Here is a 53,037-nt window from a genome sequence, read left to right as displayed (position 1 = left end):
TCGGTGGATGGGACAATTCCTTTTTAGAAAATTTGCTCAGTTTGATTGAAAATTGAAGTGCGTAGGCCGTGATAATGAGCCACGAAAGGTAGTAGCACTTAATATTTTCTTAACTCTTATAATGTACACTCTGCCTACTACTTATTATTCGATATGATAACGATCTATGTTTACTGTATCCCCTGATGAATGGCGCATTGCGGAATATTATTTATTGGAAAAACCCAATGGCACCGTCTTACCCTACTCAGCCTTGCTTTCCCCCGATACAGGCAAAGCTATCCCACGACCCAGCCGCCCGAAATTGTTCGATAATTATCAAGCTGGCGAAAAGAGTAAGCCCGCCAATACCTTCCATTCCTTCATCAAAATTGATGGTGAAATTTTTGCCATCGCTCAAGGAAAAGCATCAGATGCCCTGATTGGTAAGGGACAGTATGGGAAAGTCAAGTTGATACAAAATAAAAAAGGTGAGCTTGCAGTTGTTAAAATAGAAACAACGAATACCCCGTTGCAGCAGGAAGAAAGCAGAATTTTAAAAGACCGAGCCTTACCAGACGGCTCCCCGCTTTCCCGTGGGAAAGTGGAACGTTGCGACAAAAGCAAATATTACACTCACTTGGCTTATCTTGGGGTTGGAATCGACAAATTATTAATGAATTATCAATTGCAGGTGGCTCTCACCGAACCCTCCACTTTCACTATGCAAGCCCAAACTCTTTACGTTTATGCCAAGAATAAGCAGTTGTATTGTAAATTCATAGACGATGAGATATCGATCAAGGAACGCCCTCTCCCCCATACAGAAGATCATGTCAGGATTCAGGAAAAGCTCCATGGGTTAAGCAGTGATTATGAGCTATTTATAAAAACTGAAATAACCACAGCTGCCGCGTCCTACACGCCCCGTTTTTACACTAAGATGCCCTCGGAAATGGACATAAATAACAACACTCTCTATCTATATCCGATCAACGACGGTTTAGGATATGCGTTTAGAGACAATGATGGTCAATTAACACGGGGCCTTTCTACCCAAAAATACCCTTACCTCAGTCAGACTTTGAGTCATACGCTGCTGGATGGCTCATTAACTAAATCGATTTATGCTTCCTTGGGATTTTATCCGCGAGGCGGCCTGTTCCCGTTGGAGCTGGATGAGAGCAGCCGCTTACAGATGGCCATTGATATCGCCCTTCAGGTGGATGCTTTGCACAGGGGCCTGCCTTCAAGTTCACGTTCAGGCACGCCGGCTGCCCATCAGGATATCAAAATTGAAAATATTGTCATCAATGCCAAGGAGCAATGCCACCTCATAGATTTTGGATTTGCGACCACAACGCCTGACAAACTCAAAACCCAAGCCACCGGCACCCCCATGTATCTGCCACCCCTGAGCGCGTGCTTTTTTTTAACTCAGGCAGAGTTTGATGTCGTGGCTTTAAAGCGCATTCTGACGATGCCTGCTGATTTAAACTGCGCTTTGGGAAAACATACCATTTCGCAAGAAGAAAGAAAAAGAAGGAGTGTTTTAACCGATGACATGGTCAAAAAATTCAATTTAACCGAGCTCCTTCAAACGTCTTCGTTTAAATCGAAAGACATGACTGCCATGGCTCTCGCAGCCATTCTGATTACAGTACAACTGGACTTGGGTATTGATTATGACATCCTGAAAAAAGATCCAACCCAAGCCGCGATGATTGTCGCGTATTACAGGCATAGAAAAAATAGCCCAACGCTAAAGCAGGATATCCTCAAATCATTGCAAGAAACCGACCTGGCCACAAGGGTTCCCTTGGCTGAAGCCGGTGTTTTTGAAGAGGTAACGCAAGAGCAACCGCTTGCCTACTTGGCCCAGTATTTAAAGAAAAATAACATACCGGGAAAAATAACCAGTATTGAAAAATCCCGTGTCTTGATTGAAGCAATCAATATGGGCTTCCTGCCTGGCGAAATAGAAACCCTGCTTAATAAAGAAACCCTTCAGATTAGAGGGATAATCCGCGCCAAGCAATTTGAATTAACCACAGAATTAGCCGCGCATCTTCAAGGGGACAAATCATCGCAGGTCAGTATTTTATTAACTTTTGCAGAGAATAAATCCCAGGCTCAACACTATCTCAAACTGTATAACATTTACTCGCAACTGGAATTGCAACTACCGACACTGGATCTTAAATACCAAAGGGCGACGGAGAATCTCGTTGCCTGTCTGAATAAAGCCATCCTGGAACTGGATAATCAAGACCACCCCGTTGAGCGATTTAAGCGCTTTCACGACAGCATTGACACCGCCGTCAAGAATAATCGCGCGGTTTTAGAAACGAATACCGGTCTTACCAAATTTCTGGATGATTTATGCACCGTGCTGGCATCTCTTGTTGTGTTCTACCCCCTTGTTTACGTCTACCAGAAAAAGAATGATATTCATTATTCCTTTTTTAAACCGCAGACAGCCATCATCCTGGATGAGATACAGGAGGCGCAACAGACGCTGCTGGCTAAACATGCGCCCATTCAGGATGAGAAAAACTCGCCTTTATCTGACAATCCAGCCGATGAAGGGATTATTGCCTGCATGCAAGCAAGTGGAGGCTTCTCATTTTTTTGATTGCAAGCCTTTGTCTACCTCCATGAGTACATCATTGGCCTGCCTGGCAATTCCTCTGGCAACCATTGCGTCACGCTTCCTCAGCCCCTGATTAGGAGCAAATTTACCAACCACTGGCGTGCGTGGATCTTAAAAACTCATGGTCATTATTAATAATTTCCACGCACACAATCTAAAAAATGCTCATCATGGTGAGCGCAGCACTTCATCTGCAGCTCTTTGCTTGGTCTTCTCATAATAACCATCAGATTACTCATTTATTGTACTAGGCCACACTTCCATGGCACGTGATTGGAGAGCATCCAATTAATTTTACTCTAATATTTTTTATATCCTGGCCAGATAAATTGCTCAAATTAATCGGTTTATCTTTCCAAGAAGAACCAAAGTCATGGCACAAAATGAACACATTGAAAACAAAAACAACTAAGATTAATTTATATACAATTAGACTTAAATATATATGTTATAATTAAAATTAATCCAACTGGTTTAATTTTATACCCATGAAATCAAAAACCGATAATAGTGTAGGATTTGTAACCAGCGGCGGAGACACTTATACTTGTGTCACCTTAAGCCATTACGAGGAAAACAGAAAAAACATAGAGTTTTGTCAACAATTTGTTCCAACCCGAGGAGCGGAATTTGATTCAATTTATCAATATACTTTAGATTCGAAAGAGATGAGCAAAACTGTTGCTGAATTTATGAGTAACCCACCAGTTAAAAAAGCAACTGAGCCTTTAAAGAACGCCGAAGATCTAAAAAAAACGTCCTTTATCATTGGAGAAGCACATCAACATACAAGCTCTAAACGATTTTTAATTCAAAATATGAAGATGCTAAAACAAGAAGGCTTTGAAATATTATTCATGGAACATTTTTTTTATGATACAGATCAAAATGATTTAGATAAATTTTTTCAAACACTAGATGCTCCTTTATCAACCACACTCCAAGCAAGATTAAAGGAGATGGAAAGACATCAGTTTATGAGCACAAATGAAGAATTGAAGAAATATAGTTTCACCGATATTTTATATGCAGCACGTGAGGCAGGTATAAGAGTTGTTGGAATTGATGTAAGCACGACTTATAAAGCACAAAAAATTGGCCTTGAGAATGAGCAACTAGATGATAAAAGACAGAAATACATGAACTATACTGCTCATGAAATTATAAAAAGAGAAGCGGGCTCAGACAAAAAATGGTGTGCATTGATGGGAAACACACATGTTCACTCTTTTAACAATGTCCCTGGTGTCGCAGAATTGACAGGTGCTAGAAGCATACAAATATTTGACACAGGAAAGCTTTGTAAAACAAGTGGAATGAATTTAAATTCAAGTTATTTAGTAGGCGATGTTGAATTAAAGGGTGATTTAGTGATTACACAAAACCCCAAAGAGAGCACACATAAAATTTTATTTCAAAAAGAACATGAAGAATCTATTAAAATTCAAACCTATTTAAGTGGTTTGAAAAATAGCTTCAAAAAACAACATTGGAAAGATTTTTTTAATGAAAATCCAGAAGACCTCAAACATAAAAGAATGGATAGCCCTAAATATAAAGCAATCAGAGATTTAAAAGAAAAGATAGAAGTGGCCAAGGATATGAAAACACTAGATGAGGTTCAAGAATACCTAAGAGAACCGATTGCTAATGTGATAAAAGCATCCAAGGAGCAACAAGTTCATGATTTTATTTTATTTAAGAAGGCCTTTAGAAGTAGTCAAGTAGCTGACAATTTGGAGGAATTTTTAAAAAAAACGCCGAAGCCCTAGTTTCTTATAAATCAAGTCCTATCTAAATCATAGAATTGCAGATGATAGGACACATGAACTATACATTTTATTTTCCAATTGCTTCATTTTTATGTGTAAAGGTCAGATAGGTCAACGACATGTCAAGCGATGATGAGGTCATAAAATCATTTGTTAAACAGGACGCCAGTCAACTCACAGAAGCAACCAGGGCTAAGCATTCGATTGCACTGGAGTTCGGACCCCTGATAAAGAATGAGGCCACTGTTCAATTCGAACAATTGGTTAAAGCCTTTCTGGCCACGCAGGTGAACCCCAATGCGCCACCTGTCAGCTTTAAAGTCGAAAATGATAAATTACTGGCCACGTTTCAAGGCCAGGAAGTCAATGTCAGCGACTTGATAAAACACGCGAATATGAATCATTTGCTTTTTGATGAGGAGGATGCAGCCAATTACATGGTTCTTCTGCAATCACCGCAGTGCCATTACACACCCTCGCTGAAACATTCAACCAATCCTATTCCGAGCATGACTGATTATGAAACCCAGGAAAAACAAGGCAAGCACCCCGATGCACTCAAGGAATTAAATTGGGCAGAAAAATCAGCCATTAATATTTACAGCGGCGGATTTTATGTGGTTTGCAACAAGGTTCTCCGCGGTGATTTATCACGCATTGAAGACAATGACTCGCAACAGATCGGTGAAATCTTAGCCACAGCAGCAATGGGCTGTGCCGGTTTAAATAAAATTTCGGAAACCTCACCAAGCCATACTTTTCGTGTAGAGGAAAATTTCAGCGAAGAATTCACTAAAAAAAGAATAGAGGCGGTGGAACGGGGCGGGGATGTCACCCTGGAAATGGGTTTTTTCAGCACAGCATTCGACCCGTCTGAAGACGAGATGTTCAATGCCATGAATACGGAACTATTTAATGCCGGCGGTGGAACCGGTATTGTGCTTTCCGATTTGCGGGGCAAATACATTGCCGGTATCGCCTCTAAACCTGAGGAATTTGAGTATTTGATTCCCCCAACCCAAATGCAATAGGTGGGGCATTACCATACTGAAAATGGCAGCCATTTTTTCCACGCCAAACCCGTTCAAACCCTGACCGGCCTCACCGAAGAACAACAAAAGCGGACGGCGCCGCCAAGCGATTCAAACACTGCCGTGAGCACAGATTTTAAAGCCCGACTTAAGGATGTAAAAAGCGCGGAAGGGGAAGAGGTCAAACAACCTTACAAACCCTCCTAATAGAATAAACAAGGCTCTAAGCGTTTATTTTTTATCATCAAGGGCCACCCATTGAAAAACGGCCACAGCACCTGTGACTGCAAACAACAGGGGCATTAACAGATCAAATCGGGCCTGCGTCAGTTCAAACAACAGAACAACAGCCGTGATTGGCATTTTTTGTCCCGCCGCTAAAAAAGCAGCCGCACCGACCATGGCATAAGCATTTAAACTGTTGTCCTGCCCCATTAAATTAAATACCCCGCCCAAAACCACACCCAATAAAGCGCCATTGGCAAGGCATGGGGTTAACAAACCACCCTTCGCCCCCGCACGCAGGGACGACGCGACAATGACAACCCGCAACAGGAGCAGCAACAGACTTAAACCAACCCCGATCTCATTCGTAAATTCAAGCCGTGCGGGACTTTTGCCATTACCCAGCAAAGCCGGGAAATAAACAGCCAATAAACCAATCAGTAGAAAATTAATAAAACAGGTCAACCATAAGGACCGATCGCGTGGGGCCTGTTGTTTGGCCATTACCGTCAGACGAATAAACCAATGAGCCGCCAGGCCAAAAATCGGACCGCATAGCACGGCCCAGAGCATGAACGGTGCCTTGAATTCATAGGCTGCGATCAGGTATTGCGGCTCATTGCCAAGCCCTATCCAGGATACCGCGGTTGCAATAATCGCAGTCGCTAAAGCCGGCAATAACACAGACCAGCTCCAGGTGCAAAGCAATACCTCAAGGGTGAATAAGGCACCGCTTAACGGTACATTGTACACCGCTGCAAAGCCGGCACCCGCTCCACAAGCCAGTAGAATACCCAATTGTTCCGGATTTAACCCCGCCTTGACTGAAAGCTGTTGCGCAAACACCGCGCTGATTTCGCGCGGCGCCGTTTCTCGTCCCAGCGGCGAACCCAAACCGATGGTCACCAGTTGCAACAGGGCATGAACAAGGGTTGAGAAAACCGGCATCGGTTTTTTATTTTTTAACGCATCGGCAATGCTGACCAACCGCTGCCCATAAGCCGATAAAGCCCACCAGCCAAAACCGGCAATGAATCCGCAAAGGCATAAAACCAACACGCGCCGCAGAGGGGAGGACGCACGAACTCCCTGCAGAAATGTTTCATTGCTCACCAGTTGCAGCGGGCTGTAGCCATAAGCCAGGTGCTGTGCCGACTTGAGCAAAAGCGCTGCAAACAAGCCGGCTACCCCTGACAGCACCCCGACGCCCAACACCAGTAACAGCCATTGAAACCGACGGGTATCGGTTTTTTTTGCAGCGATACGTCCCTTAGTCGTTGCCATGCCAAACCAGAATAAAATAATAAATAGATTCCTCATGTTACTTCATGTTGTCGCCAACAAAAATAGCTGATATAAGTAGCAGAGCTTGTGGCGACTCAGACCTTAAGCGCTCAAAGGACATGACAAGGATCGTTGCGCGTATGATTTCAACACCCATACTTAGCCATGTTTTGCCGGCCCATCTTAAACAGCTTGAAGCCGAAAGCATTTATATCATCCGTGAAGCCATTGCGGAATCAGACAACCCGGTCATGCTTTATTCAATCGGCAAAGACAGTGCCGTGATGCTGCATCTCGCCCGTAAGGCCTTCTACCCCTCTCCCCCTCCATTTCCCCTGCTGCATATCGATACGCGGTGGAAATTTAAAGACATGTATGCGTTTCGCGACGAACTCGCTAAAGATAAGCAAATCAACCTGCTGGTTTATACCAACCCCTTAGCTATCGCCAGAGACATTAACCCGTTTGACCATGGATCTGCGCTGCATACCCAACTAACCAAAACCGATGGGCTTAAGCAAGCCCTGGATCATTATCAATTCGATATGATTTTGTGCGGCGCACGGCGCGATGAAGAAAAATCCCGTGCCAAGGAACGCGTTTTTTCCTTTCGCAGCAAGACCCATCATTGGGATCCAAAAAATCAGCGCCCGGAACTCTGGAATCTTTACAATACTAAAAAAAACAAGGGGGAGACGTTTCGGGTTTTTCTGCTGTCTAACTGGACAGAAAGGGATATCTGGCACTATATCCATCAGGAAGGCATTGCCGTTGTCCCCTTGTATTTCGCCAAAGACAGACCTGTCGTTTCCCGCGACGGCCAGCTTATCATGGTGGATGACGAACGCTTTCGTCTGCTGCCCGACGAAACCCCAGCCATTAAAAAAATACGTTTCCGCACCCTGGGGTGTTACCCATTAACGGGCGCCATTGAGTCAAAAGCAACCACGGTTTTAGACATTCTGGATGAATTAGCCACAAGCCGCTACTCCGAACGCCAGAATCGCATCATCGACAAGGATGCCCTGGGCAGTATGGAGCTTAAAAAACAGGACGGTTACTTTTGATGGACTGCGAACTGACGGTTGTTCCTGAACAAACGGTATACGTAGACTCCGCTCAAAAGGACGATGGCCTTCTGCGCCTAATGACCTGCGGCAGTGTCGATGACGGCAAAAGCACGCTGATTGGCCGTCTGCTTTGGGAGTCGCAACAGCTCTCAGACGATCAACGTCATATGCTGGCTTTCGACTCAAAAAAATTCGGTACACAGGGAGATAATCTCGATTTCGCCCTGCTGGTTGATGGCTTGATGGCTGAACGCGAACAAGGCATCACCATCGACGTGGCCTATCGTTACTTTTCCACCGGTAAACGAAGGATTGTTCTCGCTGACACCCCGGGGCACGAACAGTATACCCGTAACATGATCACCGGCGCGTCGACAGCGGATGCCGCTATCCTCATGATTGACGCCCGCCATGGCCTCCTGCCCCAGACTCGCCGCCATGCCTACTTAGCTCACTTACTGGGAGTACAGCACCTCCTCTTGGCCATTAATAAAATGGATTTGATGGATTTCAACGCGACGCGCTACCACCAGATTCAACATGAATTTCGTCAATTTGCCGCCCCTCTTCTGTTTCACTCGCTAACCGCCATTCCTCTCTCGGCATTAAAGGGAGATAATGTGACCCAACTGTCGGCTAATACCCCCTGGTATAATGGGCCACCACTCATGACCTGGCTTAAACGCCTTAATCTAAAGCCGCAAAATGGCGGCACATTTGCCTTTCCTGTCCAATTCGTCAATCACCCTCATGCTGGTTTCAGGGGGTATAGCGGTACGATCACAGGCGGTTCTCTGGCGGTAGGCGATGAAATCCGGGTAACCAAATCAGGTCAGCGGGCTCTCGTGACCGATATCATCGGCATGAATCAAGACGTCCGTTGTGCTAACCCGGGAGATGCCGTCACCCTGGTACTCGATAAAGCCCTGGATATTTCCCGCGGGGATGTGTTGTCCTTAAGCCAGGAGCCGCTTCAAACCACGGAGCAGTTCGCCGCAACCCTCATCTGGCTCAATGAAGAGGAAGGATTAATAGGCCGAAGCTATGAATTGAAGCTGGCCACGCAATGGGCGGGGGCATCAATCAGTGTCATTAAACACTTAATCGATATGACCACCCTGACGCCAAAACCCGGCAAGTCGCTCAACATGAATGACATTGCGTTCTGCCACATCACTGTCAGCAAGCCCCTGGTTTTTAACCCGTATAACCAATGCAAAACCTTGGGCAGCTTTATTTTAGTCGATCGGTTTTCGCATGCCACGGTGGCTGCCGGAATGATAGCCTACAGCCTGTATCGCGATAAAAGCATTCACAGACAGCCATTGACAATCAGCAGGGCACATCGGGAGCACCTCAATGGCCACAAGGCGAAAGTCATCTGGTTAACCGGCCTGTCCGGCGCCGGCAAATCCACCCTGGCCAATGCCCTCGAAGTGGCGCTTCATCAGCAGGGAAAACGGACCTATCTTCTCGATGGCGATAATATTCGTCATGGGTTGAACAGGGACCTGGGCTTTAGCAAAGCCTGCCGCGTGGAAAATATCCGCCGTGTCGCGGAAGTGGCTCGATTGATGATGGATGCCGGATTAATCGTCATCGCCGCGTTTGTTTCTCCCTTTCGGCATGAACGGCAAATGGCCCGGGAATTAATTGGCAAAGACCACTTTTTCGAGGTCCATGTCAGTACGCCGCTTGCGGTTTGCGAACAACGGGATCCCAAAGGCCTTTATCGGCAGGCAAGGCAAGGAGGGCTGCCCAACATGACGGGCATCCATAGTCCCTACGAAGCACCATCCCACCCGGATTATACTGCGGATTGCCATGGGAAATGCACAACGGAACTGGTGACTGAATTAATGGCTCTATTGGATAAGCATGACTAAAGCACCTCATTACCGACAATTGCTCATTTCCTTAGGCATTAAGCCCCACTTTATTCCCAAATACCTTTCTGAAGAACAATGCCAGTTCGTGTACTTTATACTCAAACCATTCACAGCCGGCTTTATTAAAGAACAGTGGCAGTTAGGCGCCCTGCTCTGGGATAAATTTTATCACCCCAAATTGGATAGCCTCGATCAATTTGACAATCATCTGGGGCATTATGCTGCTTTAACCGGAAACACGACAGCGCTTGAATTAATCAAAAAAACGCGGCCCGACAAGCATAAAAAAGCAAACCGGGCTGGTAACACCATCGCGCATTACGCGGCGCTGGGCGGTCATCTTGACGTGCTTGAATGGATAAGAAAGAATTATCCCGTCCTGATGACACAGACCAGTCATCAAGGGTATACCCTGGCCCATTTTGCCGCTAAAGCCGGCCATGTCCATGTTCTGCAATGGATTAAAACCCATTATTCTCATTTATTAGACTGGAAAAACAAGACAGGCAGTCTCTTTGTGCATTCTGCAGCACTGTCCGGGGATATACCCACCCTGGAATGGATTAAGCTCAATAGACCACGGCATTTAAAAACCAGGAATAATCAAGACGAGACGCTGGCGCATGGTGTCGCCGCCTCCCCTAACCCAGAGGCCCTGGTGTGGATAAAAAAAAATTGCCCCGAACTCATCCCTGTCCTGAATAACAAGGGGCAAAGCATCGTCCATTTTTCTATCCTATCCACGGAGGCGAAACAATTTAATCTGGCTCTGCGGCTTGCAGGCTACCCTGCAACACTGGACTTAAGAGCGTTCAGCACGAAACTGCTAAAAAGCCAACCGCTTCACACGATGCTTGAGCAGGCCCTTCAAAGCAATTACACACTTACCGAATTGCGACTTCCCCAAGGAATAAGGCTTACTCAGAAATCAGAATGCCTCTTGGCTGAGAATAAAAAAATTAAAGACGTCATACATATCTACACCGCTTTTTGCCATGAAAAAAATAAGGGAATAAGCCGCTTACCCAAGGACATCCTGTTTCGCCTGTTTACCGATTCCATCCGCGGGGTTTCAGAACGCCTGTCTCCCCTTCTTATCACACGTTTGTTCAATAAAATTTATAATGGCAGCAAACCCAACCGTTTTAAGGGCGCCTGGCTGGTTGAAAAGCAAATTGCCGATTTAAGGCAACAGTTAATACAGCCTTCCAGTCAAATCCAGGCGGTAGTTATCGACAGCAAAATCGATGCCCTGATGGCCCTTAAGCAACTTATATTATGCGCTGATCACCTGACAGAAAGAGAATTAAAAAACTGGTATCAGGCTCATGGGGAATTCGTTAATCAACAGGCATCGGGTTTATTCCGGTTTTTTAAAAAGACGTTGATTCAATCCCTGTGCACCCTCTTTGCTTTGAATGAATCCACCGTCACAAACATGACCAACCATCCGGACGAAGCAGCCCTTGAGCCTGAAGGGACTGCTCTTCTTAAACCGGGTTAAACCTTCACATCCGCAGCACATCTTCAACGGTTTTATTTGGGCGTGTAATGGTTGCGTTTTTAATTTCTTCCAGCACATTCCTGTCAAGAACAGCCGCTTTCAGCAGCTTGTCACAATAACTCAAAGCCGCCTCACTGGTGCATCGCTTATCAAAATCAGAACGCATCATGGCGGCAATCAGGAATAAAACCGCCTGTTCAATCACCGTGGGCCTGACTTTATTAGCCTTAAAACGGGTGGTCAATGCATCGACGCTGACCGTATATAACTCAGGAAATAATTGCATGGCGACAATACCCATCGCATACATGTCGCGACCATAATGATCCCCTGATATTCGCGGATCGGCATAGGCAGGCGTATACGCAAACGGTTTCTCAGAAGCCTGGCGGTGGCTACCACCGAAATCAATGAGTTTCATCGAGGAGGCATTGAAATCAAGGATAAAATTCTGTTCCTTGATGTCGCCATGCACCCGTGCATGCTCATGCAGGGTATTGAGTTGAGCCAAGCCGTCGCGAAGACAGGCAAGCCGGTTTTTCATATGAATTTTTTTCAGTTCATCCACGCTGTAGCAATGCAGGCCTTTCCCCTTTTGCCACTCAGCTACAATGTAAGTGATGCCCTTTAAGGTGTAATAAAAAGCCTGCCGGCCCAACAAATGATGATGTTTCACTTCACGAATGCCTTCCCGTTGGGCCGTTCCCTTGTCTTTTTCGTATAATTTTTTAATGCTGTAAACCGGTTCGGGGGCATCGGCTGAGGGAAAGCCCTTTTTGACTTTGCCAAACCCGCCTTCGTCATAGTGTTTGTCGTGGCTTGTAAAAAAGGAGTGACCATTATTGACGCAGACCTGCGACCGGGCAGCGCCAGACACTTTCCGGCTTTTTTTGTCGGCGACAACCTCCTTAACAGGCGGTAATTTCTCGCTTGTCCGTTGCAAAGCTTCCGCAAAGGAGTGCGGATTAAGCTGCTTATTATGAATGAGGTTAACAACGCGGTTATGTAAACGCCTGATATTGGCAGAGGAGAGGGAAAACAGCAAAGTCAACTGCGGCTCAGTAATCATGAAACCCGCTTCGTCCAGTTGATGGAACACATGAAGCAAGTCTTTTTTAGGACTGACGGCCGGACTTTTAGGCAGCAATTGCAGGCAGGACTCCAGCGATTGCTGATTTAATACCCCAGCCTTTTGCAAATAACCAAGGCTTTGAACCAGGTCATACCCATCAATGGTTTTACTCATTATACGGTTTAACAAGGCTTCACTGCCCTTCGCCAAAGAGGCTGCAGCCAGAATATCCAGAATCTGCTTCACTAAAAAGACATCATGTTTCAACACATAATGCCAGGTCTGATTATTCAGTAAATCATACTGGCCAAGACGCATTAACACGGAGCGCCTCACAAAGAAAAATTTGAAATCCTTGTTCAACAAACCGATAAGCATGCTCTGGGTCAGGGTAACTTTTCCTGAAGCAAGAACCACAGGTAAAATTTCGACTAAGTAATTTAAGGATGAACTCGCGGCTATCGCATCAACCAATTCCCGCGTGGCCGGGATGTTTAATTGACGGATTAAATCCAGCATCTCATCAACCTGATACAACGAATCGCGGGCGGTTAACGACTCAAAGGCGGCTTCGTTTAAACAGTTTAGGCTATCCAGGGCGTTAAGTGTCTTAAGCAAGCAATGCGCTTCATGCGCCTTGCTTGCAAGTAATGCCAAGGCGGCAAAGGCCAGTTGCTTCCGCTCCTGAAAGAAGCGCAAACATGATTCAATCTTTTCGCTCAAATTGGTTTTTTTTGCAGCAAACGTCAGAATACCAAGCAACAAATCACTTTGAGGCGGAAACTCGCAAAGAAAATACACCAGTTGCTGTCGGCCTTCCGGCGGCAGGTTATAAATTTCAGTGAAAGCCGCTTCATCAATCAACCCCGCGTCATTTAAAACGGAATAAATCCAAAATAAAAAATGGGTATCCAGGCTCTGCTTTAACTTGTCTATCGGCGGCAAATCCTTATTGTCGCCCACCAACTTGGGAATGGCCTTCATTAAATCCAAAACATCCTTCGCGGTTAATTCATACTCATCGGCCTCTCCTGCGAATTGATGCAGGTAATGTCTTAATTGCTCAATGCGATGGTAGCTCTGAAAGTGAATTTTTTTATGGTAGTCGTTTAATAATTGCCTGATCTCATAAAGCGTCATTGGATAGTCCAATTCGAAAAATGATTACAACTCAGTGCATCACTTTAAAAGAAAAAAATCATTAATACAATTATTTGCCCACAATGATCCTGATAAAGGCAGCAAAACCACGAACCAGCCATTGGCTGCCCATCTTTACGTGCCAACTGCACGATCGGAAATGCTGTATCCCCCATCAATCGGTATCGCTGTGCCAGTGATAAAGTCAGATCCGCGGGAACATAAAAACACGGCCAAGGGACCAATGTCCTGAGCCTGCCCCCAACGTCCCAGCGGGGTACGTCGCCTGATTTCTTCTCCTCGTTCAGACTGGGGCAGAGACCCATTAATTGCCGTTTCAAACCAGCCTAGCAAAATGGCATTGACCTGGATGTTCCATGGCCCTAATTCCGCCGCCAATGCCCTGGTTAAGCCGATGATCGCTGTTTTGGTGGTTGTGTAACCGATGGAGTGAGGATGTCCAAACAGAGAATACATAGAGCCTAAATTAATGATTTTTCCTTTTTTTTTGACTTTCATGAGGCGTGCAGCCTGTTGCGAGCATAAAAAGACCGAGGTTAAATTATTGCTTAGAAAACTATCCCAGGCCTCACGGGATAACTCCGTGAGCTGCTGATCCTCGTAGATGCCGGCATTGTTAATCAGGATATCCAGGCCTGAAAATTCTTCGGCGATTTGTTTAAAACCCTGATGGATGGCCTGTTCGCAATTCAAATCGACTCGGGCGGTTATAAACCCTTCATCATGCGCCACACCCAGCTTGGCCGCATCGCGCCCCCAGACAATCACGGTTGCCCCCTCGTCCTTTAAGGCGCGCTCCATGCCCAATCCCAGGCCGCCGTTGCCGCCGGTTATTAAGGCGATGCTATGTTGTAAGTGTTTTTCGTTGTTCATAATGATGATGGACCTTCCTTAGAGCCTTGCAGAAATCGTCGATGTCCTCTTCGTTTAAGGTTGGAGAAAGCGCAATATCGATATAGGAACTGATGTGTTTGGCGCTGGCGGCATGCCGGCTTTTGATGGTTTCGCGGCAACTCGTATCAAACAGATAAGCCCAATCCCAAAAACGCCTGACATTGACTTTTTTACAATCACCCAAAGCCTTGGTGTCGATTCCTTCTGCGCCGTCTCATCCCAACCGGATCGGGGCGTCACAAAAGCCAAATCCTGGATGCGTTCAAGAATATGACAATAATTTTTTGACAAGCGGTCAAGGCGGGCAGTTAATTTTTTTAACTGACTAAGCCCCAATGCACCGCGTAATTCATCAAGACGAAAATTAAAGACTGGCAAACAGGTAAAATCAATAGCTGCCGACTCATGAGCACAATGTTTTTCATAAAGGCACTCATAAGCCCCTGACATTGATGACACAGTGCAGATAAAGGGCCTTATCATTGGTTAGTATAAACCCTCCCTCACCCGTATTAAGCGATTTGTCCGATTGGGTACTGAACGCGCCGGCAAGCCCATAAGTGCCCCAAAATTTATCCTTTAATTTACACCCGAGGCTGGGTACAGCGTCCTCAATAATCGGTACCCCATAACTATCCGCCATGCGCTTAATTTCAGGCAAAGGGGCTGGAAAACCGCGCATGTGCACAACGACCAGGGCGCTTAATTGTGGCAGTTTTTTTTCAAGATCGGCCAAATCCATATGGAGATTAGCATCGACTTCAATCAACAAGGGTTTTAATTTCGGCTGAATAATGGCACTGGGCGTTGCGGTAAACGAGTAAGCCGGGCAGCCAACCAGGGCATTATCAGGCAACTGCAAGGCCATCAAGGGCAAAGACAGGGCAGCTGTTCCCGAACTGACGGCCAAAGCATAATCAACGTGGAAATACTGCTTTAACTCATTCTCAAACTGCCCGACCTGCGTATCATTCAGGCAGCGATTATCATATCGAAACAAGCGTTTGCTCTGCATCACCTCAATTAAGCATTGCACGTCCTCCTCGTCCAGCACCACATGCCCCTTATCATAGGTGGGCCATGATTTTTGCCGGACAGGCTCACCGCCGTCAATCGCCAATTTCTCCATCACAATCACGTTGTTTTTCATAAAAAAACTCCCGAATGCTAGGAATTGGAGTTGTCTTTTTCTTGTCGTAATCGAAATTTTGCCAAGGCCCGGTATCCGCCCAGCAGGCGAATAGTCGCTAATACCACAAATCCTTTAAGAATTTGCCATTTAGTGCCTTTACGAATCCAGAAATCGCACACCTTGCCTTTAGTCGCCACAAATAACTGATCATAAAAAATCACATCGGGCAGCGGGTAGGCAAAATAATTATTGACGTTTTTCCCATGGGTACCAAAAATTAAAGGTGCAGGTCTCAACTTCAGCATGTCAACCATCATCAGGAAGAAATAAACCATCCAACTGGCATGGCGGGAAGCCGGTTCTACCCAAAGGCAACTGATTTCATGTGGAGGCTGTTTGTCAAAATGATGGTTTTGATTGAGCACCTGCAGTTGTTCAGTATCCAAGGGGAGGAAGGTTCGATAAACGGCTTGAGAGTTGATGCAAAACCCCGCGAGCATATGCTCTTCAGTTCCTCGATAAAAAACGCGAACCTGAGCCTGCTTGAAACAATCCAATCCAACCTGGTTTTTTTGGCTAATTCAACATAATTTTTCTGAAACAATTCAAGCAAATTATCAGCAGTGATAATTTTCGTCTTTATCATATTGAAATACACTTAATGATAACCGCAATACTATTAACTATAGTTAATATTTTTTGGATGTGTTGGTATTGGCTATTTTATTCAATATAAAACACATCTAAAGCACTCGCCTTGTGCCTGGGTGGGTCGGGCCTTGGCCCGACTGTGATTGCTGTTGTGAAAACGTGGATACCGCGGACAAGCCGCGGTACGTAGGGGGGGGGTATGTTGCTGCACGTGAGAAAAAGCTGTGTACGTGGATAGAGAGGCTTCCGGACGTAGAGGAGAGGCTGGAGCCTATGTCCCTCTATGCGTAAAGTCCCAGTGCCTACGTTCCGCGCCTTGGGCGCGGAATCCAGCACTTATCTCCAATACACGACAATACCGTACATAAAGCGTTATTTACAGGCCTGGTTTAATTTTTGAGGTCTGATCGTTTTGATCCGCTTCTTTCAAACTTTTTAATTTTGATTTCAGCTCATTTAAATAATTTTTATCATGAAAAATCGCGTGAGTAGCTAGGGATTCTTTCACCTTATTGCCGTGCTCACCGTGAAAATCAACATGATATAATTCCCTGAAAAAATCCCGGGCTTTTTTAAGGTTTCCCCCTTGTTTAGCCAAGGTATTTTCCATGATGTTTTTCCGTGTGGAACCAATCGAACGAAGCTGTACGTTGAGCAGTTTTTCCGTGTCGAATTGATAAGCCGATTTAATATGGGAATAGTTTCCTTTTTTCAGCGAATCACGCAATAACCCCATGGTTTGTGTTTCGTCACTGTTGTAAAACTTAAGGGGGGTGTGGTGTTGGCAGGCGGCATTGCATAATTCAACGAAATTTTTTGCTTTTTCGACCCCTTCCCGTACAGGGCCGGTTATTTCCTTGGCATGCATTTTATCCAAAAGCGCCTGCTGCAACCGTTCAAAATCCTTTTCAAGGCCTGTTTTTTGGGGAATAGGCTCCATGGAAGAACCAGCATGAATGTGCGCGAATCGCTGGTATTCTTCGCGTAACTCGGCCTTGTATTGCCGTTCTTGTTCCGGAAATTCATCCTGAAGTAATTGCGAAGTAACCTTCATGCTGTTTCTTCGCCCCAGAAGATCGACATCACGAATCAACAAATAACTTCGCCCTTCTACCGAATCGGTCACTTCAACTACATTGCCTGGGACACGGTAGTCGGTGATGAAATAGCCGCTTTGTTCAAATTGTTCAAACAATTTCTTTTGCGGGCCATCACCAATCGGATTATAACCCTCGTCAAAAGGCACGTTATTGCCTCGGATATAGGGCATATCCATGATGTTTTCTGCCCCCTCAAAAGACCTTGCTGTCGCTAAATCAGAGAATCCGCCGTGATAAATACGCTTGTACATACCGTTAAATGTTTCAATTTTACGGGCCACACCGCCATAGGCCTTAGCTTGTTCTGGGTGTACTTTTTTAAGCACCCGGTACTCCCCTTGCTCGTTTTGGTAAAGGTAGACCGCTTCGGCGAAGCCGCCGCCCTGTTTTTTTCCGCCTTGCTCCATTAATGGTACCGCCTTGACGGGTTTGCCATGAATGGTGATGGTTTCTGCCTTTTCCAATTGACTAAGTAATGCGGAATCGGGGGTTTGGATGTCCTTGATAAATGCCTTTCTAACCATGATGACCTCTCTGCGGCGTCATTTTGTTATATTCTAAAGCAATTTGATTATTTTTATTTCAATCATCAACCATCTTTAAACTCTCTTTACAATTGTCTTTCTGGTTTCATGGATTGACGCCTGCCGCTTAATTTTTAATAATTTACCAAGACCTTTTTGCCAAGGATGCAGAAATGCCCCAACTGAAGCTGTTTTTTACCGCCTTGATCACCTTTATTCTTCTGGATATGGTCTGGCTTGGTCTTATCGCCAAACCGCTTTATTTCCATCATTATCGTGAATGGCTTCGCCTGTCGGATGGTCAATTGCAACCGGTGTGGTGGGCGGCCATTATTGTCTACCTGCTCCTGGCTGCAGGCATTGTCTTTTTTGTGGTGCCGCTGTCGGCCGACCAGCTCCTTCACGCCGCCGGCTTCGGGGCCTTGCTTGGCTTAATCACCTATGGCGTTTACGATCTGACCTGCATTGCTATCCTTAAAAACTGGCCGGTAAGCATCTCGTTGATGGACTGGCTATGGGGTATCTTTTTGTGCGCAGCCAGTGCCTTGGTCACCGTTTTTGTCCATGCAAAATGACCCCTGCACTCTTATTTTGGCTGGTTATTGTAGTTATTTTCTTGCATATGACCTTAGTCTGGTTATGGTATCGCATAACCAATAATCCCTCTGTGGTCGATGTAGGCTGGGCTTTAGGCCTGACCATCAGCGGTCTTGTCTTTTTAAATGTGCCGCCTTTTTCGCTGCGAAAAGGCTTTTTCAGCATCCTTCTTTGCCTCTGGGGGGTGCGGTTGGGCTTTTTTCTCTGGTCTACGCGCATCCGTAAAGGGATAGTGGATAAACGCTATCTGACATTAAGCCAGGACTGGACAATTGCCAAACCGCTCGGGTTTTTCCTAAACTTTCAACTGCAGGGATTTTTCATCCTGTTGCTGTCTTTACCCTGGTTTTTTGTTGCCCTCTCAAGTGACACGCTTCCTAACGGTCTCGATTATGCCGCGGCATTGCTTGCTCTCATCAGTTTGGGGGCAGAAACCCTGGCTGATTATCAATTACAGGTTTTTAAACGAAACTATCCGGGAGAGGTGTGCAACCAGGGCTTGTGGTTTTACTCAAGACACCCGAATTATTTCTTTGAATGGCTTATCTGGCTTTCTTTTTCCCTGTTTTCTTTTTCCCATGCTTTAGGCTGGCTGGGCCTGATTTCACCGTTAACCCTTTATCTGCTCATGACCCGCATTACCGGGCCCATGACAGAAGCCGGTTCACTTAAGGCGCGAGGGCAGGCTTATCTCGATTACCAACAAAACACCCCGTTTTTCTTTCCATCCTGGCTTAATCCACATTGGTTGCTTCAAAAGAAAAAATCATCCCGCTGACCAGGCCTTCAAATGAAGCAAGCAAAGGTTACACCTGTTTCAGGATTCTATCTGGCCTTTAGCGAATTCAAACAGGCTGCTTTGGGGAAAATGTTTGCAAAACAATACATACAATCCCTTTGCTGACTCAGAAGCCCCGGATTGACGTACCTGATCACAGATTCGCAGATAATTTTTCTGCATGAGCAGTTGCGCTTCACCTTGAAGCCGTTTCGCTGCAGTCAAATAACACCAGGCAGCTTCATGATAATGATTTTGCAGGGCCAGATATGATCCCAGCTTATCCAAATCCTGCTCATTTAAATGAAGTTTGCTTTTGTCTTTACTAAAGAATCGGAATAGTTGGACCGCGTCAATCCCCCTGTCATCGGTCAAGCACTGTGTCAGAGCGCGTTTAGCCTGCTCAATAGCCTCCTCAGGATGGCCTGCCTGGGCATACAGGTAACTCAATACCACGGCTTGATCCGTTGTAGCCTCTTCGGCTTTGATTTGGCTGATTTGCGATTCAGCCTCTGCAGGACTCATGTGCGGCACTTCACGCATAAGGTCTTCATAAACAGACCGCCCTTTCACAGCGACCCCCGGTTTGCCTGTCCCATTCAGGGTAGAAGCTATGGCTGTTTCTGCCAACTCGTCCTTCGCCACTAATGCACCACTTAACCTGCCCACAAGAATGGGGGCCAGTATGAATGGCAGGTAAGACAGTGCGGCGTTAAAATACAGTCCCGCACGAATCGAAAGCGTGGAAACCAGAATCTGCAGCGTCACAAAGACTAAAAAAAATGTTAACAGGAATAGAACAATGCCGCCGACAGTCTGCGAACAATAGCAAATGAGCTCGGCCCGCCGTTCCTGAAATAACCATTGCCAGGGTTCGCGGCTAAACACCTCGCTCAATGATTCCGTATAAACGGCCAGGGCTGCCGCCAGTAATGGACCAAAAAAACTTAATACGACTAGCAAGGCATAGCCAATAGCCACCCAGCCGAAGCCAATGCCGAGCTTCAGGAAGAAAAATAATCTTAACGCATTGCCAGCCTGCTTTAAGTAAAGGCCCAAGGCCAGGGCCGGCAAAAACCAGCAAAGATTATATAAAATCGCACGGCCAGTGTAGGACAGGAGCTCACCCGCGGAATAATGATGATGACTGAAAAAGCCGGCATGAACATCACCACGGCTCGCAGCCAGGGCAAAGCGACCGGTAATCCATAGTGACATCACTGTAGCCAGAATCCATTGCATTAAGTCCAGGTGACGTGACTCGATTTGATTACGTAAAAGATAAATAACCAATGCCAATAAACACCAGATAAGGATAATGGGTAATGCACTCAACAATGTAGACGCTTTTACATACCTTCGTACAACTTCTCCGGCCAACCCATTGTAAAGTTCTGATTGCCTCATGCTTCCTTTCATCCGTTAATTTAACCAGTCCATCTGTGACTGTAGCATGAATAATTTTTTTAATCTTCATTGCATCGAATGCAAGATGTATTATTTTTTAATACTAAAAGTATTATTTATCGCGCAAATACAAATAAAAGTAGAGTTTTTTAATTATTCGCTCTACCTTGTCTCCAGAAACAACAATTAATGGAGACAACCCATGATAAAAAAAACCATTCCACTCGTCCTTTTCACTGCAAGCGCGTTTGCCAACGGCGGTAGCGAAGCCTCCATGGCCAGCACCGATTTATCCAGAGAGGGCGTCAGCCAAATAGTCAAGGGCAGCGCCAACCTCTTCGCCGCAGGCAGCCAACTGGTCATCGTGGCGGTAAAGACTGTTGGCGATATCACCTGTATCAGCCTGAAAGTCGCTGGTCAATCCGCCGTGACGACCATTCAGGTTTCAAGCCATGTTGCCGGTCATAGCCTGCTGGCTGCAGGGCAATTGGTCAGGGTAGTGACCACAGGCACTGGCGTCATCCTCACCGCGGCCGGACGCCTGATTGCATTCATCCCCAACGAAGTGGGGAAATCACTGATTTACAGCACCCCCATTTAAGGAGCTTCAACATGATTAAGTTATCAACATGGGCCGCCTGCCTCATGCTTGCCAGTACCGCCACAACAGCCGCTTATGCAGGGACAGCCTGCAAAAGCCATACGGCCAGTGCGGATGAGTTTTACAAAGCCAGCCGGACAGCGCTGTCCGTTGCAAAGAAACTCGACCAAAGCGGGGCGAATGTCGCCCTGCTGGCGCGGGTTGGATCGGATTTAAGCCGCTACGGTCTCCATTACAGCCATGTCGCCTTCGTGGTAAAAAATTACCCTGGCAGACTGGGCAAATGGACGGTTATTCATCTGTTAAATGAATGCAACAAACCCACGTCCTCACTCTATGCTCAAGGATTGATGAATTTCTTCATGGACAATTTATACAGTCAGGCGTATCAAATCACCATACCGGATGAACCACTCCAGGTTCGACTTGCCCAATCGCTTAAACCAGCAGTTGTCGAGCGTCTGCATGGTAATCAATACAGCATGATAGCCTATCCTTATTCAAGCCTGTATCAAAACTCCAATCAATGGGTTCTGGAAATGTTAGCCGATGCCGATAAGCCGACGCCGCGGCATACCCGGCAATCCGCTCAGGATTTCCTGCGCAGGACCGGCTATCGGCCTTCGATTATCGCCATTGATCCCCTGGCCCGATTCGGTGCATCGTTGACCAATGCCGCCATCCGCTTTAATGATCACCCGGACACGGAAAACCGTTCGCGCCATTACGCCATTGTCAGCGTTGACTCCGTGGTCGCCTACCTTCAAAGGCGAGGCCATGTGCAAGTCTTACAGACAGACACCCAAAGGCGCAAAAATTAATACTTTATTTGCCGCGATAGCATTAACCAAGGCATTAGATATAATTTGTTAATCCTTGCCGGAGAAAAAACCATGAAATTAAGCAAAATACAGGGATTTTATCCTTACCTGATGCTCGTGTTTTTCAATACGTTCATTGACTTGGGCCATAAAATTCTATTGCAGGACACCCTCTACCAAACGGCCGACGGCTCCGCCTACACCGTACTTTCCGCCATTATCAACGCGCTGATCCTGCTGCCCTATCTCCTCCTGTTTACCCCATCAGGATTTATTGCCGACAAATATTCAAAGGCCCGGGTGTTGCAGATCACCGCCGCAGCCGCCATCCCGCTGACTATCCTCGCTACCTGGTGTTACTTTACGGGTTTTTTCTGGGGGGCTTTTGCACTGACGTTATTGCTCGCTGTGCAAAGTGCGTTAAATTCGCCGGCTAAATATGGCTATATCAAGGAAGTTTTTGGTAAAGAACAGCTTTCTCAGGTCAATGCAATTGTTCAGACATTGACGATTATTGCTATCCTGGGTGCCACATTTGCCTTTACATCGATTTTCAGCCATTACGTCAATAGAGCCGGTTTGCAACAGAGCACCGACAAAAGCCTGCTGCTTAAGGCATTTGCCCCCGCTGGTTTCCTCATTATCCTATGTTCAGTCTTTGAAACCCTGATGAGCTTTCGATTAATGCGCAAAGCGGCGGTGGATCCCCAGTCCACTTATGAGCCCGCCCGTTATATCACCGGTTATTATTTAAAATCCTATTTAAATAAAACCTTGCACCCGCCAGTCATTTTGACCTGCATCCTTGGCTTGTCGGTATTCTGGGCTGTCAATCAGGTGCTTTTGGCCAGCTATGGGGCATTCCTGAAAGAACACATCGGCAACGTTAGCGTGATGTTTGCTCAGGGCTCCTTAGCCTTAGGGGGTATCGGCATTTTATTGGGTGCTTTATATGCGGGCCGGGTATCCAAGGGGTTTGTCGAAACCGGGTTAATTCCAGTGGCGACGGTAGGCATTGCGGCCGGGCTTTTTATCCTGCCTCAGTTAACCAGTCAGCTGGGCATTGTTATCCTGTTTCTCGGGTATGGCTTTTTTGGGGGCATGTTGATTGTACCGCTTAATGCCTTAATCCAGTTCAACGCACCCCGTCAGGAAAACGGCAAGGTGTTGTCTGCCAACAATTTCCTGCAAAATGTGTTTATGTTGTCCTTTTTAGGCCTAACGGTCGCTGTGGGCCTTACTGGCATGGACAGCCAGGTGTTGCTCTATTCCCTGTTTATTATCGCCTCAGCCGGAGCCGTCTACACCCTGGTCACCATGCCGCAATCGCTGGTACGCTACGTGCTGTACTTCATTACCTCGCAGTTTTACCGGTTAAGTGTTTACGATCTGGATAATTTACCCTCTGCCGGCGGTGTGCTGCTGCTCGGTAATCATGTCAGTTTCATCGACTGGGCGATTTTACAGATTGCCTGCCCGCGCCCTATTCGCTTTGTCATGGAGCGCTCCATCTATGAAACCTGGTATTTAAACTGGATTCTTAAGCAATTCAAGGTGATTCCCATTGCCCGCGGTGCAAGCCAGGATGCGTTAGTGGAAATTAATCAGGCGCTGAATGCAGGCGAAGTTGTGGCTCTCTTTCCGGAAGGGCGGCTGACTAAAAATGGCCAGATGGGCATTTTTCGCAGCGGTTTTGAGCGCAGTGCCGTGAACGCCAATGCTGTCATTGTTCCCTTTTATATTCATGGCCTGTGGGGCTCAAAAGTATCTTACGGTCACCGCTACAGCAAAAAAATGAAAAGCGGCAATCATCGCCGTATCAATCTCGTTTACGGTAAAGCCCTATCCATTGCAAGCAGCGCCAGGGAAGTCAAGCAGAAAGTCACTGAATTATCCATCAAAGCATGGAAATACCACATCGAGGAAATGCGCAATCTACAAAGTGAATGGCTGTATCAGGTTAAAAAATACCCTTCTCAACCCGCGATTATTGAGGAAAATGGCCGGGAAATCTCAACACGGCAATTGTTAGGGGGGGTATTATGCGTCAATCAGCAACTGAAGAAAAAGCTTAAACAGCAGGCGAATGTGGGGATTCTTTTACCTACCAGTCCCGCCGGCGTCATTGCCAACTTAAGCCTGCTGACGCTAGGCAAGGTACTGGTTAATCTAAATTTTACAAGTGGTGAGCCTGCGCTCTCGTCGGCGATTGGCCAAGCCGCTCTGGAAACAGTGATTACGTCCAGGCTGTTTTTAAGCAAACTTAAAGACCGGGGTCTTGATATGGAGAAGGCCCTTGCCCCCTGTCGATTAATCTATCTTGAGGATCTTGTATCAAACCGCAAGGCCTTGGCGGGCTATGTCCTGCTCGCAAAAGGGTTACCGATGATACTGATTAAATGTTGGTTTATTCACCAGACGACCAGCCAGAGTACGGCCGCTATTCTCTTTAGCAGCGGCAGCGAAGGGGAACCCAAAGGCGTTAAACTGACCCATGCCAACCTGTTAAGCAACATTAATCAGGTTGCTACCGTGTTTAGCCTCCAGGATGACGATGTCTTGCTCAACTCACTGCCTCTGTTCCATGCGTTTGGATTAACGATAACGACCTTAATGCCTCTGCTCAAGGGCATTCCCATGGTTTGTTATCCTGATCCGACCAAGTCCTTAGTCATTGCCAAATTAATCTGTAAATACCGTGTGACGCTGTTCTGTTCAACTTCGAGCCTGCTCGGCCTGTACGTGCGCAATACCTCGGTGCATCCGCAAATGCTTCGCTCCTTACGCATGGTGGTGGCAGGGGCCGAGAAACTGTCGCCGGCAGTTTACAACGCGTTTAAGGAAAAATTTAATTTAGACGTTTACGAAGGATACGGCGCAACCGAAGTGGCTCCAGTGGCCAGTTGCAATCTACCGGATGTGATTTCAACCCAGGACTGGCATATCCATCAGGCGCAGAAACCCGGCACGGTTGGTCTTCCTCTGCCCGGTTGCGCCTTTCGAGTGGTTGATCCAGTAACCCTGACGGATTTACCCCCCGGTGAAGACGGTCTGGTTTTGATTGGGGGTACCCAGGTTATGGATAGCTATTTGAATTTGCCCGAAAAAACAAAAGAGGTCCTGATTCAGGATGACCATTACACCTGGTATAAAACTGGCGATAAAGGGCATTTAGACCATGACGGTTTTCTCACCCTTGTCGATCGCTACTCCCGCTTTGCCAAAATTGGCGGTGAAATGATTAGTTTGAGCCAGGTTGAACAGGCTTGGCAGGAAGCAATCAAAGCAGACGACATGGACTTGATGGCCATAGCCTTACCTCATGATAAAAAAGGGGAAGAATTGGCGTTACTCTATTGCGCCACCTTACCTGAAAGCGAGTTAAGGCAGCGTTTGCTTGCAGCGAAGCTGCCTAATATCATGCTGCCGGGCCTCATTCGGCAAATGATGGAATTGCCCAAACTTGGGAATGGCAAACGGGACTATGTGACCGCCAAAAAACTGCTGCAAACGCTGCGTGCCGCCTGAGGCGGCGTGCGGCCTGCCCGCTGCAACCTGGATATTTAATCCGCAGGCTGCTCCCTCTTTAAGCGATCGAAAATACGGGGAACCCAGGGGCGCATGGCAATGATTAATGCGGTACCCTGGCGTTTATCGATAGGTACATCCACCGTATCGCGGCAACGCTTGACGAATTCATTGGCAGCGTTATGCAGGGATTGCTGGATTATCTGATTATCCTGCTCGCTCAACATGCCGCTTCGTACCAGATAGAGTTCAGTAGGCCTCTCAAAATGACAATCGAAAAAATCATCCTGAATCGTCTCTTGGAAAAATCGCTGAATGGGGCCGTCTGCAATCCAGTGAAAATCATGTGCAATCAAACGCTTGAAGCGATTCCTCGTCTGCAGCTCAATGATTTTCATTTTATCGAGTCTCGCTACATAACGGATTAAATCATGCTCGGAAATAGTATAAAAACGAAGAATATCGGCAAAAGTCCAATGGTTCAGTACGCAAATGGCCACCAATAATAATTCCAGCTCACTGACCAGTTCCTTTTCCTGATTTTCAGTCAGATGCACGATTAATTTTTTGTCCTTCTCCAGCTGTTCAAACACCTCGGATAACGACAGGTTTAGGCAGTCGCAAATCGACTGCAAGCGGCTTAAATTAGCGTCCTGCTGGCTAAACAGGCGCTTAACGCTGGCTTCAGACAGATTTAATTTCTGAGCCAGCGTTTTATACGTGTACCCCTGGGCTTTCAGCTGCTTTTTCAACAATAAAAATAAATCCGCAATTTGATCGGGCATCATACTCCTGGGTCAAATAAAAACACAGTCAGTCTATCTGTTTTTGACAAAAAAATCGCTCAGCCGATAAAATCCCATGCTATAGTGAATGCTCAGGATCGTGATGATTAAGGAGAATAAATGAACAGACCGGGTTATTCAATCCTGTTGACCGCGCTCACGTTGCTCATGGCCAGTTCGGTTTACGCTGTCGACCCTGCCTCATTGAAAACCTGCTATGACCAGGCGGCTACCACATTGGCGATTCACGAATGCGCCAATCAGGAGTATGCATATTATGACAAAATTCTAAATAACACCTACCGCTCGCTTGCCGCCATGTTGTCTAAAGAGAACAAATCCGCCCTCATCAGCGCACAAAAAGCCTGGCTGGATTTCCGCGCCAAGGAATGCAAATTTACCGGTCTTCAGCATGAGGGCGGCTCCATGCAGGCCATTGACGAGGTAGACTGCTACAACACCTTAAACAAACGCCGCATTGACGACTTAAACGGCTACATCAAAGCCTTCGGTGAACAATAGCCGATTTTAGCTTGATCATGGGGAGGGGGTGTTTGCCTCGATAACCTCCCTCCTTATTTCCTGCAACCCTTCATTATTCATCAGGATACAACTTTCAATCGCTTCCGGTTCAAAGGCTAGATCGCCGCGATAAATGGAGGCCGACAAACGCGTAGTCAACAACTCAAGCCTGGATTGTTGTTCGCTGGTCAATCGCACCTTAAAGCAAATCGCCACACCATTTTTATCTTTGGGTATGCTGTCGGGTGCGGTATACAAATGCCGATAAATATTGCTTGCCGTCAGATAAGTCCATAAATGCCCGTTATCCCCCAACTCAGCAAGATTTTTTGGGCGCTCAACCCAGGGAATATAAAAACAGCCATCGCTTTTACCGTTTATCGGTGTGAATTTTTTAAATAACATGGCAACGCTCCTTGTGCAGTTAATACGCAGTTAATCTTTATATCATATGATTACCCGCAATGAATAACTTTTTTTCTTTGTGACCCATGAAAAACCAAAACGATTTGAACAATCTCTTAAGTGGCGATTTTGAACACCTTAAAAGCCAGGTGCGAAGCCGCATTGGCTTTTACGATCGGGGCGGCTTCCTTGCTTTCATCGACTCCCTGCAAACTCATCTGCATTTGCATCGTTTTATGAGTCCGGATGATTTAATAAAGGCTCTATCCATTATCGAAGGGATTGAAATCAACACCTCGACATACCGCTCTATGCATGAATTGCTGACCAATCAGCGGTATCGGTTATTAGAGGATATTGTTCCGAATGCACCAACGGCTTCAGTACGCATGAAATGCCATTACGGCGACAATTTTTCATCGCTGCTCAGACGCCTTCATTGTTCTTTATTAAGCCAGTTGGAGCTATCGCTGGTTCATATTGACCGGCAATTACCGGTCAGCAAGCTCCATTATGAACAAAACATGCTCGACGAATCCCAGGCTTTTCGTGATTTGGAAAATACCAGCAAAGCCCCGCATTTACCGGATAAATCAACCGCCGTGAAAGATTTCTTTCGCCGGGGTGTTACCCTGTATGGCACAATCATTTATCCATCAAGCAGCGACATTAATCACGATCCAGCGATTATTGATGCTATCGAAGGGTTTGGCCAAAGCAGCATTGGCAGTGAAGGGACGCCAGCCAATAAAATTTATCAGTTTGGCGGCCAGTTTCTCGAAGCGATTATGCTTAATGAATTCAGTCATACAACTGAATTTAAATCGAAGCAGCGTGGCATCCAACCCGGCATAGTCAAAGGCCATATTAACTGGACTAAAGAAAAAGGCACGATAGTCGCTGTAGTGACGCTGGATGTGTATACCATCAATCAATGTGATCTTCGCAGTAAATACGCCATGCAAAAATATTATGCAATAGGCAGCGATGGGATTTCCTTGCTTGAGGTCAGTGACAAGGAGCTTGAGCTTGTCAATAAACGCTGTCGCGATGAGCGACTGGGAGTAACCGAGAATCAGGTCGTCCCCATTTGTACCCTGTCAGCCAAATTGGCTATACCGGTGGATATCAGCACAGGCCGGCATTATTTAAAAGTGACGGACTTTACTGTTTGCTTTAATACCGACGAATTGCACTCAACCCGCGAATATGATCTAAACCAAGCCTTTGAGAATAGAGGGGCTTACTGCTAAAGCCTTTATTTGGGCCGGGAACCGGGAGGGTTTAGTTCACTGTCCGCCTCAGATTGGTCTGCATTGCCTGAATGTTTAAAGAGGCCTGACCCCGATAAATGCCGGGCAGAAACCTCATCACTGGCTTGTGGCCTTACCGATTCATTCAGGGCATTGATTTCATCAGCCGGGCTTAAGGTTTCATCCTCTCGATTGCGATACCGTCTTTCTCTTTCCTTGCCTTTAATGGTTGGCGGCCCTTCAAACTCCCCATCGTCCGAATCATGGCTTTGTTGGGAAGTAGAGCCAAATTGACTGAAAGCGCCCCCCTCGGACAAATCAAGCTCATCCTCCGAATCAAGGCCTTGTTGGGAAGTAGAACCAAATTCGCTCACAACGCCCCCCTCGGACAAATCGAACTCATCGTCGGACTCATTGATCTGTTCCAACTCAGAAAGGGCTTCCGAAAAGAAAAAACTCTCCGTTCTTACACTGGCATCGATGGTTTCAGGGAAATACTTCGCCAGGGTTTGGCTACCCACGGCAACTGGAAAATCAATCTCTACCAGGTACTTACCATCCTGCCCTTTCACCAGCGTGCCCGTTTCTTCCTCATAGACACGAGACAAGGCAAAATTCTGAGGGCTTAATTTGGGCCTGACTAAAATCTCGGAGCGAAGGCTGTTTTCCCGAGCCTTTAAATAATGCAGGAGTTCTTTTTTAAAAAGCGGCAAATCACTGTCATTAATTCGCAGGGTGACAAATTCCTTTTGATGATAAAACTTGGAGGATAAATACGCATCGAGGTTGGTATACATGGCTTTAAACCGCATCGCTTCGGTTTGACTATGAAACAAAACCCCTTTACGCATGATTGTTTTTTTGGCCTCGTCATCATCCGTAACCAGCCACAATTTAACCAAAGGTCCGGCAAAATTACCCTGGGCATTCTTTTTCATCTGCGGTTGTTTTGTTCTATCTATGCCTTCATAAAAGCGACCATTGTTTTTACCCACATTGGTCACCCCATTATGGATTTCCTTGACGGTATGAGTGCTTATATTCATTAAAGTCAAACTGGGATTAACCATCCCTTTGCTGAATCCCGCACCGGCGAGCGCCACCATAGGCGCCGCTTTGAGGAGTTTGTGCGACGCTGAAACCAGGTCCTCCACCTGCCTGTCTCTGAAGCGCTGTCGTTGTGTATTTTCATATAACCATGACGTACTTAAGTACACTTCCACTATTTTCATGAGGATAACCTTAAAGGAACTGTATAAATTTAAGTATACATGGATAATTTTAAAACTTTTTCCATCCCCAGAGATTTGAAGGAAAATTTACAATTGCGATAGATCAACCTGCAGCAAAGACCCGGCAAAGCGCTTTAATCGGTAAACGGCATTAAAGCCTGCCGGGTCTTGGTTATCGAGTGTTACGAATAGGGAACCCTCCTTCTCACTCAAGGGAGAAGGGTGCAGAAGTGCTAACTGATTCGCTTCAAATCAAAATTTGATGGGGAAGCCCTGAACATGGTTGTAATAAACCTCCCCCAGGCGCTCTACAAATTCAAACGACAATTCAAAGTTATGGCGGCTGACGTGTTCAATGTTTAAACCTAAAGGCACCTGGATTTTTTCCTTGTTCATGAATTGCAGGATTTCAAGCAGGTTATTGGTAGCAATTTTTAAGGAACGCCAGCCAATACCAATCTCGGCTTTAAACAATTCATCTTCGACGGTTTTTGGAATAAACACCCCAAGCCAGCGTAAAAAACGGAGATCTTTTTGACTGGAAACCGGGGCAAAGCTTAAGAAAATACGTTTGGGCTCAATCCCTTCCTCGCGACAGGCATAAGCATAATCCCGCAATAAAAATTTAATACTGATGGGATCATAAATAATCTGGCTGGTGAAAAACTCCATGCCATTCAAGCTCTTGGTCAACAGGCGATGGGGTTCGTCCCTGATGGCATCATGGGCTCGTCGGGTTTGAATGGTGATGCCGCCGCAAAAAAGCTCGCGGGCGTGATGACTTCGGATATATTGCAGCATTTCGATCACTGACGGGCCGACGTATTGAATCTTGCTGCTGCTGCCGCCCACCAGGATAACCCCACCGAGATTCTGATGAGCCGATGATTTAAGAAGCCAGGCCTTCTGCTCTTCCCAGTCCTCATAAACCGTACAATGATTGAGAACCACATTGATATTCCGATAAGCCTGCTCCAGCCGCTCGGCAAAATGTCGCGGATCCATTTTCGGAACAAACTCGTCTGTACGTTGCTCATCCTTACTCTCATCCCTGATTTCAGGAATATTAACCCCATCGATATTCACCGGCGTACTGGTTAACAAATCAATGGCACAATCAATATAGGCATCGGTGTTCGCAGCCTTTTCCCCTGGCGGCGGCAATAATTCATAAAAAATCACCGGCATTGAGGCATCCATAATTTTGTCGCGCAGTGTTTTCATAACACCACCCCGCTATCGGCTGTTAAGGAATTTTTCCCGCATGTGTCTCGCCGCCTCCACCATATTGGCTAATGCCGCCTCTACTTCAGGCCAGTTACGGGTTTTCAAACCACAATCCGGATTGACCCACAAACGCTCAACTGGAATCAGTGCCGCCGCCCGATCAATCAGCTGAACCATTTCCTCAACCGTCGGAATGCGGGGTGAATGGATATCGTAAACCCCGGGGCCAATGGCATTGGGGTAGGAAAAATGTTTAAACGCATCCAGGAGCTCCATGTTGGAACGCGATGTTTCAATGGAAATCACATCGGCATCCAGAGCAGCAATGGCTTCGATCACATCATTAAATTCGGAATAGCACATGTGCGTATGAATCTGGGTGGTATCCTGCACTCCGCTTGCGGTTAATTTAAAGCAACGCACCGCTTCCATCAGGTACTCATCCCAGTGACGGCGACGAAGCGGCAACCCTTCCCGAAAAGCCGGTTCATCAATCTGAATCACCCCAATGCCAGCCTCTTCCAAATCCATCACCTCATCGCGTAAAGCCAACCCCAACTGGCGCGCGGTGTGATGAATTGGTTGATCGTCTCGTACAAAAGACCACATCAGAATGGTAATCGGTCCGGTGAGCATGCCCTTGACCGGTTTACTGGTCAATGACTGGGCGTAACGGCTCCAGGACACAGTCATGCTCTCTGCACGGGAAACATCCCCATAAATAACAGGCGGCTTCACGCAACGCGATCCATAACTTTGTACCCAGCCCTGCTCGGTTGAGACAAAACCTTTAAGCTTTTCGCCAAAATACGCCACCATATCTGCCCGCTCCGCCTCGCCATGGACCAGCACATCCAGGCCCAGCGCTTCCTGACGCTGAATCACCTCGGCAATCACTTCCTTAAGGCCCTTATCGTAGTCAGACTGACTAATCCTGTCATTTTTAAAATCGTGACGCAGCTTACGAATAGCCGCGGTCTGGGGAAAGGAACCAATGGTGGTCGTCGGCAATAACGGCAAGGGCATGGCCCGTTGCTGTGCCGCCTGCCGTTGAGCATAGGGGGAACGTTCTGTGTTGAGACCATCCAACGTGCCAAGGCGCGCCTGAACGTCTGGATTATGAATCAGCGGCGACGACTGTTTTTGCTGCATGGCGCGCTGATTCTCAGCCATCACCGCGTCGACCTCATCCCACCCGTTGTTAAAGCCGCGTGCCAGACTGGCAAGCTCCAGGCATTTTTGTTTGGTAAAGGCAAGCCAGGCCTTTATTTGTGGATCAAGTGCAGTTTCCAGATCCAAATCCATGGGTGAATGCAGGAAAGAACAGGAGCCCCCAATCCATAACCGCGATTGCAATTGCTCATGGAGCGGCTCTAAAAAAAGCCTGGCCTTCATCAAGTCGGTTTTCCAAATATTGCGACCGTTAACAATGCCGACAGACAGGCAGCTATCCGAGGGCAGTTGCCGTGCCAGCAATTGGACCCCATCCGGTGCAGCGACGGCATCCACATGCAAGCCGCTGACCGGTAAACGGCTGACCCAATCGCTGTTTTCCTCCAAACCGCCAAAATATGTGGTCAGCAGGATTTTAAGCCCACAGGATTGCAGGCTGTCATAAGCCTGCATAAAGGCATTTTGCCAGGCGAGAGGCAGATCCAGCGTCAAAATGGGTTCATCCAGTTGGACCCAGGTGATATTTTGTGTACTCAATTCAGACAGAAGTTGTTGATAAGCATCAACCAAAGCGGGCAACAGCGTCAGTTTATCAAAAACAGGGTAGGGTTTTCCCAGCCATAAATAACTCAAAGGACCAGGAAGAACGACCTTGACCGGATGATGCTCTCCCCTGGCTTCGTCAATTTCATCCAAAAGCCGCCTGCTGTTGACGACAAAGGCTTGATTCGGTGAAAACTCAGGGACAATGTAGTGGTAATTGGTATTGAACCATTTGGTCATTTCACAGGCCGTCAGCGATTGATGTGTTGTTGAGCGGCCTCTGGCCATGGAAAAATAGGTCGCTAATTCCGTCCCAACCCCAGCAAAACGCTGAGGGATAACCCCCAGGGTCATGGACATATCCAGCATATGGTCATACCAGGAAAAATCACCGACGCTCACCCAGTGAAGCCCCGCTTGAGATTGTATCTGCCAGTTTTCCTGACGTATCCGCTGCCCCGCGGCTATAAGTTCCGCTTCCGAAAGACTCCCTTTCCAATACGATTCAACAGCCAGCTTCATTTGACGGTGGCATCCAATGCGTGGAAACCCAAGGCAGTGCGCTGTGATCATTAACTTCTCCCTGTAATAACCTGATAGTCTTAAACGCCTTCATTTAACTTTAGACGATTAAATGCGAGATGAAATGGAAGCGGTGTTTTTTTGTAAAAAAAGACGCCTCCCACAGAACGGGAGACGAGGATTATTTCAATAACAGCCAGCATTCGGTTAATAATTCGGTCTCAGCCACTTCGTGGTCAAAATTGTAATAGCAAAAGACACAAGGCAAATCGCCCAATTGTTCACCACTTTCAGGTAACCAGTCCCGATAAAGCGCATACACGGTATCGCCAAGGTTATCGCGTGATCCATAGTGCATGGCCGATGCATAACGTCCTGCCGGCAGGTATTTTTCGACCACCCCTTCAAGTGTTAACGACTCCGGGACTTTAATGCCCAAATCCAGACGAAACTGCAGAGGCGGGGTGATTTTCGGATCATCGTAGCCAAAAGCGAAGGCTTCACCGGGTTTTGGTTTGATATTGATGGGTTGCGCCTTGGCCCAGGTCACCAGGTGATTGACGCTTTCCCCGACCAGCCTGGGATCGCCGCGGTGTTCCACAACCGCCAAACGGGTGCGGGGAATGGTTTTAATGGTTACTTGCATGTCAGTTATACCTCGTTTAGGCAAACAATACGGTGGCTCATCCCAATGGGACCACCCTATTCCCTGGCGATATTGGCTCGGACTGTACCCGCAGGCTTTTTTAAAGGCCCGGGTAAACGCCTCGTGGGATTCATACCCCGCATTGATTGCAATGGTCATGATGGATTGCTTTTTATCCACAATCAGCTGATGGGCTGCCCGTTTCAGGCGCAGCCATTTGATGTATTGGGATAATGACAAGCCGGTGAAGACAGTAAATAAACGATGAAAATGGTATTTCGAAATACTGGACACCTCGCTTAATTGCTGAAGTGACAACTCATCATCCAGATGTTTTCCAATGTAGGTTATGGCTTTCTTAAGCCGGGTTTCATATTTCATGTTTCATTTTCAGTTTGTTACCATCAAAGGCTAGACTAACGCGAGACATCCTGTTTTATTTGACCATTTTTGCTTAAATTTGCAATTCCCGTTGACAGGTCGGAAATAAAATAATTTATTGTATAATGATTTTTTTTCAGGGAACGAGGTAAGTATGAATTCTTCAGCCAGTGTAATGAAAACGTTAAAGCAGGATGAAAAAAACTATTATTCGAATGCAATCCTGGAATGGCAGAAAGAGCTTGAGGCTAGCCGGGAGAGTCTGGAATCTGCTTTACGAAGCAACATGAATACACTGACTAGTCCGGCATTGAGCAGCGAGGAAGTCGAAGACCGGATAAAAAAAATAATGGCTATTCTCTCCGCGCCAACTGCCGGCCTGCCTGCCATGATTGCGGATAACGTCGATAATTTATGCAAACGTTTAAACGAATTGGTTGATCTTTACGGTCAGCTACAACCCACCTATATTTCGAAACTAGGAATTCTTTCAAGCCCCAGGGAAACCATCAAAAGCTATTTAAATACGGTGGGCATTCGAGAAACCATCGATCCTGGCATCAATGCCTACCTCCATGTCCAATCCCGGCTCTTGGCTGAACATATTGCTTACTTTCGCGCGCTTAAACAGTCCGAATGGGTTTCTCAAACCCAAAAAAGCAACCCTGAGGCTTCGGTAGACATATTGATGCTCCATCGACATGAAGTCTGCTCTTCCCTGAATAAAGGCCTGGGATTAAAAGAGGATGCAGGCCTTGATGCCTTTACTCTCGGTGCATCCCAATCCAACTTTTCCTTAAACTTAGCCCAGCATTTCAAAACGCAAGCCCTGCTCTATTTCCAACTTCTTCAACCCATCGAAAAAGTTGAACTGAAAGTCTCTCCTGTCGCCAGAGCCTATCAAACGGCCCTGTATGCCAGCTTTGGACCCCGTGTTATCGATGAGGTTACTGTTGATCCGCATTACGCGGAAGTGCAATACAATACGACCGTCATAGCCAGTGGACGAGCATCGCGTCCTTGTTCTGAAATTGCAGTCGATTTTGAAAAAGAAGGCTACTCTGCCCGCTCCACAGAAGACTTTTTTATTCTCGGCGAAAATGCCCTTTCCTTTATGAAGCGTCTCAATATCGCCTATAACCGAATAGCTGGGAGTACGCATTCCTCCAAGAATTCATCAAATATGCGTATTGTCATGGGTCATGGCACCATGAACATGCACCTGCTTAAGCATCTTCGCTACCACACCACCAGCAACAACATTCCGGCTGAACCGCCGACACTGGATTTCGGTGGTTATTGTTTTCTGCTGATTACCCGGCAGGATAATCGCATTATAGCCGTGGATTATAAAGGCAGTTTTGATCGCTATGGCCAACAGGCGCAGGAAAAAAAGCCGTTGACCTCAATTAAAACCCTTTCAAGCTCCGATTACATCCAGCGTCTTGACAAGGAATACATCCCTCAGGCGATGCCCCCGGAACTCAAGGCCTGCCTGTTATTTCATCGCTGCCTCATCGATACCAATGAGGAAGCAGTCAAAGCCATATTTAAAAGTACCGATTTTGTTGATGTCATGCTGGACAACATCAGTCTGCTGGACTTCCATCAATTGCAGAGGTCTTTTCTTATCCTTAAAGCCCTCGCTGAAACGCAGCTGCAACGCCTTGAGACTCGTATAGAAAACGAGAGTGGGTATAGCTTCTCGTCCTTTTTTGCTTCGGTTAAAAATGCAACCACCGGTAAGCCCCCTTCGCCTCAATTCCTGATTCTTAAACAATTGATTAAGATTATGGGGGCTATTACAGGCAGCGACCAATTATCGGCATTGGACGAATTGGTAAAAAATTCAGAGACGACCTGCTTTGAGGGCAAAGTAACCAACCTTTGCCGGGCCGTGCGAGAGTGGGAGACAGGGCGCAGACAAAACGAGCAACCGCTTAAACTAAAAGACGAAAAAATAGAAAAGAAGGAAGAAAAAAAAGAAAACGAAGAAGAGGATGACAGCCATTCCGATGCGGCCTATCAGGCATTGGATACGCTTTATAAAGGGTAATCCTGACCATGTTAAACCATGTGGTATCGGCTATTATTGATAAAAAACCTGATAAGGATTATCAATGGCCGTCACCACAGGGTTATCCGGTAATGAAATTTTCTGCTTGGCTACCAAAGGCTATGCCCCAGGCAATATCGTTGTAGGGAACAGCACCCATTCTTTAGGCATATTGGGCAGTATTGGCTCCGGGTTTAAATCCATGCTGGGTGGCGAACTCACTCAGATTACCCAATTGATTGAGGAAGGCCGAAAAACAGCATACCAACGACTGTTGCAGGAAGCCAATAATCATGGGGCGACCGGCATTACCGGCGTCAACAGCCATTTGATTTTTCATGGTTCCAATATTGAATTTTTAGCCATAGGCTCAGGCATTCATGCCACCAGTGCCGCTCCCAATAAATTTTCAACGTCAGCCGATGGTCAGGAATTATATGCCCAGCTTGATGCCGGTTATCGACCCATTTGTTTCGCTTTCGGCAACGTCGCCTATTCCATGGGTATAGGCCGCGGTCTTATGGGTGGTTTGAAAACCTTAGGCCGTGGAGAAATCAAAGAGTATTCCCATATATTTAACCACACCCGCCATCTGGCCCTGTCACGCATTGTCGGCCATGCCGTAGAACATAATGCCAATGCCGTGCTTGGCATCCGTACCACCATTTTACCCTTTGGCGGTGTGAATGAAATGTTAATGATCGGTACGGCTTCATACAGCACCCAATTGCCTGGTGATAAAATGCAGGACCCTGTCACCAGCGACATGACGAACATTGAAATGTGGAACATGGCGAATAGGGGTTATGCCCCCCTGCGCCTGCTCCTTGGCACATCGGTTTACTCCTTGGGATTTATTGGCGGCATCACGTCCGCATTAAAATCCTTCGTTCGCGGCGAAATCACTGAATTAACCACTCTGCTGTATGATGCCCGCGAAAACGCCTTAAACATCATTAACGAAGAGGCTAAAGCCATCGGTGCCGATGATGTGGTTGGCGTCAAAACCTACGTTTATCAACTGGGCAATGGCTTGATAGAGTTTCTAGCTATCGGAACGGCAGTTAAAAAATTAAGCACAGTTAAAACCGAGTCCGAGCAACTCATTCCTCAGGCTATTGTTGTGGATCAGGATACGTTTTACAGTTCCAATGAAGGCGTTGGCAGCATCAATATCAACCGTGGTGAAAAACCCATTAACGCCGGCAGTAAAATCAATTTCATGATCATTTTCGCTATTTTGATTTTTACCATCCTTTTTCCACATATTATAAAAGCATTATTTCAATGAACAGGTGAGAAAACCGCGACCAAGCCGCGGTTTTCTCACACCATTACCGCCCATCCACCGCACCAGCCGGCAACGACGATTGCCCCCCGGGGCAGAAAACAATCTGATAGCTGGTTCGTGTCGTTGCACCCGGGTTACAGGTAAACGAACTGGAGGGGTCGTCAAACTGATAAGAATAGGCGGTTGGACAGGCTTTCTTCAGCCACAGAATAGCATTTTGGCCCGTAACCTCGGTGCCCGCTGTATTGGTCCAGTCAGCATTGGTGCCAGCACAACTGGCATTGACCGCCGTAGGAACACTGCTGTTCGGCCAATCGACACAGCCGCAGCAATTGGCCAGATTAGGCAAGCCACTGTTGTAGCAGGTATTGGCTGAATCATTGCTGGTAACCTGGCAAGCCAGCAGATTACCGAAAATAGCTGGATTACCGCCAAAGGTTCCGTAATTTTTGGCCGAGATAGTCGTCATCGGGGTGCCAATATCGTATTTGGTATAAAGATTCTGGCTGCCCCACTGGCCATTTAAAGGGTAGCCTACGAAATTGGTAATGGCCGTGTAACCGATGAAATCGCCGCAGCGTCGGTTTATAGGCGCATTGGCAGGCACGCTGTTAAACGCCATACCGCAAACCTGACCGTTCGAACAATCACTGTCGCTTAAGCAAGCGTCATCAGCACCCGCACTGACCCAAACCACATCCACCGCCAATACCCCCGAAAAGGATGGATCAAATGCCCAGGGACACGACCCCAAGCTGTTGCCCGGCGGCTGAATCAGTGCCCCAGCACCGGTGCATTGGAATGGCGCACCGCTGCAACAGGCCCAAGACCCTTAATTTCAACCGGCACATTCATGCCGTTGATCACAGACACATCATATACACCATCCGTGGCCGGTGTTGAATTAATGGTAAATTCAAACTTGGTGTACGGAGGCGATGGCTGATCCAGCGCCCCGCCCCTTACCACGCAGGTACCGGACGTGGCTGACAAGGTGTTGCACATGCCCGTCTCACAGGCAAAATTGATCCCGTCAGACGCACACCCGGTTCTAGGCCAAATAGCACCATTGATGTAAGCGCTCACGGTCAAATCGATGGTACTGGGCAATTGACCGGTTACCTGTTTGGGCAGGAGGTAAGCACTCGCTGGCGCGCCGCCGCTGTTCTGGCTTCCCGGGGTGGGATCGGGTGAAAAATTACCCCCGGAGCCATTGGCAATGCCATACCAGACATTAAAGGGGCACTGGTTGACAAAGTGGACGGTATGGCTGCTGCTGTTGTTGGCACGCACAGGCGCTGAAGTCGACGCGCTGGCCGTAACGCCGCCAGCCAGGACTTGAGCTTCTATTTTCATGTCCTGCGCCGTGTCGTTCGGAATCACGGAAGCAATAACATAACACTGCCCCTGTGCAGGCAAGGTTTGCCCTGAACAGGTATCATAAAGCGGCAAAACCGTGGTTGTGGCACTCTGGCCGCTGTTCGGAGTAAAGCTTGTCGCCACCTGCACCTGGCCCAACGTGGCGGCCGTGGCGCTGCACTCGTTCTCAAAAATAAATTTAACCGTGTTGTCGCTGTACTGGTAAGTCACGGCTGGCAAAGGCAGTGCTGTTTGCCCATGCACGGTGCAACTGCCGCTACCCTGCTCGACCAGCGCCGAGGCGAGCACCTGCGCTGATTTCGTGCCGTAGGTAAACAAACCGCGCAAAGCCAGTTGCCCCGCATGGGTTGGAGTAATTTGCCCTGTAACCGTACAGGAAGCCTGCGGCTGTAAAACCACAGGCACACCGGGCGTGCCACAATTATTTTCCAGCACGGCCACATTCGCAACGCCAGGTGTCACGCTGACAATGTCTGCCCCCATGGCATTACCGGCAAAACCTGTAACCGCTGCATTGCCGGCATTGGTGTAAGTCAGGGTAAAATCAGGCGTTTGCAAAGGATTGAGCGTCATGACAGCAGGCAAACCGGCGATACTGCCCTGTACGGCGCCTGCCGGCGCAGCCGTACCCTGTGCCCTGAGCGTGGGCAGGGGAATGCGATTATTGTGATAGCCGTATGTTAATTGCAGTGTTGACACGTCCGCTTCTGAAGGGGAAAAGCCAATGGTGATATGACAGCGGCCGTTTGGTGCAAGGTTTTTGCCGGCACAGCCATTTACCACCGAAAAGTTACCCCCTGTGGACGTGATGGACGTCACAATTGTAGCCGCCAGAGGCAAATGATTAGTTAGCGTATAGGTAACATGCGATTGATGCCCGACCTGGGTTGGGCTGAAACCGCCTGCGGGCGTCAATGTCCATGAAACCGGATCCGACGCAAACGCGGCATTAAAAAAAGCCAACAATGCCAGGCTTAAAAAATGATTGGTTTTATGCATAACGATCTCTTATTTTGATAAATAGACTGGGGGTTGGCCAAACAGATAAGTCAGACTGAGCAGGCCTGAATGCGTGCGGTAATGTCCGGCATTTAACTGCTCCTGTGACCAGGTCAATTCCCCTGATTTTGAAGTTACCGTACCCCAATCCCTGAACTCATAGCCAAGCGACACCGTTATTTTTTCTGTCAGTGTAAAATCAAGGCCCGCACCCAGGCTGTAGGTGAAATGGGTGGACGTGTGGTTTCGAAACCAGGGACTAGTTCTTGGTGTAACCCCGGAAAAAGGCGTTTCCCGGTAATGGGATGCCGTATTCCATGCCGATCCGATACTTCCCTCGAAGTAAGGCAGCAAACGCTGGTACTGGATAAGATTCGTGCGTGCGAAGAGGGCCAGAACCTCGCTTTCAACAGCCCAGGTATATCGGTAATTGGTAAATTGCGGTAAGGAATATTGCGTAATGGTGCCATTTATGTCATTGCTGAATAAATGCTGATAATTTAATCCAACGCTTACAGCCGGCAGGCCGATTTGGCGGCGATGCCAATTGTACCCGGCCGCCAGATTGACGCTCGTTGCCGTCTTTTTGCTGGTGGAATACAAATCGACATGGAGAGGCGACGGAAAGCCGGAGCCATTGTCAATGGCCATTGTCCGATTAAAATCAGGCTCACCCAGGCCAAGGCCCGCACGAACAAACCAGCCCCGCCCCTCAAACCCCGCATCCGGCGTTGCCAGCAAGGGCGAGGTTAAGAACAGGCAACCGGCGCCCAAACAACATGTTATATACTTCATATCTCATCCCTGTCCTGTCTTTACTTCACACGCATAAAGACTTTTTCCTGAAAAGACTATCTTACCCTACTCTACGGGCGATTGCAGCCATGCCGGCTTTGTAGTAGTTTGTTTTATTGCGGCCCTCACCGGAGATAACCATGCGCGCCCGATCAATACCTGCCTTGATGATTGCCTTAGTCTTTTATTCCACCGCCTGCTTGTCTAACCCTATGCTTAAAACAGAATCGGATGCTGCCCGTATTCATATGCTGGAAAGAGCACTCGCCCCTGAAACAGCAGAAGGTGCGGCCAATCTGTTTGCCCTGGCTAATAAAAATCGCAATGGTGCTGTGCAGTTTATGTTGTTCTCCCAGGCTTTGAAGGAAAAATACAAAGAGGCATGGCCTTCCTGGGTTTCCGGAACATCCAGTCCCTGGATTACCTCGTATACCATTAAAAAAACCGTAGAGAAAAGCAACGTATGGCAATTTGAAATCACCTATCAATGGGCCACATCTTCTGGACCGTTCAATCCCCCATTGGTGCAAACGGTCCAGATTGAACCTGTACCTGAAAACAGTGATTCCTCACAACAATTTCTGATTACGTCTCTTGAGGAAAAACCTTGGATACGCAGGTAGCCCCGGTCCCTTTATAAGGTTAAGTCACCGCCAGCTGAAAATTTTTGGTCCAATTCGTGAATGAATTTTTCAAATGGCGTATTGCTTTCTTTAAACAACCGTAATGACGATGCCTCTGGGGCAGGAGACAGGCTGACAAGCCATTGCCCCAGTCCATTTTTTTTCGTTTTAATCCCCTGGATAAAATGCTCCCTTTCCGCATCCGGCAAAGACTGAAGGTAGGTCAGCGCCGCCGCCTGCAGGGCCTTCGCCTCCAGGTTTTTAGGGGTTGCCGTGCCCTCGGGCTGATGAAGCAGCATAATCGCCACCCAATCCCATTTTTTTCTATGGGCTGCAAGCGATAGCGGTGTCGTCCCCTGAGCAGAGGACTTCATGAAATCAGCGCCATGGTGGGCTAGCGCTTCAATTACTTGCCCATCGATATCGCCTCTGACTAAAGCATGAACGGGCGTTTCGCCAAAGTCATCAGCTTGATTTAACCCGTTGGCATCCTGATTAACCAGGGCAAACAATACGCCCAGCTTTACCTGCCTTGCCGCCTTGAAAAGCGGTGATTCGACCTTCGGTAAATTAGCCCAAATCTCTTTATAGGAAACCAGTGTTCTGACAAGATGTGCATGATCATTGAGGATGATTAAATCAAGGGGAGAAAAACCCAGGGCCGTTGCCTTTATCAAGTCATGCGCATTTTGTGAGGCAAGGAAGGCTAGAGCCTCTTCATGCCCGTATTGGGCAGCATAAAGCAATGGCGTGTAACCGTCATTATCCTCCACCCGAAGGTATTTCCTGTTCAACGCGGATACCTGCTTTAAGGTTTTAACATCCCCATGCATGGCCGCCACATGTATAAGCCGGGTACCTCCAGTTTGTACCGACGTCTTTTTTGTTGCCTTTTCTGCCTCTTTTGCAGTGATTACCCGGGTTTGCTTAAACGCATCAAACTGCGCGCGAACCGATTTAAGCAAAGGGTTGCTGCCCACTGAAAAAATCTGCACGTCAAAGGCGCTGGTCGATTGGTCATGAAACGCTTTGATTATCTCAGACGCTATCTGTTTAAAAGGGACTTTTTTAGTGGGTAATTGATTGGGATCCGTCAAAAGCCAGGCCTTTTCATCCGGAAGGTATTTGATGCGCAGGCGATGAAGCGGGCTGTAGAGGCTGATGGACAACCGGGTATTTGTTTTATCACCGGCTTCTTTCTCATAATCAGTTAAAATCTGGCTTAATTTTTTTAAATAATCCTTTAATTTTTTTTCATTGCCTATAAACGGATCAGAGTACACTTTTTCGACGCCGCCCAATTGAGTGATTTTTTGGGAGCCGATAATCCGGGATAATTTTTCAACATCGGCTTTTGCAATAAATACGTCAAAAAACTCACGGTACCGATCAGTATGGTGGGCGAGTTCTATATCGGCAAAGAAGGCATCGATAGCCAGGATATTTTTTTCAAATGCCGTTAATTTTTTATGCTTTTTCACTTTATCACGAATCAGACGGAGCATTTCCCTGACATCGGTTGTGTTTTCATAGGTTATTTTTCCGGCATGGAGTTCATTGATTAATGCTATGCGTTTATCAAACCGCTCCTCGTCATCGGCAAGTTCCGCAAACGCCACCATACAAATGAGTCCCGCACAGATTCCCTGATTGTTTGCGGTGTAACCGAATTTTTTCATTACTGAAATTAACGGCGCTTGGGTTGACGGCATCATCTTGACCAAAAAAAACAACATATCTCATCAGTATAATACAAACCAGACCACGTCAGGCTTCAGTCATCACCATAAACCGTCGATTGTTCTGCCAATCCCCCTCATCTGTGGTTCCTAATGGATGCCCACTTCTTTTTCTATTCCGAATTCTTGTTAAACAGATGATATTATCTTATGATCACGCCGCCTAACGCCTTGATTCGTCATAAAAAATGGAAACCGCCCGCTTACAGGAAGTAACCAAAAGCAAGCTCCCTTTTCTGGTGCTTTTTCGTCTTGCCTTGCCAATCAGTTTAAGCCGTTTGCTTCATGTGTTTGGCCATTTTATCGTGATGATGATGGTGGCCCGCCAGGGCGACGATCAACTCGCGGCAGGTTCCCTCGCTATTTCAAGTTACATGACGGTTTTAACCCTGACCTCGTCCATTTTTTACGCCATTGGCATCCTTATCCGCTCGCAACCACAACCATCCGCCCAAACCGGCAAACTCATCAGTAATGCCCTGTTCCTGGCAACAGCTCTAGCCCTTCCTGGGGCGCTAAGCCTGATTTACATGGACAAGCTATTGCTCTTATTGCATCAGGATACAGCCCTTGTCGCTTTAACACGGGAATACTTTTTCTTCTCAGCCTTAGGCCTGTTTCCCATGCTCTGGCTCACCGTCATCCTGCAATTTTATTTAGGCACTGGCAAGGCACAGGTTGCTCTATGGCTTGAAATGCTTGGCCTGCCCTTAACCCTCCTCATCGCCTACATGCTGGTGCCCGGGCATTTTGGTTTGCCGCAATGGGGACTCGCAGGCGTCTCATTAGCCAGTTTGATGGTACAGATGATTCTACTGTGCGGAGTACTTTACTTTCTCCTGCGGAAAAATCCCTTGCTGCGGCGTTTTTCCCTGACAATCGATTGGCCTCTTTGCACCAAAATCCTCAAACTAGGCCTGCCGATTGGTATTCAATTTGGTGGAGAATTGGCAGTAATGGCCTGCGCCACTTACCTGATGGGTTATTTTGGCACCAATGCCCTCGCCGCCCTGCAAATAACCAATCAGTACGCGTTGGTGGTTTTTATGCTTAATTTTGGCCTATCCCAGGCTCTGGCATTAACGATTAGCGAAGCACAGCGAACGCAGTACGCCCCTGTTTCAGCCATTATCCTGGCCGCGTTATGTCTTTTTGCAGCGTATATCGTGCCAGTAATTGTGGTCTTTGCGGTTTTCTCCAGGCAATTAACCTGTTTTTATATCGGTACGGATTCCTTTCCTCCTGCTTTTTATGCGCTGTCAACGGCATTCTTTTTATTGAGTGCTGGTTTTCTTGTGGTCGATGGGTTACGTAACCTGCTCACCTGTGCCTTGCGCGGCTTCCACGATTCACGAAACCCAGGCCGGATTAATTTACTGTCCCTTTGGGGGGTGTCATTGCCCTTAAGTGCTGTCGCAGCATTTGGTTTGCATGGCGGCCCCATTGGTTTACGTCTTGGGTTTTTAAGCGGTTTTATTGTTGCTGTCATGCTGTTAAGCCACAACCTCCTGCAAAAACTTAAACGCGGCGATTACCTTAAATCATTCATACAAAAGGAAGGTGACTATGCCTAAAACACAAGGTATTTTCTGGTTAGCGTCTTATCCGAAATCCGGAAATACCTGGTTTCGTATTGTTTTATCCAAATTACTTCAACCCGCGTCCGAATTGAGCCTCATCAATGACATGGACAACATTCTTGGCTCCCCGATGGTGGCTAACCGCGGGTGGATGAACAAAGCCTTAGGCTTTGACAGCGCCACCTTAAGCGATGACGAGGTGGATAAGCTACGCCCCAAAGCCTATGCCTCATTTGCAGCAAGGCTTGAGCACCCGGTGTATATAAAAGTACATGATGCTTATACGTTTATCAATGATGATCAGCCACTCTTTCCCAGTGAGGGTTGTCTGGGTGCAATTTATTTTATCCGTAACCCGCTTGATGCGGCGATTTCAATGGCACATCACGTGCAATGCCCCCTGGACTGGAGTATCCATATGATGGGGCAAGCCGGCTTTGAAGTACCCCTGCCCGGGCAACGGGATAAGCAATTACGCCAGAAATTATTATCCTGGTCCTTGCACGTTGAAAGCTGGACGCTGTTACCGGATTTTCCGGTGTTGGTTCTTCGTTATGAAGACATGTTAACGGATCCGCTGGCCACCTTTGGTAAAGCCTTGCAATTTTTAGGTCTTGACTTCACCCAGGCAGCGGTTCTTAATGCCATTGAGAATTCGTCATTTGATAAACTTCAGGCGTTCGAGCGCCAGTTTGGTTTTAAGGAAAAGCAAAACGGTCCCTTTTTCCGTAAAGGCATTGCCGGCGATTGGCGTAATACTCTAACAGAAACACAAGTGCGCCAAGTGGTGACGCAGCATGCCCCCATCATGCAACAGTATGGTTACCTGGATGGACAGGGCCGCCTGGTTGAAAACTCAGCGCCAGGTGTAAAAAATCCCGCTCCCGTTTAGGGGAACGGGATTTTTGCAAGGTAAGCGTTGTCACGCGTAATGCCCAACGTTTTGGCATAAGCATTGTCAATATTAAGGCCATTGCGGAGTGACATATGGGCAAAGAAATCGGGACTCATCACTTTGGTCAGATGAAGCCCCAAGGCTTCATCGTAAGCATGATAATAGAAAATATCCATACTCAAGGCGCTTAAAGCGGACAGTACTTCGTCATAACGGTATTCTTTCAGTTGCTGCAAATCAGCCACGGTCGCTATTTTGCAGGGTATGGGTGTTTTAAAAAATGGAATCGTTTCCTTCACCCCCGCGTGGTTGCATTGCTGAAACTGCAGGTGGTAGCCAGAACCAGCTTTGTTGGCCAACCCCTCAGAGCACTCCATGTTATACAAAAAGGTATAGCATTGGTACAGTTCCTCCAGAGAGGAGGTTAGGGCCTCGGTAAGCGTCAAACCACTGCTTGAACCTATGGAGTATTGCACCATGTCCTTAGGTGAGTGGGCGAAATAAAACATGATCACCGTATGCCCAGGCAGATGATTGCCATTGGCAAAAATAAACAGGCTGCCATTGTCGAGCAACCGCTCGGTCAATTCCCTATAAGGGGTGACTTCTTTTAGAATGAGTGGATCTATGGCATATTGGCAGCGTTGTGAAAGCCAACTGCCCAATAGCGCCTGCCGTTCAATAAATTCCATCAGCGAATTATACAGGGCCTTTTCACGCACGGGATGAGACGCACAGGCGCAGCTGTCACTGAAGTAAAGGTAAGGTACATCCTCTTTCTGGCCATTTAAGGAAATGGCATTATAGAAATAATCAACCGGCGCATGATCAAACAGATTAAAGACCGTGGTAAAAGCAAAGTGATGCGATAGGCAGGCCGCAGTTTCCTTGCCTTCCTGACAAAGTGAAAGTAATTTTTTTTGCCAGGCAAGCGGCCTCACATCAGTCAGTTTCTTCACATCATCCACAGGCACTTTGGTAAACAAATGGTTGCGTTCGTGAAACTCCCCATAGGCTTTTCTTGGTAAATTAAGACCAATCCCCGTGCTGCCCCCGTAGCTGATGATACCGTCTATAACCGCTGAACGTGGTGTAGACAGGTTATTTTCCATGCACAACTTGAATTTAGTGGCATGATGAATGGAGGCATGGGATACAGAGGCATAGGGTAAATGCTTTTGCCGGCTTGAATTTAACTCAGTCATGGGGCGCACCGTATCCAAATAATTGCATGGTTAAAGGCAGGTATACAGCTGGATCCAAATCCAGCGCATACAGTAGTTCGTGATCACTGAACGATGACCAGACGGTGCTTCGCAACCCCAGATTCTGGGCTGTCATCAAGGCCTGCTGATACATCGAACCGGCCTCCATGACGGCATGGCGATAACCGCGGTAACGGTATTTAAAAATGGCTTTACCCACATGGGCAATATAAACCACAGCGAATGCGGGGAAACAGTCTGGCTCAATTAATCCGTGCAGTAATGGCTTAAACAAGTCGCTTGGCATTTTCTTGATTAATTGCAAGGTTTGGCTAATCGGCCTGAAATGATAGGCGCCTGAACAAAACGCCGCTGTTTGATTGATGCGCTCCTCAAATAAGAACACCAGGGGTTCAACCGGGTATAAGCCCCCTGCCGAGGGATAAGGACGATGATTGGCTTCGTTGGGTGAAAATGAATGAATCAGGAGTGTTTCAATCAATGAAAAATCCACAGGGCGTTGTGCAAAGCGTGTGGTCGAGCCATCACGGGAAAAAAAGGCGTCTTCTTCTGTCTGACAATCTTTATCGTGATGATGGAATGGAGACATCTCACACTCGGTGAACTGGACCCGGCTAATGGCACGTTGATCCACATTGGTTATGGCTAAATGACCAAAATCGAGTAAGGTGATGCTTTCTTTCGCATGTGTTCTGAGAATATCCTGATAGACCTGCGCATCCAGATGCCCTTCCACCAGTCCATTGATAAAGGGTTTTTTAACTGCGGCGCTCATTCAGCCCGCTCCTCTTGGCGATTGGACAAATCAAGCCGCATGTCTTCTTCGGCAAATGGTGAATGCACTGCAATCTCCTGATGCACGGTAAAACTGCTTAAATCCACATGCCAGAACCAATTGATTTTATCGAGCGGGGTTGGCGCTCCCCACATGGAAGTAAACTGCGCAGCAAATTGATGCAGGCAGTAAGCAATATAGCCTTGTTGGCAGGGATTGACGGGTGAATCAGGAAATTGCTCACTCCCCTGCTTTAAAAGTTCACGGTAAAACAACAACCAATTATTTTTGGTCGCTGGAATATCGCCCTTAAGGTAGCCGATTAACTGATGAAGATTAGAGAAATGACTGGGTAAACCACTGCCTTTGTAATAAAGATTATCAATGATGAGCAGCTTGTGCAGCACGCCAGCGGTAATTAAATAAACCTGTGGCGGCAGATGGCGGTACAAGGTTTTAAAATCGGCATGCGAGTAGTTTTTTCGATAAAAGATAACCAGGCTTGACGGGGAATAATGGCGCTGTGGCAGGGGCACACACTGGCAATTATACTCCTTCGCCAGGGTCTCCTGAAGTAATTGTGCCACCAGAGGATCATCGCTATTAATATAAATTACCGGGAATTTTCTTGCCTGCATGGGTTTTAAGACATTAAGCTGGCTGATTAACACTTTTTTAAGCGCCTCCATCTCAACCCCATGTGTCATTGCAAGGGCTGTCAATTGCTCCTGACTGATTTCAAGCAGCGGTTGATTTTTTAAGGCATACAATACCGACTTCAGGGTTTGGCTCGGAATTTTGATGCCCTTGCCGTAACTACTCAAATACAATTGCAGATCCGTTTCAATCAATTGATAATCATTAATGATGTACACCGCATTTATCCTTATACAAACGTCACGATACTGCCTAAAGCGAGGCTTCAACGCAGGCTTTTTTTGCCACGAGCCTAGACCGTGGATCCCTCTGAAAAACGACCACTTTTTTTTCAATCAAGCGGTCAAAGGCGGCACGCTCATTGGCATTGAGTTGTTGATAATAGAGTCTTTTTTCAGCCTTTAGCCGTTCAACCAAGGTACACTCCTCTGCATCGGAAAGACGCTTATTGAGAAAACTGCGATGGTATTTTAAATCATAGGTATTGCCCTTGGTTTCCAATGACTGAATGGCTGGCGTTAAAAATACCTGGACCTCATTGAGCAACGCCTCTTTCTTTTCCTGGCTGAAAGACAGCAGTCTGCCCTCAAAATAACAGGTATGACACCCCTTGAGCGCGGCCATGACAAACGCCTGTTCCGCTGAAAAAACATCAAAGCCTTCCTGCACAATATCGACACAGAGAAGCGTGTGGTGTTCCTGAATGGCCAGGGTTTGTTTAAGGACATTGGACACCAGAGCCTGCACACGTTGCCGGGCGGACGATAAGCGAGATGGGGACATCGCGGAGGCGGAAGCATAAATCATGCGGTTGCGATCAATGTAACAGGCTTCGGTTGCCACTTTCTCGGTCGTAAACATATACGGGACCGCACAGTCAGTGCTTATGACCATGCCGCATTGATAAAGCAGCTGTTCGATTTTCGCATATAGAAAATCATCCGCCTTGCCGACTGGCAATGGCTTTAGAATGTCTGTGATTTTTTCCTGAGCCAGGATCAAACGCGGCCGCCAGGACAAAGCATAGGGATTCTCACAGGCCAGCCAGTACATGGTGGCATTTATCCAAAAATACAATGCATTGTCATAGTCGCCTTTCGCTTCATACACAGCGCCTAAGTTCATGTGGTAATAGATTTGATCGTAAACGGTATAACCCCCACCGCCGATTTCATGATAGGCGAGTTCATAATAAGCCAATGCCTGCTCAAATTGTTTGGCTTTTTTATACAGGCGCGCAATGTTGATATAATTCACGTATTTAAGGCCAGCAACGGTGATTTGATGATCCTCGATGTATTTCTTAATGCGCATTTCCAATGTTAAAGCGGTTTCTTCCTGGCCTTTAAGGACTAGAAACAACGCATAAAGATTGAGGCGATAAAGTGAATTTTCATCGCTAAGCGGCATGTCCTCATGAACCTGGCACGCTTTAAAGTGATGTTCGGCCACAACCAGATTGCGCGTCAGCGTGGCCGAATAGGCTTTTATGAAGTGCAGGCTCGTCACATCCTCTTTGCTTAAGGATAAAAATTCCTGCGGTAATGTAAAGGCCGTGACGTCTTCATACTGATGGGCAAGGAAACGGGTCAATAACAGGTGCATTAACAGGCTTTCCTGCTGCAGCGTTGATAAATTATCCCGCGCCAGCACGTCTGTCAGCGCACGGCTTCCTGCTTCAGGCGCGCCAGCCTTAAGGCACACCCAGGCATAACCGATGAGTCTTTGCACGTCGGCTTCCGTGAGCGCCGCGTCATACTCAAAACTAAAATCAAAGCCCATCGCCTTAAGCACCGCCTGATTATCTTCCGGTTCCATTGAGCCGGCCGGTTCGGTTTGATAGCGGATATCCCAATCCAGCGCATCCTGAGCAACAGTCAATACCTGCTTAAGGTCCTCAAGGTGTTTAGCGTCCACATAAAAAATAAAACGCAGGGAGACTAAACGGTTTAAGAATAGAAACAAATAGAGATTATCTTTACTTAACAGACCTTTTGCTGTTTGCACATGCAATTCCAGCGTTTCCACCCCGTTTTCTCGAAGCAAAGCCTGTAGTTTTAGACTTAATGCCTGGGCCCGAATGGCGGTTGGCTGGCCTAGGGATTCGAGATTAATCCAATCGTTGATTGTGCTCAGTTCAGAGACGGGGGTAAAAACCATCTTTGGCAGAGCGGGCGAAGAAGACAAGGCTTTGGCCATATCCACAAAGGCTTGAAAAGGGCAAAGGAAAGGAGCATTAAGGCTTACAGTTAACTTCATTTTACACCGTCTAGACGTGAATAAAGCGACAGGCCCGTCGCAGGTAGAATTTGCAACGGGCTATCAGGCGTTTGTTACATCAAACCCTAAGCCTGACGAGACGTCAGACTTTAGCGGGATAACATCCGGGATTTACTTCGCAGCATCCGTTGTATCAGTCATTTCTGACGTGGCGGCGGTGCAACAGCAGCAGCAAGAAGACAGCGATGGCTCGAAGAACTCACTGTCATCAAACAATACTTCCGCTTCAAGATTATCCTGACGGTTTAAATTGTCCATAATGTTAGCTTCCTTAGGTTAATTAAACGGGTAATGCGTAGTTAATACCGAGACTTAAATTCAAATCACCGTCACCAAAGGTTCTGCTGACAGGGATTTGGTATTCCAGGTTGAACTTCGCACCAAAATTATTGGCGAAGCGGTACATGACAAAGCCTTCAACCAAGGGATTAATCTGGGTGCGACCCTGGAATGTTTCAGAGACCGGGTTATCAGCTGCAATATGAATGCGTGCTTCCCCTTTGTTCAACGTCTCAACGATTGCACCGGCGCCCAGCCCATAAGAAAGCTGATTAATATTTCCCCATACTTTATCAGCAGTAAAGGCCAGCTTTGCAGGCTGCAGCTCAATAACAGTACCCGCCGTGTAGTTGGTTTCTTCCTTGCTTTCATAGAGACTGTATCGGGCATTTAACAGCCAGCTTGGGAAATAGAAAGACAAACCCATGTAACCGCCCCAGAAATTTTTGGGGTAAAAATTGTTGGGGTTAATGGCAAATCCAGCCGGGGTTACGGGGGTAAAGGATTCAGCGAAAACGGCGCTATCTTTATAGAATGCGTGGGTATAAGCCAAGCCGCCTTCTATTAAAAAAAACTTTTCTGATGTAACCACAGGGCCCATCGTTCCTGCAAACGCTGATGTTGATGCTATAGCCAGAGCTAAACCGATTTTACTTTTCATTCAGAGTCCTTCTGTGATGATAATTTTAAAGATACTTCGGAGAGTTTCAGAGGCCGCCTATTGTCCGAATAGAGCCGCATCCAGTGTGATCTGTTTAAAGATCATGAGCTCATTGTAAAGAGCAAAAAAATCTTTGTAAACAGTTACCTGCATTTCATCGCCGTGGTTCAGGGAATTTTAAGCCAAGCCACTAAAAATCAAATCAGGCTGACTAACAAAAAGGCCGAGACTGACTTACAATAATATTATTCCTGGTCACTTGGATTTTCTATGTCAGATTATAATGTAAGGCTTCAATGGCAACGGGTAACACCTGATTTTCAATACCATTCCTATGACCGCAAGCACACCATCTATTTTTATGGCGGCCCTAAAATCGATATCAGTTCATCGGCCAATCTGGTTCGCAACCCCCAATTTCAGACCCCGGAAGAATTATTAACCGCCGCCGTGGCCAGTTGTTTTTTACTGACTTTTCTGTCCCTGTGCTGTAAGCAGGGTTATGTGGTTAATCACTATAACGACAAGGCCACCTGCATTCTTGATGAAACCATCCGGGCTGTTTCCGAAGTTATTCTTCGACCTGAAATCTGCTTCCAAAATGATAAAAAACCGGATGAGGGGTCTTTACAAAAGTTGTTGAAGGACGCGCATGCGGCGTGTTTCATCGCCAATACGTTAAAAGCCGACATTTCGGTGAACCCGGTCATTTTGTCCGAATAATGGGATAAACCATGCTCCGTATCGCTATTATTGGTTGCGGTATTGCAGGGCCTGCAGCGGCGCTTTTCCTCAAAAAAACAGGGGCTCACGTGACTGTTTTTGATAAAGTCAGCCAGTTAACCCCCGTGGGTGCCGGTTTTCTCCTGCAACCAGCAGGCCTTCATATCCTGTCAGAGCTCGGCATCGTCAAACCCCTGCTTGATAAGGGAGTTCCTATTCACGGACTGTACGGTAGAAACCATAAAAACAAGGTTGTACTGGATTTAAAATACCGGGATTTAGTCCCGCATCACATGGGTCTGGGTATGCATCGCGCCGTGCTTTATGACGAATTATTCACGGCCATGCAATCACGCGGCATCATCATTAAAAACCCCTGTGAAATCAGCTGCATCGAAAACGAGCCGCATCAGGTGCAGTTGTTTGACCGGGAAGGAAATCACTACGGCCCTTATGATTGTGTCGTTATCGCCGATGGCTCACGCTCGACGCTTCGCCATGGCCTGAACATCCCTATCCGGGTAAAGCCCTATGCATGGGGCGCTTTATGGGCCATTGGGGAAGATCGAGAAGACCGGTTTAACCACACGCTGGAGCAGGTTTACCATCAAACGGAGATCATGGCCGGGATGCTGCCGATGGGATATAAAGACGGCAGGCGATTAATGAGTTTTTTCTGGAGCCTTAAGCGCGACCAATTCAGCCAATGGCAAAAC

At 47.1% G+C, this 53,037-nt stretch carries 45 protein-coding genes; 21 read left to right on the top strand and 24 right to left on the bottom strand.

Annotation, left to right across the window (positions count from 1 at the left end; all coding sequences use genetic code 11):
- The first annotated feature begins 166 nt into the window (after positions 1-166).
- The 4 genes from Lery_RS09920 to Lery_RS09905 all read left to right on the top strand — a co-directional run bounded on the left by Lery_RS09920 (position 167) and on the right by Lery_RS09905 (position 5,642).
- Entirely contained in the window at positions 167-2,614 is a 2,448-nt protein-coding gene (locus tag Lery_RS09920) for a protein kinase domain-containing protein (RefSeq protein WP_058527103.1), read from the top strand.
- 506 nt (positions 2,615-3,120) lie between these two features.
- Positions 3,121-4,404 carry a membrane-targeted effector domain-containing toxin gene (locus tag Lery_RS09915; RefSeq protein WP_058527102.1) on the top strand — a complete coding sequence of 428 codons (1,284 nt, stop codon included), beginning with the start codon at positions 3,121-3,123 and terminating at the stop codon, positions 4,402-4,404.
- 119 nt (positions 4,405-4,523) lie between these two features.
- Positions 4,524-5,435, top strand: a complete 912-nt coding sequence (locus Lery_RS09910; RefSeq protein ID WP_058527101.1) for a hypothetical protein — start codon at positions 4,524-4,526, stop codon at positions 5,433-5,435.
- On the top strand, positions 5,436-5,642 hold the full coding sequence (locus Lery_RS09905; protein WP_058527100.1) for a hypothetical protein: 207 nt from the start codon (positions 5,436-5,438) through the stop codon (positions 5,640-5,642).
- Positions 5,643-5,666: 24 nt separating this feature from the next.
- Here the strand turns inward: Lery_RS09905 and Lery_RS09900 are convergent, their stop codons facing one another.
- The gene (locus tag Lery_RS09900) at positions 5,667-6,980 is read right to left on the bottom strand and encodes a chloride channel protein (protein ID WP_237759203.1); all 1,314 of its coding nucleotides are present in this window, start codon (positions 6,978-6,980) and stop codon (positions 5,667-5,669) included.
- 104 nt (positions 6,981-7,084) lie between these two features.
- Here Lery_RS09900 and cysD point away from each other — a divergent pair, with 104 nt between their 5' ends.
- The 3 genes from cysD to Lery_RS09885 are packed head-to-tail and all read left to right on the top strand — an operon-like array spanning position 7,085 to position 11,407.
- A complete protein-coding gene (gene cysD, locus Lery_RS09895; RefSeq protein WP_058527099.1) occupies positions 7,085-8,011 on the top strand; it encodes a sulfate adenylyltransferase subunit CysD in 927 nt (308 codons plus the stop codon).
- Positions 8,011-9,900, top strand: a complete 1,890-nt coding sequence (gene cysC / locus Lery_RS09890) for an adenylyl-sulfate kinase (protein WP_058527098.1) — start codon at positions 8,011-8,013, stop codon at positions 9,898-9,900. The genes cysD and cysC overlap by 1 nt, the downstream gene beginning before the upstream one ends.
- The gene (locus Lery_RS09885) at positions 9,893-11,407 is read left to right on the top strand and encodes an ankyrin repeat domain-containing protein (RefSeq protein ID WP_058527097.1); all 1,515 of its coding nucleotides are present in this window, start codon (positions 9,893-9,895) and stop codon (positions 11,405-11,407) included. Before cysC ends, Lery_RS09885 begins: the two co-directional genes overlap by 8 nt.
- 4 nt (positions 11,408-11,411) lie before the next feature.
- On the opposite strand, the gene Lery_RS09880 is transcribed toward Lery_RS09885, so the two are convergent.
- From Lery_RS09880 to Lery_RS09855, 6 genes are all read right to left on the bottom strand, one after another.
- Entirely contained in the window at positions 11,412-13,619 is a 2,208-nt protein-coding gene (locus Lery_RS09880) for a protein kinase domain-containing protein (protein WP_058527096.1), read from the bottom strand.
- A gap of 135 nt (positions 13,620-13,754) precedes the next feature.
- The gene (locus tag Lery_RS09875; protein ID WP_058527095.1) at positions 13,755-14,513 is read right to left on the bottom strand and encodes an SDR family NAD(P)-dependent oxidoreductase; all 759 of its coding nucleotides are present in this window, start codon (positions 14,511-14,513) and stop codon (positions 13,755-13,757) included.
- 54 nt (positions 14,514-14,567) lie between these two features.
- Positions 14,568-14,984: a DegT/DnrJ/EryC1/StrS family aminotransferase gene (locus Lery_RS09870; protein WP_058527094.1), complete on the bottom strand. Its 417-nt coding sequence runs from the start codon at positions 14,982-14,984 to the stop codon at positions 14,568-14,570.
- Positions 14,968-15,684 carry a DegT/DnrJ/EryC1/StrS family aminotransferase gene (locus Lery_RS09865; RefSeq protein WP_058527093.1) on the bottom strand — a complete coding sequence of 239 codons (717 nt, stop codon included), beginning with the start codon at positions 15,682-15,684 and terminating at the stop codon, positions 14,968-14,970. Before Lery_RS09865 ends, Lery_RS09870 begins: the two co-directional genes overlap by 17 nt.
- 17 nt (positions 15,685-15,701) lie before the next feature.
- Positions 15,702-16,223, bottom strand: a complete 522-nt coding sequence (locus Lery_RS09860; RefSeq protein WP_131751007.1) for a hypothetical protein — start codon at positions 16,221-16,223, stop codon at positions 15,702-15,704.
- A 470-nt stretch (positions 16,224-16,693) separates the two neighbouring features.
- A complete protein-coding gene (locus tag Lery_RS09855; protein WP_058527091.1) occupies positions 16,694-17,941 on the bottom strand; it encodes a hypothetical protein in 1,248 nt (415 codons plus the stop codon).
- 173 nt (positions 17,942-18,114) lie between these two features.
- On the opposite strand from Lery_RS09855, the gene Lery_RS09850 reads away from it, so the two are divergent.
- Both Lery_RS09850 and Lery_RS09845 read left to right on the top strand, forming a co-directional pair.
- Complete coding sequence (locus Lery_RS09850; RefSeq protein WP_058527090.1) at positions 18,115-18,516, top strand: DUF2177 family protein; 402 nt, start codon at positions 18,115-18,117, stop codon at positions 18,514-18,516.
- Positions 18,513-19,316: a DUF1295 domain-containing protein gene (locus Lery_RS09845; RefSeq protein WP_058527089.1), complete on the top strand. Its 804-nt coding sequence runs from the start codon at positions 18,513-18,515 to the stop codon at positions 19,314-19,316. The genes Lery_RS09850 and Lery_RS09845 overlap by 4 nt, the downstream gene beginning before the upstream one ends.
- Positions 19,317-19,355: 39 nt before the next feature.
- Here the strand turns inward: Lery_RS09845 and Lery_RS09840 are convergent, their stop codons facing one another.
- Entirely contained in the window at positions 19,356-20,723 is a 1,368-nt protein-coding gene (locus tag Lery_RS09840) for a hypothetical protein (protein ID WP_058527088.1), read from the bottom strand.
- 202 nt (positions 20,724-20,925) lie between these two features.
- Here Lery_RS09840 and Lery_RS09835 point away from each other — a divergent pair, with 202 nt between their 5' ends.
- The 3 genes from Lery_RS09835 to Lery_RS09825 all read left to right on the top strand — a co-directional run bounded on the left by Lery_RS09835 (position 20,926) and on the right by Lery_RS09825 (position 25,673).
- Positions 20,926-21,324 carry a hypothetical protein gene (locus tag Lery_RS09835; protein ID WP_058527087.1) on the top strand — a complete coding sequence of 133 codons (399 nt, stop codon included), beginning with the start codon at positions 20,926-20,928 and terminating at the stop codon, positions 21,322-21,324.
- Positions 21,325-21,335: 11 nt separating this feature from the next.
- Positions 21,336-22,145, top strand: a complete 810-nt coding sequence (locus tag Lery_RS09830) for a DUF2145 domain-containing protein (RefSeq protein ID WP_058527086.1) — start codon at positions 21,336-21,338, stop codon at positions 22,143-22,145.
- A 72-nt stretch (positions 22,146-22,217) separates the two neighbouring features.
- Positions 22,218-25,673, top strand: coding sequence for an acyl-[ACP]--phospholipid O-acyltransferase (locus Lery_RS09825; protein WP_065230287.1), 3,456 nt, complete (start codon positions 22,218-22,220; stop codon positions 25,671-25,673).
- Positions 25,674-25,708: 35 nt separating this feature from the next.
- On the opposite strand, the gene Lery_RS09820 is transcribed toward Lery_RS09825, so the two are convergent.
- Positions 25,709-26,461, bottom strand: coding sequence for a helix-turn-helix domain-containing protein (locus Lery_RS09820; protein WP_082657177.1), 753 nt, complete (start codon positions 26,459-26,461; stop codon positions 25,709-25,711).
- Positions 26,462-26,578: 117 nt separating this feature from the next.
- On the opposite strand from Lery_RS09820, the gene Lery_RS09815 reads away from it, so the two are divergent.
- Positions 26,579-26,980 (top strand): lysozyme inhibitor LprI family protein, encoded by a 402-nt coding sequence (locus Lery_RS09815; RefSeq protein WP_058527083.1) that lies wholly within the window; start codon positions 26,579-26,581, stop codon positions 26,978-26,980.
- A gap of 15 nt (positions 26,981-26,995) precedes the next feature.
- On the opposite strand, the gene Lery_RS09810 is transcribed toward Lery_RS09815, so the two are convergent.
- Complete coding sequence (locus Lery_RS09810; protein ID WP_058527082.1) at positions 26,996-27,385, bottom strand: hypothetical protein; 390 nt, start codon at positions 27,383-27,385, stop codon at positions 26,996-26,998.
- A gap of 86 nt (positions 27,386-27,471) precedes the next feature.
- Here Lery_RS09810 and Lery_RS09805 point away from each other — a divergent pair, with 86 nt between their 5' ends.
- Entirely contained in the window at positions 27,472-28,638 is a 1,167-nt protein-coding gene (locus Lery_RS09805) for a hypothetical protein (RefSeq protein ID WP_058527081.1), read from the top strand.
- A gap of 5 nt (positions 28,639-28,643) precedes the next feature.
- Here the strand turns inward: Lery_RS09805 and Lery_RS09800 are convergent, their stop codons facing one another.
- From Lery_RS09800 to Lery_RS09785, 4 genes are all read right to left on the bottom strand, one after another.
- Complete coding sequence (locus Lery_RS09800; protein WP_058527080.1) at positions 28,644-29,870, bottom strand: hypothetical protein; 1,227 nt, start codon at positions 29,868-29,870, stop codon at positions 28,644-28,646.
- Between the two features lie 252 nt (positions 29,871-30,122).
- Positions 30,123-31,094, bottom strand: coding sequence for a hypothetical protein (locus Lery_RS09795; protein ID WP_058527079.1), 972 nt, complete (start codon positions 31,092-31,094; stop codon positions 30,123-30,125).
- Positions 31,095-31,106: 12 nt separating this feature from the next.
- Positions 31,107-33,386, bottom strand: a complete 2,280-nt coding sequence (gene metE / locus Lery_RS09790) for a 5-methyltetrahydropteroyltriglutamate--homocysteine S-methyltransferase (RefSeq protein WP_058527078.1) — start codon at positions 33,384-33,386, stop codon at positions 31,107-31,109.
- 130 nt (positions 33,387-33,516) lie between these two features.
- The gene (locus tag Lery_RS09785; protein WP_058527077.1) at positions 33,517-34,362 is read right to left on the bottom strand and encodes an AraC family transcriptional regulator; all 846 of its coding nucleotides are present in this window, start codon (positions 34,360-34,362) and stop codon (positions 33,517-33,519) included.
- Positions 34,363-34,516: 154 nt separating this feature from the next.
- On the opposite strand from Lery_RS09785, the gene Lery_RS09780 reads away from it, so the two are divergent.
- Together Lery_RS09780 and Lery_RS09775 are read left to right on the top strand one after the other, a co-directional pair.
- Positions 34,517-36,418, top strand: a complete 1,902-nt coding sequence (locus Lery_RS09780; protein WP_058527076.1) for a hypothetical protein — start codon at positions 34,517-34,519, stop codon at positions 36,416-36,418.
- A 64-nt stretch (positions 36,419-36,482) separates the two neighbouring features.
- Positions 36,483-37,709: a heavy metal-binding domain-containing protein gene (locus Lery_RS09775; protein WP_058527075.1), complete on the top strand. Its 1,227-nt coding sequence runs from the start codon at positions 36,483-36,485 to the stop codon at positions 37,707-37,709.
- A gap of 43 nt (positions 37,710-37,752) precedes the next feature.
- Here Lery_RS09775 and Lery_RS09770 read toward each other — a convergent pair whose 3' ends face one another.
- Genes Lery_RS09770 through Lery_RS09760 form a run of 3 tightly spaced genes read right to left on the bottom strand, consistent with a single transcriptional unit; the run spans position 37,753 to position 40,883 of the window.
- Positions 37,753-38,463, bottom strand: a complete 711-nt coding sequence (locus Lery_RS09770) for a thaumatin family protein (RefSeq protein WP_131751009.1) — start codon at positions 38,461-38,463, stop codon at positions 37,753-37,755.
- 20 nt (positions 38,464-38,483) lie between these two features.
- Positions 38,484-40,088 carry a thaumatin family protein gene (locus Lery_RS09765; protein ID WP_058527073.1) on the bottom strand — a complete coding sequence of 535 codons (1,605 nt, stop codon included), beginning with the start codon at positions 40,086-40,088 and terminating at the stop codon, positions 38,484-38,486.
- 9 nt (positions 40,089-40,097) lie between these two features.
- Entirely contained in the window at positions 40,098-40,883 is a 786-nt protein-coding gene (locus tag Lery_RS09760) for an outer membrane protein (protein ID WP_058527072.1), read from the bottom strand.
- Between the two features lie 140 nt (positions 40,884-41,023).
- On the opposite strand from Lery_RS09760, the gene Lery_RS09755 reads away from it, so the two are divergent.
- Complete coding sequence (locus Lery_RS09755; RefSeq protein WP_237759202.1) at positions 41,024-41,506, top strand: hypothetical protein; 483 nt, start codon at positions 41,024-41,026, stop codon at positions 41,504-41,506.
- An 11-nt stretch (positions 41,507-41,517) separates the two neighbouring features.
- On the opposite strand, the gene Lery_RS09750 is transcribed toward Lery_RS09755, so the two are convergent.
- Positions 41,518-43,242 (bottom strand): ankyrin repeat domain-containing protein, encoded by a 1,725-nt coding sequence (locus tag Lery_RS09750; RefSeq protein WP_058527071.1) that lies wholly within the window; start codon positions 43,240-43,242, stop codon positions 41,518-41,520.
- A 191-nt stretch (positions 43,243-43,433) separates the two neighbouring features.
- Here Lery_RS09750 and Lery_RS09745 point away from each other — a divergent pair, with 191 nt between their 5' ends.
- Positions 43,434-44,819 (top strand): MATE family efflux transporter, encoded by a 1,386-nt coding sequence (locus Lery_RS09745; protein ID WP_058527070.1) that lies wholly within the window; start codon positions 43,434-43,436, stop codon positions 44,817-44,819.
- Positions 44,812-45,717 carry a sulfotransferase domain-containing protein gene (locus Lery_RS09740; RefSeq protein WP_058527069.1) on the top strand — a complete coding sequence of 302 codons (906 nt, stop codon included), beginning with the start codon at positions 44,812-44,814 and terminating at the stop codon, positions 45,715-45,717. Before Lery_RS09745 ends, Lery_RS09740 begins: the two co-directional genes overlap by 8 nt.
- Here Lery_RS09740 and Lery_RS09735 read toward each other — a convergent pair.
- The 6 genes from Lery_RS09735 to Lery_RS09715 all read right to left on the bottom strand — a co-directional run bounded on the left by Lery_RS09735 (position 45,714) and on the right by Lery_RS09715 (position 51,598).
- Complete coding sequence (locus Lery_RS09735; RefSeq protein WP_058527068.1) at positions 45,714-46,925, bottom strand: YcaO-like family protein; 1,212 nt, start codon at positions 46,923-46,925, stop codon at positions 45,714-45,716. The genes Lery_RS09740 and Lery_RS09735 overlap by 4 nt on opposite strands.
- Positions 46,918-47,721, bottom strand: coding sequence for a SagB/ThcOx family dehydrogenase (locus Lery_RS09730; RefSeq protein ID WP_058527067.1), 804 nt, complete (start codon positions 47,719-47,721; stop codon positions 46,918-46,920). Before Lery_RS09730 ends, Lery_RS09735 begins: the two co-directional genes overlap by 8 nt.
- Complete coding sequence (locus Lery_RS09725) at positions 47,718-48,596, bottom strand: hypothetical protein (RefSeq protein ID WP_058527066.1); 879 nt, start codon at positions 48,594-48,596, stop codon at positions 47,718-47,720. Before Lery_RS09725 ends, Lery_RS09730 begins: the two co-directional genes overlap by 4 nt.
- Before the next feature lie 34 nt (positions 48,597-48,630).
- Positions 48,631-50,637: a tetratricopeptide repeat protein gene (locus Lery_RS09720; RefSeq protein WP_058527065.1), complete on the bottom strand. Its 2,007-nt coding sequence runs from the start codon at positions 50,635-50,637 to the stop codon at positions 48,631-48,633.
- A 132-nt stretch (positions 50,638-50,769) separates the two neighbouring features.
- Positions 50,770-50,916, bottom strand: coding sequence for a hypothetical protein (locus Lery_RS15310; protein ID WP_156412488.1), 147 nt, complete (start codon positions 50,914-50,916; stop codon positions 50,770-50,772).
- Positions 50,917-50,938: 22 nt separating this feature from the next.
- The gene (locus Lery_RS09715; RefSeq protein ID WP_058527064.1) at positions 50,939-51,598 is read right to left on the bottom strand and encodes a hypothetical protein; all 660 of its coding nucleotides are present in this window, start codon (positions 51,596-51,598) and stop codon (positions 50,939-50,941) included.
- A 270-nt stretch (positions 51,599-51,868) separates the two neighbouring features.
- Between Lery_RS09715 and Lery_RS09710 the strand changes: the two genes are divergently transcribed.
- Both Lery_RS09710 and Lery_RS09705 read left to right on the top strand, forming a co-directional pair.
- On the top strand, positions 51,869-52,321 hold the full coding sequence (locus Lery_RS09710; RefSeq protein WP_058527063.1) for an OsmC family protein: 453 nt from the start codon (positions 51,869-51,871) through the stop codon (positions 52,319-52,321).
- 11 nt (positions 52,322-52,332) lie between these two features.
- A partial coding sequence (locus Lery_RS09705; RefSeq protein ID WP_156412489.1) for an FAD-dependent oxidoreductase occupies positions 52,333-53,037 on the top strand: 705 nt, incomplete at its 3' end.

It is taken from the genome of Legionella erythra, assembly GCF_001467615.1.
Taxonomy (GTDB): domain Bacteria; phylum Pseudomonadota; class Gammaproteobacteria; order Legionellales; family Legionellaceae; genus Legionella_C; species Legionella_C erythra.
The sequence above is the reverse complement of the archived record's forward strand: the minus strand, read 5'-3'. Positions and strand labels throughout refer to the sequence as shown.

Bases quoted from the DNA above. Each gene is read 5' to 3' on its own strand.
- Lery_RS09865 (WP_058527093.1), bottom strand. From the start codon at position 15,684: ATGAAAAACAACGTGATTGTGATGGAGAAATTGGCGATTGACGGCGGT.
- Lery_RS09775 (WP_058527075.1), top strand. From the start codon at position 36,483: ATGGCCGTCACCACAGGGTTATCCGGTAATGAAATTTTCTGCTTGGCT.
- Lery_RS09855 (WP_058527091.1), bottom strand. From the start codon at position 17,941: ATGGTTAGAAAGGCATTTATCAAGGACATCCAAACCCCCGATTCCGCA.
- Lery_RS09830 (WP_058527086.1), top strand. From the start codon at position 21,336: ATGATTAAGTTATCAACATGGGCCGCCTGCCTCATGCTTGCCAGTACC.
- Lery_RS09805 (WP_058527081.1), top strand. From the start codon at position 27,472: ATGAAAAACCAAAACGATTTGAACAATCTCTTAAGTGGCGATTTTGAA.
- Lery_RS09800 (WP_058527080.1), bottom strand. From the start codon at position 29,870: ATGAAAATAGTGGAAGTGTACTTAAGTACGTCATGGTTATATGAAAAT.
- Lery_RS09835 (WP_058527087.1), top strand. From the start codon at position 20,926: ATGATAAAAAAAACCATTCCACTCGTCCTTTTCACTGCAAGCGCGTTT.
- Lery_RS09755 (WP_237759202.1), top strand. From the start codon at position 41,024: ATGCGCGCCCGATCAATACCTGCCTTGATGATTGCCTTAGTCTTTTAT.
- metE (WP_058527078.1), bottom strand. From the start codon at position 33,386: ATGATCACAGCGCACTGCCTTGGGTTTCCACGCATTGGATGCCACCGT.
- Lery_RS09795 (WP_058527079.1), bottom strand. From the start codon at position 31,094: ATGAAAACACTGCGCGACAAAATTATGGATGCCTCAATGCCGGTGATT.
- cysC (WP_058527098.1), top strand. From the start codon at position 8,011: ATGGACTGCGAACTGACGGTTGTTCCTGAACAAACGGTATACGTAGAC.
- Lery_RS09720 (WP_058527065.1), bottom strand. From the start codon at position 50,637: ATGAAGTTAACTGTAAGCCTTAATGCTCCTTTCCTTTGCCCTTTTCAA.
- Lery_RS09760 (WP_058527072.1), bottom strand. From the start codon at position 40,883: ATGAAGTATATAACATGTTGTTTGGGCGCCGGTTGCCTGTTCTTAACC.
- Lery_RS09870 (WP_058527094.1), bottom strand. From the start codon at position 14,984: ATGTCAGGGGCTTATGAGTGCCTTTATGAAAAACATTGTGCTCATGAG.
- Lery_RS09850 (WP_058527090.1), top strand. From the start codon at position 18,115: ATGCCCCAACTGAAGCTGTTTTTTACCGCCTTGATCACCTTTATTCTT.
- Lery_RS09735 (WP_058527068.1), bottom strand. From the start codon at position 46,925: ATGACTGAGTTAAATTCAAGCCGGCAAAAGCATTTACCCTATGCCTCT.
- cysD (WP_058527099.1), top strand. From the start codon at position 7,085: ATGATTTCAACACCCATACTTAGCCATGTTTTGCCGGCCCATCTTAAA.
- Lery_RS09785 (WP_058527077.1), bottom strand. From the start codon at position 34,362: ATGAAATATGAAACCCGGCTTAAGAAAGCCATAACCTACATTGGAAAA.
- Lery_RS09880 (WP_058527096.1), bottom strand. From the start codon at position 13,619: ATGACGCTTTATGAGATCAGGCAATTATTAAACGACTACCATAAAAAA.
- Lery_RS09750 (WP_058527071.1), bottom strand. From the start codon at position 43,242: ATGTTGTTTTTTTTGGTCAAGATGATGCCGTCAACCCAAGCGCCGTTA.
- Lery_RS09915 (WP_058527102.1), top strand. From the start codon at position 3,121: ATGAAATCAAAAACCGATAATAGTGTAGGATTTGTAACCAGCGGCGGA.
- Lery_RS09780 (WP_058527076.1), top strand. From the start codon at position 34,517: ATGAATTCTTCAGCCAGTGTAATGAAAACGTTAAAGCAGGATGAAAAA.
- Lery_RS15310 (WP_156412488.1), bottom strand. From the start codon at position 50,916: ATGGACAATTTAAACCGTCAGGATAATCTTGAAGCGGAAGTATTGTTT.
- Lery_RS09825 (WP_065230287.1), top strand. From the start codon at position 22,218: ATGAAATTAAGCAAAATACAGGGATTTTATCCTTACCTGATGCTCGTG.
- Lery_RS09765 (WP_058527073.1), bottom strand. From the start codon at position 40,088: ATGCATAAAACCAATCATTTTTTAAGCCTGGCATTGTTGGCTTTTTTT.
- Lery_RS09715 (WP_058527064.1), bottom strand. From the start codon at position 51,598: ATGAAAAGTAAAATCGGTTTAGCTCTGGCTATAGCATCAACATCAGCG.
- Lery_RS09710 (WP_058527063.1), top strand. From the start codon at position 51,869: ATGTCAGATTATAATGTAAGGCTTCAATGGCAACGGGTAACACCTGAT.
- Lery_RS09730 (WP_058527067.1), bottom strand. From the start codon at position 47,721: ATGAGCGCCGCAGTTAAAAAACCCTTTATCAATGGACTGGTGGAAGGG.
- Lery_RS09845 (WP_058527089.1), top strand. From the start codon at position 18,513: ATGACCCCTGCACTCTTATTTTGGCTGGTTATTGTAGTTATTTTCTTG.
- Lery_RS09875 (WP_058527095.1), bottom strand. From the start codon at position 14,513: ATGAACAACGAAAAACACTTACAACATAGCATCGCCTTAATAACCGGC.
- Lery_RS09810 (WP_058527082.1), bottom strand. From the start codon at position 27,385: ATGTTATTTAAAAAATTCACACCGATAAACGGTAAAAGCGATGGCTGT.
- Lery_RS09745 (WP_058527070.1), top strand. From the start codon at position 43,434: ATGGAAACCGCCCGCTTACAGGAAGTAACCAAAAGCAAGCTCCCTTTT.
- Lery_RS09820 (WP_082657177.1), bottom strand. From the start codon at position 26,461: ATGATGCCCGATCAAATTGCGGATTTATTTTTATTGTTGAAAAAGCAG.
- Lery_RS09840 (WP_058527088.1), bottom strand. From the start codon at position 20,723: ATGAGGCAATCAGAACTTTACAATGGGTTGGCCGGAGAAGTTGTACGA.
- Lery_RS09885 (WP_058527097.1), top strand. From the start codon at position 9,893: ATGACTAAAGCACCTCATTACCGACAATTGCTCATTTCCTTAGGCATT.
- Lery_RS09920 (WP_058527103.1), top strand. From the start codon at position 167: ATGTTTACTGTATCCCCTGATGAATGGCGCATTGCGGAATATTATTTA.
- Lery_RS09910 (WP_058527101.1), top strand. From the start codon at position 4,524: ATGTCAAGCGATGATGAGGTCATAAAATCATTTGTTAAACAGGACGCC.
- Lery_RS09740 (WP_058527069.1), top strand. From the start codon at position 44,812: ATGCCTAAAACACAAGGTATTTTCTGGTTAGCGTCTTATCCGAAATCC.
- Lery_RS09900 (WP_237759203.1), bottom strand. From the start codon at position 6,980: ATGAGGAATCTATTTATTATTTTATTCTGGTTTGGCATGGCAACGACT.
- Lery_RS09815 (WP_058527083.1), top strand. From the start codon at position 26,579: ATGAACAGACCGGGTTATTCAATCCTGTTGACCGCGCTCACGTTGCTC.